Source organism: Synechococcus sp. HJ21-Hayes, assembly GCF_024345835.1.
Classification (GTDB): Bacteria; Cyanobacteriota; Cyanobacteriia; order PCC-6307; family Cyanobiaceae; genus Vulcanococcus.
On record NZ_JAGQBW010000007.1, the window covers coordinates 1 to 54,638 of the forward strand.

55 protein-coding genes (1 of these 55 running past the window's edge) are annotated in these 54,638 nt (G+C 65.8%); 25 read left to right on the forward strand and 30 right to left on the reverse strand.

The window, feature by feature from the left end; genetic code table 11:
- Nucleotides 1–354 precede the first annotated feature (354 nt).
- Complete coding sequence (locus KBZ14_RS06835) at nt 355–567, forward strand: hypothetical protein (RefSeq protein WP_255117571.1); 213 nt, start codon at nt 355–357, stop codon at nt 565–567.
- Between the two features lie 84 nt (nt 568–651).
- Here KBZ14_RS06835 and nrdJ read toward each other — a convergent pair whose 3' ends face one another.
- Nucleotides 652–2,946, reverse strand: coding sequence for a ribonucleoside-triphosphate reductase, adenosylcobalamin-dependent (nrdJ, locus tag KBZ14_RS06840; protein ID WP_255117715.1), 2,295 nt, complete (start codon nt 2,944–2,946; stop codon nt 652–654).
- Nucleotides 2,947–3,164: 218 nt separating this feature from the next.
- On the opposite strand from nrdJ, the gene KBZ14_RS06845 reads away from it, so the two are divergent.
- From KBZ14_RS06845 to KBZ14_RS06870, 6 genes are all read left to right on the forward strand, one after another.
- On the forward strand, nt 3,165–3,827 hold the full coding sequence (locus KBZ14_RS06845; RefSeq protein ID WP_255117572.1) for a class I SAM-dependent methyltransferase: 663 nt from the start codon (nt 3,165–3,167) through the stop codon (nt 3,825–3,827).
- A gap of 41 nt (nt 3,828–3,868) precedes the next feature.
- Nucleotides 3,869–5,527, forward strand: coding sequence for a peptide chain release factor 3 (locus tag KBZ14_RS06850; RefSeq protein ID WP_255117573.1), 1,659 nt, complete (start codon nt 3,869–3,871; stop codon nt 5,525–5,527).
- Nucleotides 5,528–5,616: 89 nt separating this feature from the next.
- On the forward strand, nt 5,617–5,841 hold the full coding sequence (locus KBZ14_RS06855; protein WP_255117574.1) for a hypothetical protein: 225 nt from the start codon (nt 5,617–5,619) through the stop codon (nt 5,839–5,841).
- A 51-nt stretch (nt 5,842–5,892) separates the two neighbouring features.
- A complete protein-coding gene (locus tag KBZ14_RS06860) occupies nt 5,893–6,573 on the forward strand; it encodes a CPP1-like family protein (protein ID WP_255117575.1) in 681 nt (226 codons plus the stop codon).
- A 520-nt stretch (nt 6,574–7,093) separates the two neighbouring features.
- Entirely contained in the window at nt 7,094–7,558 is a 465-nt protein-coding gene (locus tag KBZ14_RS06865) for a hypothetical protein (protein ID WP_255117576.1), read from the forward strand.
- Between the two features lie 401 nt (nt 7,559–7,959).
- Entirely contained in the window at nt 7,960–8,367 is a 408-nt protein-coding gene (locus KBZ14_RS06870) for a hypothetical protein (protein WP_255117577.1), read from the forward strand.
- Between the two features lie 452 nt (nt 8,368–8,819).
- Here KBZ14_RS06870 and hslO read toward each other — a convergent pair whose 3' ends face one another.
- Nucleotides 8,820–9,740 (reverse strand): Hsp33 family molecular chaperone HslO, encoded by a 921-nt coding sequence (gene hslO, locus KBZ14_RS06875; protein WP_255117578.1) that lies wholly within the window; start codon nt 9,738–9,740, stop codon nt 8,820–8,822.
- Nucleotides 9,741–9,796: 56 nt separating this feature from the next.
- Nucleotides 9,797–10,432 carry an ABC transporter ATP-binding protein gene (locus KBZ14_RS06880; protein ID WP_255117579.1) on the reverse strand — a complete coding sequence of 212 codons (636 nt, stop codon included), beginning with the start codon at nt 10,430–10,432 and terminating at the stop codon, nt 9,797–9,799.
- A 131-nt stretch (nt 10,433–10,563) separates the two neighbouring features.
- Here KBZ14_RS06880 and KBZ14_RS06885 point away from each other — a divergent pair, with 131 nt between their 5' ends.
- Nucleotides 10,564–11,031, forward strand: a complete 468-nt coding sequence (locus KBZ14_RS06885) for a DUF3531 family protein (protein ID WP_255117580.1) — start codon at nt 10,564–10,566, stop codon at nt 11,029–11,031.
- Nucleotides 11,032–11,799, forward strand: coding sequence for a 16S rRNA (uracil(1498)-N(3))-methyltransferase (locus tag KBZ14_RS06890; protein WP_255117581.1), 768 nt, complete (start codon nt 11,032–11,034; stop codon nt 11,797–11,799).
- 22 nt (nt 11,800–11,821) lie between these two features.
- On the opposite strand, the gene KBZ14_RS06895 is transcribed toward KBZ14_RS06890, so the two are convergent.
- Complete coding sequence (locus tag KBZ14_RS06895) at nt 11,822–12,193, reverse strand: hypothetical protein (RefSeq protein ID WP_255117582.1); 372 nt, start codon at nt 12,191–12,193, stop codon at nt 11,822–11,824.
- Nucleotides 12,194–12,299: 106 nt separating this feature from the next.
- Between KBZ14_RS06895 and KBZ14_RS06900 the strand changes: the two genes are divergently transcribed.
- Complete coding sequence (locus tag KBZ14_RS06900) at nt 12,300–13,064, forward strand: DUF92 domain-containing protein (RefSeq protein WP_255117583.1); 765 nt, start codon at nt 12,300–12,302, stop codon at nt 13,062–13,064.
- Here KBZ14_RS06900 and KBZ14_RS06905 read toward each other — a convergent pair.
- The 7 genes from KBZ14_RS06905 to KBZ14_RS06935 all read right to left on the reverse strand — a co-directional run bounded on the left by KBZ14_RS06905 (nt 13,061) and on the right by KBZ14_RS06935 (nt 19,534).
- On the reverse strand, nt 13,061–13,858 hold the full coding sequence (locus KBZ14_RS06905) for a sigma-70 family RNA polymerase sigma factor (protein ID WP_255117584.1): 798 nt from the start codon (nt 13,856–13,858) through the stop codon (nt 13,061–13,063). The two genes, KBZ14_RS06900 and KBZ14_RS06905, sit on opposite strands and share 4 nt — an antisense overlap.
- Nucleotides 13,859–13,940: 82 nt before the next feature.
- On the reverse strand, nt 13,941–14,618 hold the full coding sequence (locus tag KBZ14_RS06910) for a GDSL-type esterase/lipase family protein (RefSeq protein WP_255117585.1): 678 nt from the start codon (nt 14,616–14,618) through the stop codon (nt 13,941–13,943).
- A gap of 16 nt (nt 14,619–14,634) precedes the next feature.
- Nucleotides 14,635–16,179, reverse strand: coding sequence for a PhnE/PtxC family ABC transporter permease (locus tag KBZ14_RS06915; RefSeq protein ID WP_255117586.1), 1,545 nt, complete (start codon nt 16,177–16,179; stop codon nt 14,635–14,637).
- Nucleotides 16,176–16,949, reverse strand: a complete 774-nt coding sequence (locus tag KBZ14_RS06920) for a phosphonate ABC transporter ATP-binding protein (protein ID WP_255117587.1) — start codon at nt 16,947–16,949, stop codon at nt 16,176–16,178. The genes KBZ14_RS06915 and KBZ14_RS06920 overlap by 4 nt, the downstream gene beginning before the upstream one ends.
- 101 nt (nt 16,950–17,050) lie before the next feature.
- Nucleotides 17,051–17,284, reverse strand: coding sequence for a hypothetical protein (locus KBZ14_RS06925; protein ID WP_255117588.1), 234 nt, complete (start codon nt 17,282–17,284; stop codon nt 17,051–17,053).
- Nucleotides 17,285–17,357: 73 nt separating this feature from the next.
- Entirely contained in the window at nt 17,358–18,311 is a 954-nt protein-coding gene (locus KBZ14_RS06930) for a putative selenate ABC transporter substrate-binding protein (RefSeq protein WP_255117589.1), read from the reverse strand.
- 44 nt (nt 18,312–18,355) lie between these two features.
- Complete coding sequence (locus KBZ14_RS06935; protein WP_255117590.1) at nt 18,356–19,534, reverse strand: pyridoxal phosphate-dependent aminotransferase; 1,179 nt, start codon at nt 19,532–19,534, stop codon at nt 18,356–18,358.
- Nucleotides 19,535–19,654: 120 nt separating this feature from the next.
- Here KBZ14_RS06935 and KBZ14_RS06940 point away from each other — a divergent pair, with 120 nt between their 5' ends.
- The 4 genes from KBZ14_RS06940 (at nt 19,655) to KBZ14_RS06955 (ending at nt 23,482) form a co-directional block, all read left to right on the forward strand.
- Entirely contained in the window at nt 19,655–20,071 is a 417-nt protein-coding gene (locus KBZ14_RS06940) for a VOC family protein (RefSeq protein WP_255117591.1), read from the forward strand.
- Between the two features lie 32 nt (nt 20,072–20,103).
- A complete protein-coding gene (locus KBZ14_RS06945) occupies nt 20,104–20,763 on the forward strand; it encodes a uracil-DNA glycosylase (protein WP_255117592.1) in 660 nt (219 codons plus the stop codon).
- A 45-nt stretch (nt 20,764–20,808) separates the two neighbouring features.
- A complete protein-coding gene (gene ispG, locus KBZ14_RS06950) occupies nt 20,809–22,041 on the forward strand; it encodes a (E)-4-hydroxy-3-methylbut-2-enyl-diphosphate synthase (protein ID WP_255117593.1) in 1,233 nt (410 codons plus the stop codon).
- Nucleotides 22,042–22,150: 109 nt separating this feature from the next.
- A complete protein-coding gene (locus KBZ14_RS06955; protein WP_255117594.1) occupies nt 22,151–23,482 on the forward strand; it encodes a S41 family peptidase in 1,332 nt (443 codons plus the stop codon).
- 31 nt (nt 23,483–23,513) lie between these two features.
- Here the strand turns inward: KBZ14_RS06955 and KBZ14_RS06960 are convergent, their stop codons facing one another.
- Nucleotides 23,514–23,690 (reverse strand): hypothetical protein, encoded by a 177-nt coding sequence (locus tag KBZ14_RS06960; protein WP_255117595.1) that lies wholly within the window; start codon nt 23,688–23,690, stop codon nt 23,514–23,516.
- 96 nt (nt 23,691–23,786) lie between these two features.
- On the reverse strand, nt 23,787–27,350 hold the full coding sequence (gene mfd, locus KBZ14_RS06965) for a transcription-repair coupling factor (protein WP_255117596.1): 3,564 nt from the start codon (nt 27,348–27,350) through the stop codon (nt 23,787–23,789).
- A gap of 121 nt (nt 27,351–27,471) precedes the next feature.
- Here mfd and KBZ14_RS06970 point away from each other — a divergent pair, with 121 nt between their 5' ends.
- Nucleotides 27,472–28,323, forward strand: a complete 852-nt coding sequence (locus tag KBZ14_RS06970) for a hypothetical protein (RefSeq protein WP_255117597.1) — start codon at nt 27,472–27,474, stop codon at nt 28,321–28,323.
- Nucleotides 28,324–28,431: 108 nt separating this feature from the next.
- Here the strand turns inward: KBZ14_RS06970 and KBZ14_RS06975 are convergent, their stop codons facing one another.
- Nucleotides 28,432–29,163 carry a hypothetical protein gene (locus KBZ14_RS06975; protein WP_255136311.1) on the reverse strand — a complete coding sequence of 244 codons (732 nt, stop codon included), beginning with the start codon at nt 29,161–29,163 and terminating at the stop codon, nt 28,432–28,434.
- A 63-nt stretch (nt 29,164–29,226) separates the two neighbouring features.
- On the opposite strand from KBZ14_RS06975, the gene KBZ14_RS06980 reads away from it, so the two are divergent.
- From KBZ14_RS06980 to KBZ14_RS06995, 4 genes are all read left to right on the forward strand, one after another.
- Nucleotides 29,227–29,988, forward strand: a complete 762-nt coding sequence (locus KBZ14_RS06980) for a TerC family protein (RefSeq protein WP_255117599.1) — start codon at nt 29,227–29,229, stop codon at nt 29,986–29,988.
- Between the two features lie 17 nt (nt 29,989–30,005).
- Nucleotides 30,006–30,344: a DUF6464 family protein gene (locus KBZ14_RS06985; RefSeq protein WP_255117600.1), complete on the forward strand. Its 339-nt coding sequence runs from the start codon at nt 30,006–30,008 to the stop codon at nt 30,342–30,344.
- Nucleotides 30,345–30,348: 4 nt separating this feature from the next.
- Nucleotides 30,349–31,005, forward strand: coding sequence for a hypothetical protein (locus KBZ14_RS06990; protein WP_255117601.1), 657 nt, complete (start codon nt 30,349–30,351; stop codon nt 31,003–31,005).
- Nucleotides 31,006–31,160: 155 nt separating this feature from the next.
- A complete protein-coding gene (locus tag KBZ14_RS06995; RefSeq protein ID WP_255117602.1) occupies nt 31,161–32,447 on the forward strand; it encodes a DEAD/DEAH box helicase in 1,287 nt (428 codons plus the stop codon).
- On the opposite strand, the gene fmt is transcribed toward KBZ14_RS06995, so the two are convergent.
- The 11 genes from fmt to KBZ14_RS07050 form a co-directional block, all read right to left on the reverse strand.
- Complete coding sequence (fmt, locus tag KBZ14_RS07000; RefSeq protein WP_255117603.1) at nt 32,444–33,478, reverse strand: methionyl-tRNA formyltransferase; 1,035 nt, start codon at nt 33,476–33,478, stop codon at nt 32,444–32,446. The genes KBZ14_RS06995 and fmt overlap by 4 nt on opposite strands.
- Nucleotides 33,475–34,869: a TldD/PmbA family protein gene (locus tag KBZ14_RS07005; RefSeq protein WP_255117604.1), complete on the reverse strand. Its 1,395-nt coding sequence runs from the start codon at nt 34,867–34,869 to the stop codon at nt 33,475–33,477. Before KBZ14_RS07005 ends, fmt begins: the two co-directional genes overlap by 4 nt.
- Before the next feature lie 2 nt (nt 34,870–34,871).
- Nucleotides 34,872–36,302, reverse strand: coding sequence for a TldD/PmbA family protein (locus KBZ14_RS07010; RefSeq protein WP_255117716.1), 1,431 nt, complete (start codon nt 36,300–36,302; stop codon nt 34,872–34,874).
- 140 nt (nt 36,303–36,442) lie between these two features.
- Nucleotides 36,443–37,528 (reverse strand): magnesium-protoporphyrin IX monomethyl ester (oxidative) cyclase, encoded by a 1,086-nt coding sequence (gene acsF / locus KBZ14_RS07015; protein WP_255117605.1) that lies wholly within the window; start codon nt 37,526–37,528, stop codon nt 36,443–36,445.
- An 87-nt stretch (nt 37,529–37,615) separates the two neighbouring features.
- Entirely contained in the window at nt 37,616–38,050 is a 435-nt protein-coding gene (locus KBZ14_RS07020) for a DUF2996 domain-containing protein (RefSeq protein ID WP_255117606.1), read from the reverse strand.
- A gap of 60 nt (nt 38,051–38,110) precedes the next feature.
- Entirely contained in the window at nt 38,111–38,608 is a 498-nt protein-coding gene (locus tag KBZ14_RS07025) for a hypothetical protein (protein WP_255117607.1), read from the reverse strand.
- 4 nt (nt 38,609–38,612) lie between these two features.
- Nucleotides 38,613–39,242 (reverse strand): flavin prenyltransferase UbiX, encoded by a 630-nt coding sequence (locus KBZ14_RS07030; RefSeq protein WP_255117608.1) that lies wholly within the window; start codon nt 39,240–39,242, stop codon nt 38,613–38,615.
- A gap of 3 nt (nt 39,243–39,245) precedes the next feature.
- Entirely contained in the window at nt 39,246–41,549 is a 2,304-nt protein-coding gene (locus tag KBZ14_RS07035; protein ID WP_255117609.1) for an RNB domain-containing ribonuclease, read from the reverse strand.
- A 112-nt stretch (nt 41,550–41,661) separates the two neighbouring features.
- Nucleotides 41,662–41,976, reverse strand: coding sequence for a TMEM165/GDT1 family protein (locus tag KBZ14_RS07040; RefSeq protein WP_255117610.1), 315 nt, complete (start codon nt 41,974–41,976; stop codon nt 41,662–41,664).
- 5 nt (nt 41,977–41,981) lie between these two features.
- Nucleotides 41,982–42,353 carry a TMEM165/GDT1 family protein gene (locus KBZ14_RS07045; RefSeq protein WP_255117612.1) on the reverse strand — a complete coding sequence of 124 codons (372 nt, stop codon included), beginning with the start codon at nt 42,351–42,353 and terminating at the stop codon, nt 41,982–41,984.
- A gap of 5 nt (nt 42,354–42,358) precedes the next feature.
- Entirely contained in the window at nt 42,359–42,730 is a 372-nt protein-coding gene (locus KBZ14_RS07050; protein ID WP_255117613.1) for a YkgJ family cysteine cluster protein, read from the reverse strand.
- Nucleotides 42,731–42,847: 117 nt separating this feature from the next.
- Here KBZ14_RS07050 and psb30 point away from each other — a divergent pair, with 117 nt between their 5' ends.
- On the forward strand, nt 42,848–42,955 hold the full coding sequence (psb30, locus tag KBZ14_RS07055; protein WP_094589557.1) for a photosystem II reaction center protein Ycf12/Psb30: 108 nt from the start codon (nt 42,848–42,850) through the stop codon (nt 42,953–42,955).
- A 94-nt stretch (nt 42,956–43,049) separates the two neighbouring features.
- On the opposite strand, the gene recJ is transcribed toward psb30, so the two are convergent.
- A complete protein-coding gene (gene recJ / locus KBZ14_RS07060) occupies nt 43,050–44,954 on the reverse strand; it encodes a single-stranded-DNA-specific exonuclease RecJ (RefSeq protein ID WP_255117614.1) in 1,905 nt (634 codons plus the stop codon).
- Between the two features lie 82 nt (nt 44,955–45,036).
- On the opposite strand from recJ, the gene KBZ14_RS07065 reads away from it, so the two are divergent.
- From KBZ14_RS07065 to KBZ14_RS07075, 3 genes are read left to right on the forward strand one after another with little or no spacing between them, the layout of a single operon-like run.
- Nucleotides 45,037–45,795 (forward strand): HAD-IA family hydrolase, encoded by a 759-nt coding sequence (locus tag KBZ14_RS07065; protein WP_255117615.1) that lies wholly within the window; start codon nt 45,037–45,039, stop codon nt 45,793–45,795.
- Nucleotides 45,792–46,136 (forward strand): DUF565 domain-containing protein, encoded by a 345-nt coding sequence (locus KBZ14_RS07070; protein WP_255117616.1) that lies wholly within the window; start codon nt 45,792–45,794, stop codon nt 46,134–46,136. Before KBZ14_RS07065 ends, KBZ14_RS07070 begins: the two co-directional genes overlap by 4 nt.
- On the forward strand, nt 46,133–47,017 hold the full coding sequence (locus tag KBZ14_RS07075; RefSeq protein ID WP_255117617.1) for a hypothetical protein: 885 nt from the start codon (nt 46,133–46,135) through the stop codon (nt 47,015–47,017). Before KBZ14_RS07070 ends, KBZ14_RS07075 begins: the two co-directional genes overlap by 4 nt.
- Here the strand turns inward: KBZ14_RS07075 and rpmF are convergent.
- A complete protein-coding gene (gene rpmF / locus KBZ14_RS07080) occupies nt 46,981–47,157 on the reverse strand; it encodes a 50S ribosomal protein L32 (RefSeq protein ID WP_255117618.1) in 177 nt (58 codons plus the stop codon). The two genes, KBZ14_RS07075 and rpmF, sit on opposite strands and share 37 nt — an antisense overlap.
- A gap of 134 nt (nt 47,158–47,291) precedes the next feature.
- On the opposite strand from rpmF, the gene ftsH reads away from it, so the two are divergent.
- Nucleotides 47,292–49,112: an ATP-dependent zinc metalloprotease FtsH gene (gene ftsH / locus KBZ14_RS07085; protein WP_255117717.1), complete on the forward strand. Its 1,821-nt coding sequence runs from the start codon at nt 47,292–47,294 to the stop codon at nt 49,110–49,112.
- Here the strand turns inward: ftsH and KBZ14_RS07090 are convergent.
- From KBZ14_RS07090 to thrC, 3 genes are all read right to left on the reverse strand, one after another.
- Nucleotides 49,071–50,030 (reverse strand): cupin domain-containing protein, encoded by a 960-nt coding sequence (locus tag KBZ14_RS07090; protein ID WP_255117619.1) that lies wholly within the window; start codon nt 50,028–50,030, stop codon nt 49,071–49,073. The genes ftsH and KBZ14_RS07090 overlap by 42 nt on opposite strands.
- A gap of 117 nt (nt 50,031–50,147) precedes the next feature.
- A complete protein-coding gene (locus KBZ14_RS07095) occupies nt 50,148–50,423 on the reverse strand; it encodes a MoaD/ThiS family protein (RefSeq protein WP_255117620.1) in 276 nt (91 codons plus the stop codon).
- 59 nt (nt 50,424–50,482) lie between these two features.
- Entirely contained in the window at nt 50,483–51,751 is a 1,269-nt protein-coding gene (thrC, locus tag KBZ14_RS07100; RefSeq protein ID WP_488657337.1) for a threonine synthase, read from the reverse strand.
- A 154-nt stretch (nt 51,752–51,905) separates the two neighbouring features.
- On the opposite strand from thrC, the gene KBZ14_RS07105 reads away from it, so the two are divergent.
- Nucleotides 51,906–54,638 carry the 5' portion of a UPF0182 family protein gene (locus KBZ14_RS07105; RefSeq protein ID WP_255117622.1) on the forward strand. 90 nt of this gene lie beyond the right edge of the window, so only the first 2,733 of its 2,823 coding nucleotides appear in the window; the start codon lies at nt 51,906–51,908; the stop codon falls past the right edge of the window.

A 54,638-nucleotide genomic window follows, 5' to 3' on the forward strand; every position in this document is an offset into this window, starting at 1 on the left:
TGATCAGATCGAGATCGGTTGCGGCAGAAACGCTTTGGAGCACTGAGAGGGGGCAATTCCACCGATCTCACCCCATGCTCGCAGCCATTGCAAGAATGCCTGTGACACACTTTGAATCAGCCCTGCCATGCCCGCCCCTTGATCTGCCCATCTCGGCGTTCAAGCATCGCTGCACCCGCGAGGATTCCTTGATCCGCTGCTGTGACCAGCTTCAGCATTCGGTGCCACGAGTGCCCCCTTTGCAAAACCCGCATAATCTGATCGGATCGGCAGTCGAGGGGTCCTCTGGCTTCAACCGCATGGCTCGTCCGCTTTCGCCCGCGTCTTGCCCGCGTCAATGCCAGAGCACGCTGGTTGACGCCTGAAGGAGCCTTTTCGAGCGATTCGACCAAGGCTCTGGTTGTCTCGACTCCTCAGGCTGCAGCAGAGCGGCTACAGGCCTTTGTGGAACTCAAGGGCTGGCCGCTACGAGCGGTGGAGCGTTTCGCGCTTGTGGCGGCAGATCACGTTTATGTTTGTGACAAACAAAAAGACCCGGAGACGAATCTCCAGGCCTTGCCTACATGACTTATGAAGTGACTTACTCCTGTCTCGGATTTCCCGTCGCTTCTCCCAGAGCGACTGCAGTGCAACCGATCTGACTGAGTCCCCTCAGTTCTCCGGTTTGGCCAGCGGCATCAGGCACTTGTCGGAGTCGCAGCCTGCGGGGCCGGCTTCCATCAGTTCGCCGCTGTCGTAGCGCTGAAGCGCCTCGAAGAAATCGGCGGTGCTCCTGCGGAACATCACATCCGCCTGTAGCCGTTCATAGGTGGTGTGATCGATGGGCTCGAAGGGCAGGCGCGGGAAGGTGGCGTTGGCATCAAAGCGGGCCAGCAGCGCCGCTGAGATGTAGCCCTCACCCTGCTCAATGGCCTGGTGAATGGCATCAGCCAGGGGCTCGATTTCGTTCTCGCGGAACTCCACGGTGGCGGAGGTGTTGTGGGCCGTGTAGTGCTTCTGCACCTGCATGTAGAAGTCGAACTGGGCTATGGCGGAGAAGTTGTTGATCTCCACCTGATCGGCACCCGGGATGTTGGCCCAGCTCACTTCCGTTGGGATTTCCACCAACCACTCGGTGCAGCGGGGATCAAAGGGATCGTCCAGCAGGCGGCCTTGCTCATCCTTATCGCTCTGGGACGGCACGATTGTGTAGCCGTAGTCCATACAGGCCAGGGCCACCGGATCGTTCTTGCGGAACGTGATGCGGCGGATGAAACGCTGGGCCTTGGGGGGGTGCCAGCCGGGGGAGGCGCCGGTGAGCAGGCTCTTGGTGCCGGCGGGCTGCACGGTGGTGCAGCGGTTGGGGCGGCGCAGGCCGTGGTGATCGCAGTAGTCCCACACCGCCTTGTTCACGATCTCCTTCCAGCGCCCCAGGTATTCGGCTTCCTTGGCCTTGAAGGCGATGCCTTCAGCGGTATTGGGGCGCCCGGCCTCCCACCACTTCAGCCAGGGGGTGCCAAAGGCATGAACGAAGAAGTCGAACAGACCGGTGAAGCTCACGCCCACGATCGGATCCCAGGCGCGGCTTTGGCGGTAGCGCTCCACCTCGAAGCGGTGGTTGAGCAGGCAGGCCACCGCCAGGCCGCCAGCGGTGAAGGCTTCTTCCTGGGCCACCAGGTCGTCGGGGTCGATGCGGTTGAGGTGAATCTCCGCGAGGTTGCAGTGGAAATCGGCGCCCAGGATTTCGCCGCAGGGGTTAAGGCCGTAGCGGCCGAGGCGGTGCTCCAGTTCGGCGCCGCTGATCTCCGGGTGGTGGGTCGTGAGCCAGCGGCCCGCTTCTTCGCGGCCCTGATCCACGTAGATCTCGATGAATTCGCTGCGCAGCTCGGGGGTACAGAGCAGGTCTGCGTTGGAGCGTGCAATTGCCTCAGGAGCGAATTGGATGGCCCCCTCCCCGCTTTGGAATTGCTTCATCACCGCCTCGAGCACCGTGGCGCGGTCGGGGCGGGTGTGGAACACCCGGGTGTGGTTGGCCATGCGCAGGGCATCGCGCTCGGGGTCGATGCGCCAATTGCCGTCGGCGTCCTGTTGCCAGAGATTTTCCTTGGCCCCGGCGGCTGAGAGGTCGTCCGCGGCGAACTGGCGCATGCCGGCACTGCGGCGGATGTTGCCAGCCACGATGGTCACGGCAGCCTCATCGATCAGCAGGCAGCACTCCACGGAGGTGAGCTGGCGGCCCCGGGCCCGGTTGAGGATCTCAGCCACGCGGCCGTAGAGGTCCTTCAGCTTCACAGGGTTGGCCATGCCGCCGAAGCCCTTGAGGGTTTCGCCCACTGGGCGCACATCCGAGAGGTCCACCGAGATCTCGATGGGGGTGGTTGCATCCAAGCGCTCATCGCTGCACAGCTCGAGCAGCAGCTGGTAGCTGTCTACCCAGCCGCGGCGGGTGTCGCCAACCTTGATGTGAACCCGGTTGGCCTCGATGGTGTGGCTGGTGTGCTCCTGGCGTTGGCCTGCTGGGGTGGCACCGATGTTGCTGACGCCCGTGATCACCAGTTCGTTGCGGATCGCCGGCAGCCGCGAGATCAGGTGCGGTTCGATGATGGCCCCGGTGCCGCACCCCATCATCGCCAGGTCCATCATCAGACCAAAGGCTTCCCAGTCCACCAGGTTGGTGGAGGTGCAGTTATAGGCCCCGGAGAAGTTGTGCTCCTGCTCGATCCAGGGGGTGCCGCCGATCCACAGCCAGCGGCCTGAAGGCAGGGCCATCTGTTTCTGTTGCATCCTCCGCAGCAACTCCACTTCCTGCTGGTTGAGGTTGCCCAGCTTGCGAAGCCCCTCAAGGTTGCGTTCGCCCACCTGATGCCAGCTCTCACGCCCTGAATCGGTCTTGCGGCTGTAGGTCCGGTAGAACACCGGGTTGGCAGCTGGCGCGGTGGCCGGAAAATCGAGCCGGGGGCCGTTCAGGGCACTGCTGGAAACGGTATTGCCCTGAACAGTGTTGCTAGTACCAGTGTTGCTGGTGATGGTGCTTGGGCCGGGAACGGACAGGGTCACCGTGGGCGTTTCACTAGGCATTGGAGCAACCTTAACGCCACCAGTGGGGTGTGCAAGCAGCGGTTGCCACCATTGGCGGGGGAGGATGGGCTTCAGGGCCCTAGGGCTGTTCTCTGTCTGTGTCTGCCATGGATCGCGTCTGTGAGCCCGAATTGATGGATGAGGCGGAGCAGGCCCAGGCCTATGCCCAGGCCGATTTCTCCGTCGGTGATCAGGCTCTGGTGGAACGCCTGGATCAGATCTTCCCCGCCGGACTGGGGGCGCGGCTGTTGGACCTGGGCTGCGGGCCCGGCAACATCAGTTTTCTCCTGGCCGAGCGCCATGGCCAGGCCACGGTGCTGGGGGTGGATGGTGCGGAAGCGATGCTCGCCCTGGCCCGGCAGCGGTTGCGGGAGCAGCCCCTGTTGGAGGGTCGGCTTAGTTTCCAGCAGGCTTTGCTTCCCTGCCCAGAGCTGGCCGGTGGGTTCTCAGCCGTGGTGAGCAACAGCCTGCTGCATCATCTGCACAACCCCCAGGTGCTTTGGCAGGCGTTGCGGCAGTTGGGAGCCCCAGGTACCTGCATCTATATGAAGGATCTGCGCCGTCCCGGCAGCAGTGCCACGGCCGATGAGTTGCGTCAGCGCTACCTGGCAGAGGCGCCGCCGGTGCTCCAGCGCGACTACATCGCCTCCCTGCATGCAGCGTTTCGCCCCGAGGAAGTGGAGCTGCAGCTGGCCGCCGCCGGACTCCATAGCCTGCGGGTGGAGCCCCTCGAGGATCGCTACCTCGAGGTGTGGGGCCAGCTGACCTGAGGGTCTAGGCCCGCTGCAGCCCCACCTGTCAGGCTGGCCCGATGACCAGCACTACGCCCCACACCACCGCTAGCGCCGCCAGTCCTGAACTCGCGGCTCTCGCCGAGGCTGTGGGCCGGCGCCGCAATTTCGCGATCATTTCCCACCCGGACGCCGGCAAGACCACCCTCACGGAGAAGCTGCTGCTCTATGGGGGCGCGATCCAGCAGGCCGGTGCCGTGAAGGCCAAGGGCGAGCAGCGCAAGGTGACCTCCGACTGGATGGAGCTGGAGAAGCAGCGCGGCATCTCGATCACCTCCACCGTGCTGCAATTCGACTACTCGGGCAGCACCATCAATCTGCTGGATACCCCTGGCCACCAGGACTTCTCCGAGGACACGTACCGCACCCTGGCGGCCGCTGATAACGCGGTGATGTTGGAGGACGCGGCCAAGGGCCTCGAGCCCCAGACCCGCAAGCTGTTTGAGGTGTGCCGCATGCGGCGCATCCCCATCTTCACCTTCATCAACAAGATGGACCGGCCGGGCCGGGAGCCCCTCGAGCTGCTCGATGAGATTGAGCAAGAGCTGGGCCTGGCCTGCTGGCCGGTGAATTGGCCCATCGGCAGTGGCGATCGCTTCCGCGGGGTGATCGATCGCCGCACCCAGGAGGTGATCCTGTTTCAGCGGGCCGAGCGGGGCAAGCAGAGCGAGGAACAGCGGATGTCTGCGCAGCAGGCTGCCACCAGTGGCCTGGTGGAACCAGACCTGCTGGCTACGGCCCTTGAGGAGCTGGAGCTGTTGGATGGGGCCGGGGCCAACCTCGATCTTGAGCTGGTGCATGCCGGCGAGCTCAGCCCGGTGTTCTTTGGCTCTGCCATGACCAACTTCGGCGTGCGGCCCTTCCTGGATGCCTTCCTGGAGCTGGCCCAGAAGCCGGTGGCCCGCACCAGCAGCGCCGGCGAGGTGGATCCGATCCGTCCTGGCTTCAGTGGCTTTGTGTTCAAGCTGCAGGCCAACATGGATCCCCGCCACCGCGACCGTGTGGCCTTTGTGCGGGTGTGCAGCGGCAAGTTCGAGAAGGACATGACGGTGCAGCACGCCCGTACCGGTAAGACGATCCGCCTATCGCGTCCCCAGAAGCTGTTCGGCCAGGATCGTGAGGTGGTGGAGGACGCCTATCCCGGTGATGTGATCGGCCTCAACAACCCCGGCATGTTCGCCATTGGCGACACCCTCTATTTCGGCCCCAGGGTGGAGTACGAGGGCATTCCCTGCTTCAGCCCTGAGATCTTTGCCTGGCTGCGCAACCCCAACCCCTCCGCCTTCAAGAGCTTCCGCAAGGGGGTGAACGAACTGCGCGAGGAGGGGGCGGTGCAGATCCTCTACGACACCGACCAGAGCAAGCGCGATCCGATCCTCGCGGCCGTGGGCCAGTTGCAGCTGGAGGTGGTCCAGTATCGCCTGGAGAATGAATACGGCGTGCAGACCCGCATCGAACCCCTGGGCTTCTCCGTGGCCCGCTGGGTGGTGGGCGGCTGGCCAGCTCTGGAGCAGGTGGGCCGCATCTTCAACTGCAAGACCGTTCGCGATGCCTGGGACCGGCCGGTGCTCCTGTTCAAGAACGGCTGGAACCTCAACCAGCTGGCAGAAGACCACCCCGATCTGGAGTTGAGCGCCGTGGCCCCGGTGGTGAGCGGCGTGGAGCCGATTGCCCTCTAGGCCTTCTCAGTAGGGGTTGCCGTCCCACGGTCGCCCCACGGCCTCGCCAGACTTCTTTACAACGAAAGGTCACAGCACCTGTCATCCCGATGGCGAGACCTCTCTGGCTGGTGCGGCCCCGTGCAGACGGGGGCTGCGATTACGTCAACTTCGTTCCTGGTGGCTCAAGCGTGGAGATGCGGGAGGGCAGCCACCTGCCGCCGCAGATGCCCCTGCTCAAGCGCCGGTGCTGGCTGCGCACCGAAGAGGCCGAGCTTCAGCGCCGCCGTCTGCAACAGGAAGCTGGCTATCACCACAGTGAGCCCCTGTTCTGAGCTGCGCCTCGATACGCTCGATTCACGTTGCCACGCTGTGGGCTTGCAGGCATGAACCAGGGAGCTGATCCAGCGGCCGGTGGCGCTCTGCCATCCCCTTACGAGCGCCTGGGAATCAGCCCGGACGCCAGCTTCGACGCTGTGCAACAGGCCAAGCGCGACCGGCTCTCTGAGTTGGGGGACGATCCCCAGGCCCGGGCCCGTGTGGAGGCCGCCTACGACGCGGTGCTGATGGACCGGCTGAAGGAGCGCCAGCAGGGCAAGGTGAGTTCAGCGGCCCTCAACGCCTCCCAGCGGGAAGCCACACGGCCGGCCCTGGCCAGCCCTCCCGTGCGGCCCAGTCTGCCGGCCATGCCATCGCTGCCCTCTCTGCCACGACCGAAGTTTTCGGTTCCGAGCCTGGAGCTGGCCATGGGCCGCGAGCGCTGGTTTCCCCTTGGGGTGGGTGCTGTGTTGGTGGCGTTGCTGCTGCTCACCCCCGCCACCTCCGCAGAGCTGTTGCTGGCCCTTGCCACGGTGATGACCGCCGTGAACCTGCAGCGGCGCAATGGCAAGTTCCTGTCGGCAGTGGGCTGGAGTTTCCTGCTGCTCAGCGTGGGCCTGGTGCTGGGGGGCCTGCTGGTGCGGGCCATAGATCCCTCCCTCCCCCTGGGCCTGCCCTTGGCCCCGTCTCAGGTACAGAGCTTGCCGCCCCTAGTGCTGCTGATCCTGGGGGCCCTGCTGCTCGCCTGAGTTAGGCCCCCGCAGTGCTGAGTCCGTCAACCAGCTCCTGCAGTTTGTCACCATTCACTGCATGGATCTCATGGCAGGAATGGCGCTGCAGTAGCAAGATCCAGCGTGCCATGAGAGGTCTCACGAATTGCCTCTGACTGGAGAACTAAACGTCGCCGAGTCCACCTGAGATCTTCAGGATTTCTGCGAACATCATTGCCTGGAGCGCTGGAGCGCTGGAGCGCTGGAGCGCTGGAGCGCTGGAGCGCTGGAGCGCTGGAGCCGTCAGGGGAGCGTAACCAGTCCTCGCCCTCACGGCCGTGGTGTTTCTGTTCTTGCTTGTCATCGCTCCACATTCCGGCAGTTCAGCTCACAAGATAGCGATTAGGACTTGCTTTTGGCAGGTGCCTAGGCGAGGGAAAACTTGCGATCAGAGGTATATCTGAGGCATTGTGAAGCTTTTTTGGTTCAGCCAAGGAGAATTCAGGCTTGCGGTCCAATCTCCTGTTTATGACATGTCGGCCCAACTCTCTTTCATTCAGTGAAAGTTCTCCAAACCGCTATTCTGCTTGGATTGCTGGGAGCCCCAGCACCTCTCTTGGCGGCACCCACTGGCTCAGCTGACATCGAAGCAAAAGGAAGTGCGCCAACCTTTTGCAATATCAGCAACGATGGCGGTGTTGTTTCCATGTCGATCTCTCCCGAGGGAGACAGTCTCATTGGTGATGGAAAGTTTAGCTATGTTGCCAATGGCAACTCCAAGGTGGTTCTGAGTGCGGTCTCTCAGACGTCTCCCGAAAGAGCTGCTCCATCGTCGCCACGTATTGAACTGGCAGATCTCGTGGCCAACAGTTCAGGTAGCTCAAGTGCTGACAGTAAGGAGTCGGGTGGTGTGATCAGAAAGGTCGGTGCCATTACTGCTTCAATTAAGCAGAATAATGCAGCGCGGCTCTTGACCGCAGGTGACTATGCCCTTCAAGCTACTGCGACCTGCACCTCTCTCTGATCGATGAGGCTATTTCTTCTGCTATTAGCAGTTCTGTCGTCTGGGCATGCATATGCCCAGACTGCTTTTCTTGAGAAAAGAGAGTTCACTGCCAAGAGTGGCACGGTGCGGGTCAAGATGGCTGTCTCCCACACGCGCAAGACCGCGGCCGAGCTCACGGTGCGATTGAAGGGGCCTGGAAAAGATGAGAGCACCCCTGGTGCAGTCCTAACTCAGGATGTGGTCATTGTACCAAGTCAGTTCAAGATACCGCCCAACAAGGTGAGGAGGCTGTCTATCAGCTTTCGTCCTGAACTTGCCACACGAACTCCCTATTTCGCATGCGTCCTTTATCAGCCGCCCGTCGAGCGAATGGACCGTGGACCGCAAGCTGGTGGATCTATGCTGTTGGCTACGGAATCATGTTCTCGTTTTTGGGTGGTCCCTTAGTGGCTGGAGAGCGGCTTGAGCTGGATAGCTTTTCTGCTTATCCTCCTCAACCAAAGATCGAGCTAGATCTCGATGATGGCAGCACGTGTGCTGTAACAGATCGCGCTCCGCCAACGTTGGTGTTCTACGGTAAGCAGCTCAACAGCATTGATCAGCCGAGAGGAAGTGCGTTGGGAATGAAAAATGATTTCGGCGGCGGAGTCGCCCTTGTAATTCCACTCGGTGGAACAGAATTCAAGCAAAAGTGTTCAGGCTTGCTGCAACTTCAAGAAGGTAGAGCCAAGATGGCCTTGGCAAATCAGATGCTTGAGGCAGGTCAGCTTACCGAGGCTGACATGAAGAAGCTTGTTGAAAGGATGCGCCTGGTTCTTGGAATCTAGCTGCACTGATAGCAGGGTTGCCCTGGTTTCGTGGATAAGGCCCACTGCTGTTGACTTCTGCACTTCTGGGCGGGTGGCAGCCCTTCGGAAGGGCTCCAGTGGAGGCGTTCCAAAGGGAGCCGGATGACAGTGCAGTCCAGCACGACAAATCCATGGCTCCGCCGGGCTAGCTCCTTTGATAGCTCGTGAAGCCGACCTCGCCTGTTGTCCCAGCGGGTTCGCGGCGGCTCAATCATCATCAGATCACCAAGCTGCAATTCAAGCGTTGGGTGCATGGAACTCGTGCATCACCACACCTGAAAGTCAGTGCAGCCAGTGCGGTAAGAGTACTGCGTGTCGTTGAACGCGGTGAAGAGATAACGGCAACTGTTCTCTACGTGATCTGGTTGGCTTCTGCGCTCTTGGAGCTCTTTTTTTGCAACTGGCTGCCACAAGCTGTTGGTTGTGAGAAGTCAGGCGGTGACAGGATCTAGCTCATCAATCAGCTCTTGTAGCTCCTCGGCACCCACCTCATAGATCTCATTGCAGAAGTGGCAGGTGAGTTCCGCCTTGCCATCTTCCTGCAGGATGTCGCTGAGTTCGGTGCGGCCCAGCAGTTTGAGGGCGTTCACGCTGCGCTTGCGGCTGCAGGGGCAGTGGAAGTGCACTTCCTGCTGGGCCTCGGCATCCTCGAGCAGTTGGGGATCGAGGTCAGGAAATATATCTTCCAGCAGGGCTTGCAGGTTGCCCTCGCATTCCGCCAGTCGTTGGCTGAAGCCGCTCACCTCGCGGCAGCGATCCTCCAGAAGAGCCACCAGGGCCGGTTCCCGGGCGGCCTTGGGCAGCACCTGCACCAGCACCCCTCCGGCGTGACGTACACCGCTGCTATCGAGCTGTTCGCCCACAAACACGGCGGAGGGGGTCTGTTCGGAGTGCAGTAGGTAGGAGGCCACGTCCTCGCCGATGCCGCCGCTCACCAATTCCACCGTGGAGCTGAACGGTTCTCCTTCCCCTAGATCGCGCACTACGTGCAGGTAGCCGGTGCCGGCGGCCTGTTTGAAATCGAAGTGGGGGGTGCCATCGCTATCGCTCACCAAGTTGAGTTCGAGGCCCGGGTTGCCCACATAGCCGCGCACCCGGCCATCCCGGCCTGCATCCACCATCAGGCCTCGCAGGGGGCCATCCGAGGCAATTCGCAGATTTACCCGGCCGTGGGTCACCTTCATCGAGCTGGCCAGCAGTAGGCCAGCCGTCATCGCCCGCCCCAGCAGGGCGGTGGTGAGGAAGGAGAGCTGGTGGCGCTGGCGGGCGTAGCGCAGGCACGTGGTGGTGCTCACGGCCACCAGACGAATGCCGCCCCCGGCAGCGGTTGCGCGCACCAGTTGATCTCGCATCCCGCCGCGTGCTCCTCGGATCCAGTCAGGGCACTGTATTCAGCGCCGCCGGCACATCAGCGCATTTGGGCCAGCAGCCCCTCCTCCAGCCGCCAGGCCCGGCCGGGTTCCACCAGCCCATCGAACAACTCCGGCTCGTGGGTCACCACCAGCAGCACCCGGTCGCGGCTGAGCGCTCCCAGCAGTTGCAGTACCTCGTCGCGCACCGACCAGTCGAGGCCGGCGGTGGGTTCATCCAGTAGCAGCACCTGGGGGTTGCGCAGCAATTGCACCGCCAGGGCTAGGCGCCGCTGCTGGCCGCCACTGAGCCGTTCGGGCGCCTGTTGCAGCGGCACCCCCTGCAGACCCACCTGGGCGAGCACCGCTTCCACCTGCTCCGATGGCAGGCGGCGCTGGCCCAGTTTCAGTTCCTGGCCCACGGAGAGGCCGAGGAAATGGCGTTCCGGGAACTGGAACACGAGCCCGCACAGCCAGCGCCGCTGGCGAGCGTTGAGAGCTTCGCCTTTCCAGAGAATTGAGCCGCTGCTGGGATCCGCCAGGCCGCAGATCAGGTCCAGCAGGGTGGTTTTCCCCGACCCACTGCGCCCGGCTACCAGGGCCGGGGCCCCGGGTTCCAGCGCCACGCTGGCACCCCGCAACACCGGTTCAGGGGCGGTGGCGGCCTGGTAGTGAAGGGATCGGAGCTCGAGCATCCGCGCTGCTGTGCCGGCCTTCAGTGGCCCGATGGCGGTCCCAGCATGTTTGATGGGGGCAAGCCTCGCTGGGCGGATGCACGATCTGATGGAGTGGCTCTGATGGACTTGGGTTGGAAGGGCTTGGTTTGATGCAGATCCAGTTTCGCGAATTCGATCCCTTTAACTGCTGGATTTGGCTGCGCTTCTCCAATCCCCCTGGCCAGGGGGAGCGCAGCTACGTGGAAACGGTGTTTGATAGCTGGTTCTTCCTCGGCAAGCTCGGCGGTTTCAATGCCGAGAACCTCCAGGTGCACGAGGAAGGTGCCGATGTGAGCTGGATGGCTTACGACGGCGAGGACGCGGAACGGGCCATGCCGGCCCTGATGCACAACATGGGCGAGATGGAATACCTGGACGACTGGGCCCGGTGCTGGCTCGATCTCGGCACCAGCGATGCCGTGGGCCTCGATGTGTTGATCAACACCCTGCGCCAGCTCAATTGCGATGTTGTTCAGATCGAGGAGCTGTTGATCGGCGGCATCAACGAGGACTGGCCCGTGGAGCACCACCCCGACAGCCTCTTCCCCCAGGCTGGTGATCTGGACGCCGACGCCTGAATGGCCCAGGAGCGGCGCCGGCTGCTGATCGCCCCGGAGCGTCTCACCGCGGCGCCGGATGGCTCCGTGGTGCTCACGGCAGACGAGAGCCGCTATCTCACCCGGGTGCTGCGCCTGGCCCCGGGCGATGGCTTGGCCATCACCGATGGTGGGGGCAATCTCTGGGAGGCTCGCCTGCAGGGGCGCGATCGGGCCTTGCTGGAGCAGCCTTTGCAGGCACCGTTGCAGCGGGCGGCACCACCGCGGCCGGAACTGGTGTTGGCCGCCGCCGTGGTGAAGCGGGATTACGACGTGGTGGTGCGGATGGCGGTGGAGCTGGGGGTGGATCGGTTTCAGCCCCTGATCGCTGAGCGCACGGCTGTGCTGGGCCAGCTTAAGGTCGAGCGCTGGCGGGCGATTGCCCGCGAAGCTGCGGAACAGTGCGAGCGGCTGTGGCTGCCGCAGGTGGCTGAGCCTCAGTCGGCATGCCAGGCGATGGTGGCCGCCGCCGCCGCGCCCCGCAGCCTGCGGCTGTTGGCCACCACCCGCCGGCCGGGATTGGCCAGCCTGCAGGAGGTGCTGCTGCAGCAGCAGCTTGATCAGCCACCCAATGCTCTGTGGCTGGCCTGCGGCCCCGAGGGGGGCTGGAGTGATGGGGAAGAAGCTGAGGCCGAACTGCAGGGTTGGATCCCTGTGGGTTTGGGGCCACGGATCCTTCGCAGTTCCACGGCCGCGGTGACCGCTCTCGGCCTAGTGAGCAGCTGGCGCCATGGGTGCTGGAGCTGCTGAACCCCCAGCCAGGCCCTTCAGCTCACTTCTTGCCGAACAGGCTGCCGGCCATGGCCTTGAAGCCCGCCAAGTTGGCGCCACCGCTGCGGCGACGCATCGGCAGGGCACCGCCGGCGGTGACGAAATCCGGGGCAAAGGTGGCGTTGTTGATGGCTGGCCGGGCCGCATCGGCGGCCGCCAGTTCAGCGGCAATGGCCTCGGCAGTGGTGAGCACGTTGGTGCCGGCAGTTGGTGCTGGCGCTGGCTCGGCGGGTGCAGGTGTGGTTTGTGTTGCGGCCTCGGCCTTCACAGTGGCTTTGGCGGGAGCTTTCTGCACGGGAGCCACCACGGCGGCCGTTTGCGGGGCCTTCTCGTCGAGGTTGAGGAAGAACTTGCCCTTGAGGTTGAAGACCATGGCGCCGATCTTGAAGCCGATGGGGGGATTATCTGTTGCCGGCAGGGGCTTCTGGTCCTCCCCTTAGGGCAGTGCAACATGCTCGGTTGTTGTGCGACCTCACCCCATGCTGCCGATCCTGGTGCTGGCCTCGCCGGAGCGGCTGTGGCACTGGTTGCTGGCCCTGCTGATCAACGCCGTGTTGATCGCCCTGGCCCAACGGCTGCCGCTGCTCACCAAGCGGGGATGGGTGCATGCCGGCCTCCTGGGCACCCTGCTGCTTGGATCCCTCGATTGGCCTGGTTGGTGGGCGGTGGTGCTCTACCTGCTGCTCGGCTCCCTGGTGACCAAGCTGGGCTTCAGGCGCAAGCAGGACTTGGGCCTGGCTGAGCCCCGTGGTGGTCAGCGGGGGCCTGAGAACGTGTGGGGGTCTGCGGCCACCGGTGCCACCCTGGCCTTACTCACCGTGCTGCCCTCTGCGCCGACTCCGCTGCTGTTGATCGGCTTTGCGGCCAGCTTCGCCGCCAAGTTGGCCGACACCTGCGGCAGTGAGATCGGCAAGCGCTGGGGCCGGCACACCCTGCTGATCACCAGCCTGCGCCCTGTGCCCGCCGGCACTGAGGGGGCAATCAGCCTCGAGGGCACCGCCGCCAGCGCCGCGGGCAGTGCCCTGATGGCCTTGGTGATGCTGCAGCTCGGCTTGCTGGCTGGGGGCGGCGCCTGGCTGCTGGTGGCCCTGGTGGGTCTGGTGGCCACGTTGATCGAGAGCCTGATCGGCGCCACCCTGCAGCCCCGTTTTCGCTGGCTCACCAATGAGTGGGTCAATGCGCTGCAGACCCTGATCGCTGCCCTGCTAGCCATGCTGGTGGCCGTCGGGCTTGGGCTGGCCTAGGTGCTGAGCAGGGCAGGCTCCAGCTGCTGTTGCAGTTGGGCCATCAGCTCCTCGCAGCGCCGCTGGGTCACCTTCGCGCTCCAGCCCAGCTGATTCCCCAGATCTCGCCAGGAGCGTTGTTGGATCACGCGACCCAACAAGAGGCGCCGCTGGGGCGCCTGCAGCTGCCGCAGCACGCTCCAGAGCAGGCGGCGCAGGTCGCTGGCGATCACGGCGGTGTAGGCATCGCCGCTGGGGGCGGCGATCAGGTCCACCAGGCTGTCGCCGCTGGCTTCCGTTCCCTGGCAGGGCTGATCCAGGCTGCCCATGTGCAGGGCGCTCTGCAACGCCAGGGCCTCCTGCCAGCGCTCCAGGGAGCACCCCAGCTGCTGGCACAGTGCCTCGGGGCTCAGGGGTGCTTGCCCTTGGTGCTGGCGTTGCTGTTGCAGCTCCTGTCCTCGCTGATGCAGCTCGCGCAGGCCCCGGCTGCCATGGATGGGCTGACATTGATCGCGCAGATACTGGCGAATGGCACCGGTGATGTAGGGCATGGCGGCGCTGCTGAGGGCAGTGCCGCGGCGGGGATCAAACCGCTCCACGGCCTTGATCAAGCCGAGACGACCTGCCTGCTCCAGGTCGTCGAAGGAATTAGCGCTCCGCTGGGATTCAAGCCAGGCCACGCGCCGCACCAGCGGTAGGTTGGCGCTCACGAGGGCATTGCGCAGGGCCAGGCGGCGGGCGGGGTTCTGCTCGGCTGCGTAGGCTTGCAGAAGCGCGGCGTTGTGGCGGTGGGCGTGGGGTTGAGAAAGGGACATCACGGGTGAAAGGCATCCGTCTTCTCACGGTCACCTCTCTCCCCAGGGACGGAGTTCCCCCGCTCGGGCTGTTCTGGCTCCCTCAGTTGAGGGGTGTTGCCCTGACCAGGGGCTCGAGCTCGGCCCAACGCAGCAGCGCCGGCCAGCGCTGCACGCGCTGATACACCTGGCGATGCCCTTCCGAGTTGAGATGTACCCCATCACTGCTGAGCCATTGGGGCCAGCAGGGATCCTCCAGCAGTGCGTCCAGCAGTGGCAGGAAGGGCACATCCGCTTCCAGGCAGGCTTCCTCTAGCAGGCCCTCGTAGCGGCGCACCTGCTCCAGGGAGTACCAGAGCACCTCGGCGTAGGGCATCGGCTCCTCCAGTACCGGGGTGAGGCCCACCATCAGCACCGGGGCCATCAACCTGGCCCGGTCAAGTATTTGCTGCAGGCCGAACAGGAAGCCCTCGGCATCGAGCTGGGGCCTTCCGTCCGCCCGCCCCACCCGAGCCGTGTCGTTCAGTCCTACCGCCAGCAGGATGCCGTGGGGTTGCTGGCGGCGCAGTTCGCCGCGGCAGCTCACCTCGCGATCCAGTCGCGCCGCCACCCGTTCCAGCCCATCGCCGCGCACCCCCAGGGGGTAGAGCACCGGTCCGCCGGGCAGCCCCATCCAGTGACGACGCAGCCGCTCGCACCAGCCACCCTCCTCCGGGTCGCCCCAGCCGTAGACGCCGCTGTCACCCAGCACGATCAGCTTTTTGGGAATCGCGGTGGGCATGAACGGCTCCTCTGGGTCAGGCCGGACGCAGCAGCCGGCGGCGTGCGCGGTCGCTGAGATCTTCTCCCACCAGGGTGAGTACCACGTACATCGCGAGCAGTGCCGCCAATTGATCCCAGGCAAAGGAGCTCAGGCTTTCCCGCAGCTGGGCTCCAAGGCCTGTGCCGGCCACCAGCCCCACCACGACCGTTTCCCGCAGGATCACATCCGCCCGGTAGGCCCCATAGGCCAGATAGGAGCGGGCCAGTCCACTGAAGCGCCCGTAGAGCAGGGCCAGGCGCGGACCACTACCGCTGCAGTGCAGGGCGTCTTCTGTGGCGGCGCCCGTGGCCTCGGCTCCCTCCAGCAGTAGCCGGCCCAGGATGCCGAGGTTGTGGAATCCCAGGGCCAGGGCGGCTGTAACCACCCCGGGTTTCAGCACGAAGAGCAGCAGTAGCGCCGTGAGCGGCGGCGGCCAGAGACGGCCGAAGGCCCAGATCAGTTGCAGCAGCCGTCGTCCCCAGGGCCACGGGGCTACCAGCAGCAGCAGCAGCGGCGCCACCCCCACGGCGAGGGCCGCGGCCAGCAGGGTGAGTACCAGTGTTTGCAGCACCATCGATGGCCATGGCAGGGCCAGGGCTGATGCCCATCCCTGGGGCGCCAGGGGAGGCAGTGGTTGCCACTGCAGCAGGGACCTTGGGTCCACCTCCAGGGCGTTCCCCACCCACAGCAGCAGCGGCACCAGCGCCAGCAGCGTGAGCACCAATTCCCGCCCTTGCTGCCCCACGCTCCTGGCGCCTAGACCAAAGCGGGCGGGCATGCCCCAGCGGCGGCGCAGGGCCCCAATACCGGACTCGAGCCCCAGCATGACGGCCAACAGCACCCACAGCCCGGTCCACAGTTCGTGGAACTGCAAGGACTGCAGCGTCAGCACCAGCTCGTTGCCCAAGCCCCCCAGGCCAAACACCCCCAGCAGCGTGGCGCTGCGCAGGGCGCATTCCAGTCGGTACCCGCCATAGCTGATGACTCCCGGCAGCAGTGGTGGCCCGAGGGCGGTGAGCAGCGCGGTGCCGGCCGGTGCACCGCCTGCCCTCAGCGCCTCCAGGTTGCGGGTGGGCAGGGCATCCAGGAGGTCGCTCACCACCCTGGCCACCAGGGCTCCATAGGGGATCGCGATGGCCAGCACCGCCACGGCGGGTTGTTGCCCCACCAGCTGCAGCAAGAGCAGGCCCCAGATCAGTTCATGGATCGCCCGGGGGATGGCGAGGATCCGCCGCACCAGCTCCGCCGGTAGGGCTGTGCCACTGAGGCTCTGCCAGATGACCCGCGAACTGGCGAGCCCCAGCACGAACCCCAGCACCAGGCTCACGGCCCAGCCCAGCAGGGCCATGCCCAGCGTGACCCCCAAACCCGTGATCACCGAGTTGAGCACCAAGGGATCCAGGGAGGGGCTGATGGCGCCTTGCAGGAACTGGCCGAGCAGCTCCCAGCCGCCGCCGTGCAGCAGCAGCGGCAGGGCTATCAGCACCGGCACCAGCACAAGGGCCGGCAGTAATAGCAGCAGGGGCGGGGCGGCCCTCATGGGCTGGTGGCCTCCGCGCCATAGAGCCGCTGGATCTGTTCGGGCCCGATCTCCGACACGGGCTGATCGAACTGGATTTGCCCGTTTCGGAGCCCTATGGCCCGATCGAAGCCCTGCAGTAGGTCTGGGCGGTGCAGGCTCAGCAGTAGGGCTCGCGGTGCCCCGGCCTGCTCGAGCAGCAGCTCCAGCAGATCGGCCGCCAGCCGCGGATCGAGGTTGGCCAGCGGCTCATCGGCCAGCAGCAGCGTGGGCTCTTGGCGCAGCATCCGCGCCATAGCCACCCGCTGGCGCTGCCCCCCGGAGAGCGCGGCCACCGACTGGTTGAGCAGCTCTGGGTCCAGGTCCATGCGCTGCAGGGCCTCGGCGCAGGCAGCGCTGTCGATCGGCAGCAGGAGGTTGAGCACGGCCCGGGGCCAGCCCCAGCGGGCCAGGCAACCTGCATTGAGGTTCTGCTGCACCGTGAGCTCGTCGATCAGGCGCAGGTCTTGCCAGAGAGTGCCGATGCGGGCCTGTTGCCTGAGCCGCCCACGGGCGGAGTGGGCCCGCGGCTGCTGGTCCCACAGCACCTGCCCTCCACTGGGGGTCAGCAGGCCATTGGCCACTGCCAGCAGGGTGCTTTTGCCGGCCCCGCTGGGGCCCAGCAGGGCCACCCGCTCACCGGCCGCAATCTGCAGGGTGACGCCATCCAGCCTGGGTCTGCCCCGTCCCTTCACCGTGATGGCCTCGAGGGCGAGAACCGGCGGTGTGGTGTTGGGAGAGGGCACTTGCATGGCCCCCATGCTGCCTGGTTACAGGTGGGTGAATCGGAAGGCGATCAAGGCCAGGATCGTGCCCACCAGCACCAACTCCAGTAGATCGGGGCCGCGTGGATTCATCGCAGTCTCTGGCGGCCGTTTTCTAGGCGGGCCACAGAGGGCAACGCCAGGGCCAGTAGCAGAAGAGGGATCTCCAGCAGCAATTGGCCGTTGCCCAGCACAACCACCGCCAGGTCCACCACCGCAAAGACGCGCAGAAACAACGACCACACGTCATCGTTTTCGCTGCTGCCCCGGATCCAGATCAACAGCCCCGCGAGCACCAGCACGCTGTCGATCAGCACGGTCATGCTGCGGGGCGGGGAGGAACGAATCACGCAATTCTGACCCCAGAGCAGGAGCTCCGGGGTCAGAAGCCCTGATTCAGCGGATCTTGCCGATCTCCCGGCCCACCTGCTCGATCCGTTTGTATTCGCCAGGCGTTGTCTTGATGAACTGCTGGGCGCCGAACAGTTTGAGGATCTGTTTCTGCTCCGGGTCGCTGGGCCGCCAGCTCAGGATCGCCTGTTGCAACTTGGTGGTGAAGCCCTTGCCGAAGCGCTGGTTCAGGTTGCCCTGGGCGATCCAGTGGTAGTCGGGATAGCCAGGCGACGTCCAGATGGCCATTACCTTGGAGCGGCTGGCCTTGCCGTTGTGGAGGCTGGAGCGCCACACCTGTTCATTCACAGCCCCTGCGTCATAGGCACCGCTCTGCACCAAGGCGATGGTGGCGTCGTGGCTGCCGCTGAAGCCTGCGGCTCCTCCGGCGAACATGCTGGGCTTCACGCTGGCCTTGCCCAGGAAGTACTGGGGCATCAGACGCCCCGAGGTGGAGCTTTCCGATCCAAAGGTGAAGCGCTTGCCCTTGAGCTCCTGTAGCCCCTGGATCGCCGTCACTGGCTTGAGCCCGCTCTTGGTGTTTGCGATGAAGATGCTGCGGAAGGAAGCGTCGATATCCCGCTGTGCCAGCACCACCGCGTTGGGTTTCTGCAGGCGAGCCTGCACGCCGGTGAGGCCGCCGAACCAGACCACATCCAAGTCGCCGGTGCGGAAAGCTGTCACCGCCGCGGTGTAATCGGTCATGGGCACGTATTGCACCGGCACGCCCAGTTGCCGGCTGAGTTCTTTGGCCACCAAGCCGTAGAGCCGGTTCAGCGTTTCCGGCTTCTGGTCGGGGATGGCGCTGATGCGCAGGGGTTTGGGCTCGCTGCTCTGCTGGGCCTCAGCTCGGGGCAGCAGGGAGGGGCCGGCGGGCGTGAGGCTGGGCAAGGCCGCCGGCAGCAGGGCCAGGGAGAGGCCCGCCAGCACGGCGGCCGAACGTTCTCGTGAGAGCAGCATCGGGCATGAAACGGATGGACCCCTGGATTCTGCCGGGCCTGGCGTCAGAGGCTGGCTAGGAAGCGCTGCAGGCGTGTCAGGCCATCGTGGATGGTGGCCGTTGATGCCGCACAGGAGAGGCGGATGCAGCGGTCGTCGCCGAAGGCACCACCAGGCACCACCGCCAGGCCTTGTTCGTCCAGCAAGCGGTTGCAGAAGGTCATCGAGTCCAGGCCGGTGCTGCTCACATCCGGAAAGGCATAGAAGGCCCCTTCGGGAGGTAGGAGCTCCAGGCTCTCCAGGGCCCTCAATCCATCACTGAGAAGGGCGCGGCGCTCGTTGAACTGGGTGGCCATCTCCTGCACGCAGTCGCGCGGCCCACTCACGGCGGCCAGGGCGCCGTACTGGGCAAAGCTACACACGTTGCTGGTGCTCTGGCTCTGCAGGGCACTGGCGGCTGCCACCACGGGTTTTGGCCCAGCTAGCCAACCGATGCGCCAGCCGGTCATGGCCCAGCCCTTGGCGAAGCCATTCACAATGAACACCCGATCGGCCAGATCCGGCGCCACCGCTGCGAAGCTGTGGTGCTCGTGGCCCGGGGCCAGCAGGAACTCGTAGATCTCGTCGCACACCACCGCCACCTGGGGGTGGCGGCGTAGAACGGCCGCAATGGCTTCCAGCTCTGGGCGGCTGAGCACCATGCCCGTGGGATTACCCGGGCTGTTGAGCACTAGCAGCTTGCTGGCGGGCGTGATCGCCGCCTCCAGCCTGGCTGAATCGAGGCGGAACCCCTCGCTGGCGGAGCTGGGGATCAGCTTCACCGACGCTCCGGCCAGCTTGGCAATCTCCGGGTAGCTCAGCCAGAAGGGGGCGGGGAGCAGCAGCTCATCGCCCGGACCCAGCAGCACCTGGAACAAGTTGAACAGGGCCTGTTTGCCGCCGTTGGTCACCAGCACCTGATCGCTGCTGGTGGGCACCTGATTCTCGTGGGTGAGCTTGGCGGCAATGGCGTCCCGCAGGGCCGGTTCGCCGGCGGCAGGGCCGTAGCGAGTGTGGCCTGTATCCAGGGCGGCGGCGGCGGCTTCGCGGATGAAGGCGGGGGTGTCGAAGTCCGGCTCGCCGGCGCTAAGGCTGCAGATGTCCTTGCCCTCCGCCTTGAGGGCCTTGGCCCGGGCGGCAATGGCCAGGGTGAGGGAGGGCTGCAGAGCTTCTGCCCGGGCAGACAGCGACAACGGGCGCAGCATGCGGAGCAGCGACGGACAACAGCAGCCCTGCGCAGCGTTGCCAGGGATAGCTCTCATCCTGCCCTACGCCCCATCCCCGATTGGTTCGGCGCAGACTTTTTGCTATCCGCTGTGGCTGCCTTGGTTGCCTCCTCCGTTCCGGGCTGCTCGATCGTGCTGGCGGCCGACGACCCTGCGGGACTGGCGGCCTTCTACGGCTCCCTGCTGCAGCAGCCGCCCACAGTCGGTCTGTCGGCCAGCCATTGGCGCTTGGCCCTGCCGGCCGGTGGCCAGCTGCAGATCTATGGACCCTCCCGCTCCCGCCCCCGGCCCCGCCAGGAGGGGCGCCTGGCCCTGTGCCTGCAGCGGCCTGGCGATGGCAAGGCCCTGCATGGTTGGATCCTGCAGGCCCAGGCCCTGGGTGCTCAGGTGTTGGATGGACCGCGGCAGGAGCCCTTCGGCTGGGAGGCCTGGCTGGCGGATCCGGAGGGCAACCGGCTGTTGCTGCTGGTGCTCGCGTCTGCGCAAACGGTTCCTGCGGCAGGGAAGGGCCCATAGGATCGCGGCCCCATCGCCCCCCTGGCTCTGGCATGTCTGAGCTGTTGTCGGCGCCGCTGTTTGCCCAGGCCCAAGGGGTGGTGCCGCTGGATCGCGATCCGGCTCTGGCCCAGTTGGCTAGCGATTGCCAGGCCTGCCGTCGCTGTTCCCTGGGGGCCAGTCGCCTCAATGTGGTGGTGAGCCGCGGCAACCCCCGGGCCCGCTTGATGGTGATCGGCGAGGGTCCGGGTGCCCAGGAGGACGAGCTGGGCCAGCCCTTTGTGGGGCGCTCCGGCCAGCTGCTGGATCTGATGCTCGAGAGCGTGGGCATCCATAGCAATCGCGATGCCTACGTGTGCAACATCGTGAAGTGCCGGCCGCCGGAGAACCGCAAGCCCACCGCGCTGGAGATGGCGGCCTGCCGTCCCTGGCTGGATCAGCAGATTGCCCTGGTAGATCCTCAGGTGATCCTGCTGGCGGGGGCCACGGCGGTTGAGGGTCTGCTGGGGATCAAGGGGGGCATCACCAAGCTGCGCGGCCAGTGGCGCCAAGGGGAAGGGGGCAGCCTGGAGGGCCGTTGGCTGATGCCGATCTTTCACCCCTCTTATCTGCTGCGCAATCCCTCCAAGGAGCGGGGGGCTCCCAAGTGGCTCACCTGGCACGATCTCCAGGACGTGCAGCGGCGGCTGGTGCAGCTCCAGGGCCCCAGCTGATAGTTGCTTTGTGACAGGCTTGCGGCACCCCCCGGCCCCCCACCGATGACCGGCACCCTGGTCCGCTCCGACGCCCCTGCCACCGACTGGGCCAGCGACCCCCGCTTTGACACGGTGATCCGCCGCCGCAAGACCCGCAGCGTGCGGGTGGGCGATGTGTGGATCGGCAGTGAGCACCCGGTGGTGGTGCAGTCGATGATCAATGAGGACACCCTCGATATCGAGGGCGCCACCGCCGGTATTCGCCGGTTGCATGAGGCGGGCTGCGAGGTTGTGCGGCTCACGGTTCCCTCCTTGGCCCATGCCAAAGCCGTGGGTGAGATCCGCAAGCGCTTGGAGGACAGCTATCAGCCGGTGCCCCTGGTGGCGGATGTGCACCACAACGGCATGAAGATCGCCCTCGAGGTGGCCCACCACGTGGACAAGGTGCGCATCAATCCGGGCCTGTTTGTCTTCGACAAGCCTGATCCGAATCGCACCGAGTTCTCCCCTGAGGAGATCGCCGCCATCGGCGAGCGCATCGTGGAGACCTTCGAGCCCCTGGTGAACCTGCTCAAGCAGCAGGATAAGGCCCTGCGCATCGGCGTGAACCATGGCTCCCTGGCGGAGCGGATGCTGTTTGCCTACGGCGATACCCCCCTGGGGATGGTGGAGAGCGCCCTTGAGTTCATCCGCATCTGTGACCGGCTCGATTTCCACAACATCTGCATCTCGATGAAGGCGTCCCGGGCGCCGGTGATGTTGGCGGCCTACCGACTGATGGCCCACCGCATGGATGCCGAGGGCTTCCACTACCCCCTGCACCTGGGGGTCACCGAGGCCGGCGACGGCGATTACGGCCGCATCAAGAGCACAGCCGGCATCGCCACGCTGCTCTCCGATGGCCTGGGGGACACGATTCGTGTGTCGCTCACCGAGGCGCCGGAGAAGGAGATTCCCGTTTGCTATTCGATCCTGCAGGCCCTGGGGCTGCGCAAGACGATGGTGGAGTACGTGAGCTGCCCCAGTTGCGGCCGCACCCTGTTCAACCTGGAGGAGGTGCTGCACAAAGTGCGCAATGCCACCGCGCACCTCACCGGCCTGGACATCGCCGTGATGGGCTGCATCGTGAACGGTCCTGGTGAGATGGCCGATGCCGATTACGGCTACGTGGGCAAGACCCCCGGCGTGATCTCGCTGTATCGCGGCCGTGAGGAGATCCGTCGGGTGCCGGAGGCCGAGGGGGTGGAGGCCCTGATTGCGCTGATCAAGGACGACGGCCGCTGGGTGGATCCCTGAGATAGCGGTTACCCGGCCCTTCCCACCCTGCCTGTGGGGGCTAGCTTGTAGGCAGAAAAGGGCTTTGGGAGCTCGCTGAATGGGGATAGGTCGCACCATGCGTCGCGCCATGAGTCGCACGATCGGCCGCGCCCCGGTTGTCGTGCTGGTGGGTGTTGGGGCGATGGCCGCTGCGGTGGTTCCTCCCCTGTTGGGCCCCAGCGCGGCGTCGCTGATCAGCGATAGCCCCAAGGAGGTGATCGACCAGACTTGGCAGATCGTCTTCCGTGACTATCTCGACACTACGGGTAAGTACACCCCGGAGAAGTGGCGCACCCTGCGCAAGTCGGTGCTCACCAAGAGCTACGGCAGCACCAAGGAGAGCTATGAGGCCATCCGCGGGATGCTCGGCAGCCTCGATGACCCCTACACCCGCTTCCTGGATCCCCGGGAATTCAAGGAGATGCAGATCGACACCTCGGGAGAGCTCTCTGGGGTCGGCATTCAGCTGAGCCTTGACAAGGACACGAAGGAACTGGTGGTGGTGTCGCCGATTGAGGGCTCACCGGCCTCACGGGCCGGGGTGATGCCCAAGGACGTGATCATCTCGATCGACGGCAAGAGCACCAAGGGCATGTCCACTGAGGACGCGGTGAAGTTGATCCGCGGCCAGGCCGGCAGCAAGGTGACCATCCAGCTGCGCCGCGCTGGCAAGGTGGTGGAGGCTCCACTGGTGAGGGAGCGCATCGAGCTCCACGCCGTGGATCACCAGGTGAACACCACCGGGGATGGCACCAAGATCGGCTACATCCGGCTAAAGCAGTTCAATGCCAATGCCGCCAAGGATATGGCCGCGGCGGTAAAGGACCTGGAGGGCAAGGATGTGCAGGGCTACGTGCTTGACCTGCGCAGCAACCCTGGCGGCCTGCTGATGGCGAGCATCGCCATTGCGCGCCAGTGGATGGATGAGGGGATCATCGTGTCCACAAAGACCCGAGATGGTATTCAGGACATCAAGCGTGCAAATGGTCGGGCTCTTACCAAGCGCCCCCTAGTGATTCTGGTGAACGAGGGTTCCGCTAGCGCCAGCGAAATCCTCTCCGGTGCCCTGCAGGACAATCACCGTGCGGTGCTGGTAGGTGAGAAAACTTTCGGCAAGGGGTTGGTGCAGTCGGTGCGGGGACTCTCCGATGGCTCCGGCATGACCGTGACCATCGCCAAGTACCTCACTCCCAGTGGCCGCGATATCCATAAGCATGGCATCGATCCGGATGTGCGGGCCAAGCTCACTGAGGCCGAGGCCCAGAAGCTGCGCCTCGAAGACCTCGGCACCAAGAAGGATAGCCAGTACCGGATGGCCGAATCCACCTTGTTGAAACAGATACGTGGCGCTGGGGTGGTGACCAAGGCCAAGGCCTTCAACCCCACCACCACCAACCTGCCGGCCGCGCTTCAGCGCTAAGAGGTGAGACCAGCGCCCTCGCTTTGGCTCGTCAGGCGCTGCCGCCGACGGGCTGCATCAGGCCGCCACCGGGGCTGGAATCATCGTCGTCATTGCCCGTGTCTCCCTGGGTGAGGGCATAGATGCCGAGGGCCACAAGACTCACCAAGCCTGAAATCAGGCCAAAGCCCCCCTCAAGGCCGCCCGAGACATCCATCAGTTCGCCCATGGGCCAGCCCGGTGTGTGCTGTGAAGTGTAACGAAGGTTTGAGTTGGTTGCGTTGGGCCTTCCGGCGCAGGCGGTTTCGGCTGTCTGCATCTCTCATCAAACGCTCAAAACAGCCTCGTTGGCCGCCTTCATTTGTGCGGCCCGCTGGGCCTCGGTGAGGCCATCGGCCCCGGGGATCTGTTCCGCCATCTGGTTCAGCCAGCCCATCAGTTCCTCCAACTGTTTGTCGGCCGGCAGCACCCCCAGGCCCCGGGCCAGCACCTTGGCGGTGCTCCCCGATCCGGCCTGATACACGAGCCGCCCATGCAGGTGCTGGGGCAGGCCCTGGCGTAGCAGCCGGAATGCTGGCTCCTCCATCGGGGTGTCGAGGGCGATGTTGGGCTTCTCCGGCTTGATGCGCGAGAAGCCGCAGCGCTTCGCCACCAGCTTCAGTTCCATCAGCAGCAGCAGCGATTGCACCGGCGCGGGGATGGCGCCGTAGCGATCCACCCAGCCGGCTGCCAGCTCCACCAGGGCCTCCTTGCTGCTGCAGTCGGCCGCGGCGCGGTAAGCGGCCATCTTCTCGTCGTTCTCGGTGATCCAGTCGCCGGGGATGAAGGCGGTGATCGGTAGATCGATCTGGGTGTCGTCCACCGCTGGGATGTCCTGCCCCTGGATCTCTGCAAGGGATTCCTGCAGCATTTCCATGTAGAGGTCGAAGCCGATGGTTTCCATTTGGCCGCTCTGCTCCACCCCCAGCAGGTTGCCCACGCCGCGGATCTCCATGTCGCGCATGGCCAGCTGGTAGCCGCTGCCCAACTGGGCGAATTCCTGAATCGCTCGTAGCCGCTGGCGCGCCGCCTCGCTCAGGGAGGCATCGCCGGGATAGAAGAGCCACGCGTGGGCCTGGATGCCGCTCCGGCCCACTCGGCCCCGTAGTTGATAGAGCTGGGCCAGGCCGAACTTGTGGGCGTCCTCGATCAGGATTGTGTTCACGCGCGGGATGTCCAGGCCGCTCTCCACGATCGTGGTGCAGAGCATCAGGTCGGCCTCGCCGGCGTTGAAGGCCACCATGGCGCTCTCCAGCTCCCCCTCGGCCATCTGGCCGTGGGCCACCAGCAGCCGCAGGCCGGGAACCATGGCCCGCAACTGGGCGGCCACATCCTCGATGCCCTCCACCCGGGGCACCACATAGAAGATCTGGCCACCGCGGTCGAGCTCCTGGCGGATGGCGCTGCGCACCGCCTCCTCATCGAGGGCGGCCAGGTGGGTTTTGATCGGCCGGCGCAGGGGCGGTGGCGTGGTGATCAGGCTCATCTCCCGCACGCCGGAGAGGCTCATGTAGAGGGTGCGCGGGATCGGCGTGGCGCTCAGCGTCAATACGTCCACGTCTTTTCTGAGAGCCTTGATCTTTTCCTTCTGGTTCACGCCGAACCGTTGTTCCTCATCCACCACCAGCAGGCCTAATTGCTTGAAGGTGGTGCTCTTGCCGAGCAGTTGGTGGGTGCCCACCACCACATCCACGGTGCCTGCGGCCAGGCCCTCCTGGATCACCTTGCGCTCGCCGGCGGTGCGGAAGCGGTTGAGCAGGCTCACCTTGAGGGGATAAGGGGCGAAGCGTTCGGTGAGCGAGCGCCAGTGCTGCTGGGCCAGCACCGTGGTGGGGGCCAGCATCGCCACCTGTTTGCCGGCCGTGACGGCTTTGAAGATGGCGCGGATGGCCACTTCGGTTTTGCCGAAGCCCACATCGCCGCACACCAGCCGGTCCATAGGCTGGGGTTGCTCCATATCTCGTTTCACATCGCTGATCGCCTTCACTTGGTCGGGGGTGGGCTCGTAGGGGAAGGAGTCTTCGAGTTCGCTCTGCCAGGGGCCATCGGCGGGGAAGGCGAAGCCCGGGGCCTGGTGGCGCTCGGCGTAGAGCTTCACCAGGTCCACCGCCACCTTGCGCACGGCTTTCTTGGCCCGCTCTTTGGCCTTGGCCCAGGCAGTGCCGCCCATGCGGTTCAGGTCGGGCGGAGCGTCGCTGGTGGCGCGGTAGCGGCCCAGGCTGCCCAGCTGATCGGCCGCCACCCGTAGCAGGCCATCGGCGTACTGCACCACCAGGTAATCCCGCGATTCGCCGCTGATGGCCAGCTTCTCCAGCTTGAGGAACTTGCCGATGCCGTGGTTGCGGTGCACCACGAAATCGCCCGGCTGCATCTTGTTGGGATCCACCGTGCGGCTTGCTGCCTTGCGGCGCCGACGCACGTAGCCGGTGGCGGCCAAGCTCTGCTGGCCGAAGAATTCCCGATCGGTGATCAGCACCAGCTTCCAGGCCGGCAACTGCAGCCCTTCCAGCTCGGCGGTGCCGCGGGTTTTGAGGGCCACTGGCGTGGCTTGCTCCACTAGCCGCTCGATGGCGGGGAAGTCACTGGGGTTCGGCACGAACCGCGTGATGCAGTCGTGCTCCTCCAGCAGGGCCACGGCCCGGCTGGGCTGGGCCGAGAGCAGCCACACCGTGGACTTCTCGGCCACAAACCCCTTCACGAGGCCGGCGAGTTTGCCGAAGGCATTGGGGTAGGCCGGCACCGACCGGGAGGCCAGATCAAAACTGTTGGGGTGGTTGTCGGTTTCGTGCAGTTCCGCCAGATCGAAGCCGGCAAAGGCGTTGGCTTGCTCTAGGGCTGCGGCGGGCGGGCGGTGCAGCAGCGGTGGCAGCTCCAGCCCCAGTTCCTGCACCACATCAGTGTGGTGATCGGCGGCGTGGTCAAACCACTGCTGGCCGTGGGAGAGGCAGTGTCGCCGCTCATCCACGGCGATCAGGGTGTTGGGGGGGAGGTAGTTGAGCAGGGAGGCCGGCCGCTGCCAGGCCAGGCCCATCAGCCTTCGCATGCCCTCGGGGGTGCCGCCCTCCAGCAGCAGGTCGCTGGCTTCCGGGCTGAGCAGTTGATCCAGCCCATCGGGCATGGACTCTCGCAGTGCTTCGGCAATCAGGGGGCCGTAGCCGGTGGGGGTGAGGCGCACCACCTCGATGGCATCAAGGGAGCGCTGGGACGCGGGATCAAATTCCCGCAGTTTTTCCAGCTCCTCGCCAAAGAACTCGAGCCGCACGGGAAGCTCGGCACTCACCGGGAACAGGTCGACGATGTCGCCCCGTCGGCTCCAGCTGCCTTCCTGTTCAATCGTGGGCACCCGCTCGTACCCGAGCCGGGTGAGGGTGGCCGCCAACTCCTCCAGATTCACCGTGTCGCCCTTGCGCAGGCTCAGGCACTGGTGCTGCAGCGCATCGGGGGGCGGCAGGTGGGGCTGTAGGGCCCGCTCGGTGGCCACGATCGCCTGGCGCCTCGTGCTGCCGGCACCACCATCGAGCAGCTCGCTCAGCACCTGCAGTTGCCCCCAGGTGATCTCACTGGTGGGATCAAAGGGCTCGTAGGGGCTCCCTTCGCTGGTGGGATAGAGCTGGCAGCTGTCCCAGCCCATCAGCTCCAGCAGGGCTGCCCAGCGGCCCGCCTCTTCCAGGGTGGGAACGATCACCAGCAGTGGCGCTTCGGCTGCCGCCGCGAGGGCACTGCTCACCAGGGCTCGCGCCCCCCGGCCCGCCCCACTAAGTCGAAGGCGCTCTGCCCGTTGCAGGCGCAGCAGCACCTCCCCGGTGAGGGTCACCTGCTGCAGCTGACGCACCAGGGCGGTGAGGGGCATTGGAGCAAACCTGCGGAGCCGGGCATCCTCGCAAGTGGAAAGGGTGCGCGCGCGCCAGAATTGGCCGAGAGCGTGGCAGTCGAGCCGTGGATGTCACGAAGGTTGTGCCCTTGCAGCCCTGATGGCCCGCTACCGCTGCCCCTATTGCCACCCCAGGCCCGTGCTGGTTCAACGCCGCTCCAATGGCGCTCTGCATTGCGGCCATTGCGGCGATCCGCTCGAGCGGGTTCTCCTGGTGCGTCCGCTGCCCGCGCTGGTCGGTCTTCTGGTCCTCGGTGGCCTGGCGCTCACGGCGGCGGCGCAGCATCCATCCGTGATGCCGTCGGCGCCGCCGCAGCTCAGGCCGCAGGACTACCCGCTCTCCAGTGGTCGGGAGGCGGTGCTGCATGCCCAGTTGGAGGCGGCCGATCGCCGCTGGCAACCCCGGGCTGAGCCCCTGCCTGGTGGGGGCACCCGCTACGTCTACAAGCGTCGTGCTGGCGATCCCGCCCTGTCTGTTGAACAGATCAAGCGATTGATCCAGAACCCGCCTCGGTTCGACACCGAGCGCCGTGCCATCGATGCCCTGCTGGTTCAGCTGCGTTCCCGCGGCGTCAGGGTGGTGCTGGGGCCCCCTCGCAAGGCTGGGGCTGCCGGGGAATGGGAACCCCGCGCGCGCACCCTGCGGATCCGGCCAGATGTGCCTGCCAAGGGCAGCCGCGAGTTCGCGACGGTGCTCAACCACGAGGCCATTCACGTGGCCCAGAGCTGCCGCCGCGGGCTGCTGGAGTTGCATCCCCAACCCTTGGGCCTTTCCAGGGCCGTGGATGCCCAGGCGCGCCGCCACCTCAGCGACCCCCTCTACGCCAAGGCCTCGCCACGGGAGCGGGCCCTGGAGGAAGAGGCCTACGCCAACCAGCACCGCCTCGATCTGGGCGCCCGGCTGGTGCAAGCCCATTGCCGTATGCCGGGCGGGAAACCGCTGCCGATGTGAATGTCCTTGAGCCCTGCCGAGTGCCTAGCCAACCGTCAGCGCGTTGCTTCTGCGCTCAGACCAGGGTTGGTGCTCAACGCTTTGCACATCCCGGCCTAATACTCACGCCTATTTGGAGGTGCTCTCCATGAGCTCCCCTTCCAGAAGCATGTTGAAGTGCAGCAGTTGCTCATCGCTGAGTTGCTGGCGGCTGGCGAGTTGGAAATGTTCCTCTAGGAACGCACGGCCCTGGCTGGCATCCCACTGGAGCTGCTGCAGCATCTGATCGCACTGGGACAAGAGATCGGCCCGGCGGAGCGGCACCGGTGCGCTGGCGGGATCGCTGCCGGGGCTCAGCTGTTGCACCGTTTTGAGATAGGCGCTCAGGTCGCCGTAGCTGGTGAGCCGTGAGCGGCTCGGGTGGCCAAAGGCCCGCTGCAGGTAAGTGGATTCCTGATCGCGGTCCCAGCCCAGCCGTTGCAGGTGTAGATCCAAGGCCGCCAGCTCGTCGCTCCAGTCGTCAGGTGGTTGCTGGATCCCTTCTGTCGGGGGCAGTTCAGGGCTGGCGGGTGCCTCAAGTGGGGCGTTGGTTTCCGCTGCTTCCCCCATAGGGCGCCGAATCACGCTGTTGCGGGCCTGCGGGGTGGGGATCGGCGTTGCCGCTGCCGTTGGCGGCGCTGGTGTCCCGGCTGGGGTGGTCACCAGTCGCTTCTGGAGGCGCTCGATTGCTCGGTCTTCCGCCACCTCGGCGCTCTCTGCCTCCCCCAGTGCACTGCCCAGGCAGGCCCCCTGCTGCCAGGCCGATACCCGCACCACGCGCCGGCCAGCTTCAGCGTGCACCAGTCGGGCCTTCAGCTGCATCGCGCGGTTGCCGCTCGAACACGCTTCCTAGAGTGCCTGCTTCCGGCCTCCGCTGCAGATCTGATGGAAGCCGAGTCGATTCCCTCCCTGTCTCCCTTGATCGAAGGGGCGGATCAATGGGGCGAATTGCTGGCGCTCCTGCCGCTCTTGGTGGCGCTCGAGGCGGTGCTGTCCGCCGATAACGCCATTGCACTGGCGGCTATTTCCCGCAGTCTGCGCACTCCGGCACTCCAGGGCCAGGCCCTCAACCTGGGATTGGCGCTAGCGCTTGTCTTCCGGCTGGGATTGATCGCTGCCGCCAGCTGGGTTCTGGATTTCTGGCCCCTGCAGCTGGCGGCGGCGGGTTATCTGTTGTGGCTCAGTGGCAGCAACTTGCTGCCCCGCTGGTTCCGTTCGCACGCCGGGGATCCCGAGGTGGCGGCCGATGCCGCTCCTGAGGCCGAGACCAGCGCCCCCACCGATCGGCCGTTGCTGGCGGTGGTGGCCACCCTGGCCGTGACCGACCTCGCCTTCTCCATCGACAGCGTTGCGGCGGCTGTGGCCGTGAGCGACAACCTGCTTCTGGTGATGGCTGGTGGTGTGATCGGCGTGATTGCCCTGAGGCTCACCTCAGCCCTCTTCATTCGCTGGCTGGCTGTGTTTCGCCACCTCGAGGCTGCCGGCTATCTGGCGGTGGGGCTGGTGGGGGTGCGGTTGGTGCTGCGGCTGGTGGCCCCACAGTTGGTGCCACCGGAATGGGGTTTGCTGCTCCTGGTGGCGCTGTTGTTCCTCTGGGGCTTCTCTGCGCGCAATCCGGCGGCTGATCCCGCTGAGATCAATTCCTGAGTTGTGCTGCTGAATCGATGCGCGTTGAGTTGCGACAGGCCGGCAGCAACCACTTGCTGGAGTTTCTGGATCTCGAGGACATCCCCCAGCCGGGCCGCTGGCTGGAACTGGAGGACCGCAGCTTCCTGGTGCTCCAGCGGCACCACCGCTACCAGCTGCGAGCCGGGCGCTATGAGCTGGCGGCCATTGCTCTGCAGGTGAAGCCCCAGAAACGGCCAGCGGATGCCCGCTGGTGGGAGGGGCGCTGGGTGATCGGTGACCCCAGCTGTCGATTCAATGCCCGCACCCCTCTGCTGCGCTGCGCGGTGTTGCCTGATGGGCCCTGTGAGCGCTGCGCCCACTTCAGCCCCGACTGATCCCATGGCGACTTGGTATGAGGGACAACTGGTGTCTGGCCATGGCGTGGCGTCGGGACGGGCGGGAGAGAGTCCCTACCCCGCTGGCACGATCAGCCTGCAGGCGCCCTTCTTCCGGCAACTGGGGCTGGACTTGGGGGGCTTCCAGCTCGGCACCCTCAACCTCGATTTCAGTCCCGGCGAATGGCGGTTGCGGGATCCCGACCACTGCTTTCCCCAGCTGCGCTGGACCGATCGACATCCGCCGGAAACCTTTTCCTTCTGGCGTTGCCGCCTGCTGCGCTGTTCCCAGGCGCCCGGGCTGGCCGTGGACGCGTTGGTCTACCACCCCCATCCCGAAACCAAACGGGCCCACCACCAGCGCCCTTCACTGCTGGAGGTGTTGGCACCTCCCCTGGGGCCCGTGGCGGTGGCCGATCGTTTCGCCCTGGAGCTCGATCCATGCCGCTGCCGGCTCATCCAGCCGGAGCGCCTGCGGGCTCGGCTGCTGGAGTTCTTGAAGTTCCGGGTGTTGGCAGCCCAGGACAGCTTCTTCGACGGCAGCGATTTGCAGGCATTCCGGGCCTGGTTGAAGGGCTGCTGGCCCGAGGCTTGCGACCTGGCTGATGCCGACCTGCAGCGCACCCTGGAGCAGGCCCGCCGGCTCTACACCGAGGGCTGACGCAGGGGTGCGGCCTAGGGTGAAGCCATCCTCTGAGATGAGCTCCGATTTCCCTGTCATCCAACCCAGCTCCGGGTCAGGAGCAGCGTTCGCGGCCCCGGCGCCTCGCCCGTGCCGCGACATCGGAGCCCTCCCATGCCCCGGCTGTGGCGGCCGTGTCTGACGAGGAGCTCAGCCAATCGGCCTTTGCGGTCCTGGGTCTGGGCCGCCCGATCGTGCAGGCGGTTGTGGAGAAGGGCTACACCACCCCCTCACCCATCCAGCAGCAGTGCATCCCCGCGGTGTTAGCGGGCCACGATGTCATGGCCGCCGCCCAGACAGGTACCGGTAAGACCGCCGGTTTCACCCTGCCGATGCTGGAGCGGTTGCGCCATGGCCCCCACGCCCGCAACAACCTCGTGCGGGCCCTGGTGCTCACCCCCACCCGCGAGCTTGCCGCCCAGGTGGGCGAGAACGTGGCGGCCTATTCACGCCACTTGGATCTGCGCTCCGATGTGGTGTTCGGTGGCGTGAAGATCAATCCGCAGATGATGCGTTTGCGGCGCGGCACTGACGTGCTTGTGGCCACACCGGGCCGGTTGATGGATCTGGCCCAGCAGAACGCCGTGAAGCTCGACCGGGTGGAAATCCTGGTGCTGGATGAAGCCGATCGGATGCTGGATATGGGCTTCATCCGCGATATCCATAAGATCCTGGCCCTGTTGCCTCCCAAGCGCCAGAACCTGCTGTTCTCCGCCACGTTTGAGGCCTCGATCAAGAAGCTGGCCACAGGCCTGCTCCACAACCCGGTGCAGCTGCAGGCCACACCCGAGAATCGCACGGCCACCACGGTGGAGCACGTGCTTCATCCCTGCGACATGGCCCGCAAACCCGACCTGCTCTCCCATTTGATTAAGAGCAACGACTGGCAGCAGGTGCTGGTGTTCTCCCGTACCAAGCACGGCGCCAATCGCATCGCCGAGCGGCTCACCAAGGAGGGGATGGAGGCCGCCGCTATCCACGGCAACAAGAGCCAGGGGGCCCGCACTAGGGCCCTGGCGGGCTTCAAGAGCGGTGAGGTGCGGGTGTTGGTGGCCACCGATATCGCGGCGCGGGGCATCGACATCCACCAGCTTCCCCACGTGGTGAACCTGGATCTCCCCAACCAAGCGGAGGACTATGTGCACCGCATCGGTCGCACCGGCCGCGCCGGCCACAGCGGCCACGCCGTGTCTCTGGTGGCCGCCGAGGAGCATGAGCTGCTGCGGGCCATTGAGCGGATGATCGGCAACCCGTTGCCCAAGCAGGCCGTGCCGGGCTTTGAGCCCACCATCCTCTCCGCACCGCCCCTGGATCTCAGTGGTGGCCGGGGCCGAGGCGGCTCCCGTGGCGGCTCCCGCGGTGCCCCATCTCGCGCGGCCCGGCCCGCGGCTCCCCGCAGCCGGCGCGCCCCAGGCCGTTAAGCCTGGGGCTCAGGGCCCAGCTGGTCGCCCACCTTGGCCCCCAGTTGTTGGATCAGTACCGGCCCTGCAGAGGCGGTTTTGCCCTCCAGCTGGGCCTCGCGCACCAGCACCGGACACCCCTGGGTGGCCACCACCAGACCGATCCCGTCGGCGATCGCCAGCACCCTGCCCGGAGCGGCTTCTGTGGTGGTCAGGCCGCCCTGCTGGGCTAGCAGCTGCCCTTCCGGACTGAGTTGCGCGGCCAGCCGTTGTACCAGGGGTTCGGTGGCCAGCAGTTTCAGTCGCTTGCCCTGCCAGCTGGTGGTGGCGCCGGGGTAGAGCCCCATCACTTTGCGGTGGATGGCCAGGGCGGAGCTGTTCCAATCGATGCTGAAGTCGTTCCGGGTGAGCATGCGCGCGTAGGTGAGGCCCTCCTCCAGTTGGGGGGTCACCCCCAACCGCGCCCAGCGCTCCGCCTGCGGGCCGGTGCCTACGGCTGCGATCCGCGGCAGCGCCTCCACCAGCAGCTCAGCCGTGAGCGCCGCTAAGCGCTGCCCCAGCTGCTGGGCGTTCTCCAGTAGGCCGATTGGGATCGCACGCTCGAGCAGCACGGGGCCCGTATCCAGCCCTTCCTCCATGGCCATCACGCCCACCCCGGTGTGGCTATCGCCCTCCAGCAGGCTCCATTGAATGGGTCCCGCCCCGCGCCAGCGGGGCAGTAGGGATCCATGGCCGTTCCAGCAGCCCAGGGGCGGCTGGGCCAGCACCTCCGGCGGCAGGATCTGGCCGTAGGCCACCACCACGGAGAGGTCTGCCTCCAGGGCGGCGAGCCGGGCCTGGCACTCGGAATCGCGGCGGATCCGTTCCGGGGTGAACACCGGAATACCGAGCTCCAGGGCCCTGGCTTTCACTGCGGAGGCCATCAGCTGCTTGCCGCGCCCCCGGCGGCGGTCGGGTTGGGTGACGACCCCCACCAGCTGATGGTCTGCCGCCACTAGGGCCTCGAGGCTGGGAACGGCATAGGCGGGCGTTCCCCAGAACAGGATCTTCACGCTTCGCCGGTGATGGACAGGCCCTCCACCCACACCAGAGGGCAGAGCCCATCGGGGGTGATCTTGGCCTCCCCTTCAAAGCCCACGATCGCCTTGAGCAGGGTGCGGATGTCCCCGGCCACCGTGGCAGCTTCCACGGAACGCACCTCGCCGTTCTTCACCAGCCAGCCGTCGAATGGCAACGAAAAGGATCCTTGGCTGGCCTTCACTCCCGCATGCAGGGCTGAGAGGGAGTCGATCCACACGATCGGCTCGTCCGCCTTGTACCGATCCAGGCCCTGCTGGCCACCGCCACTCCCAGGGGTGGGCCCAATCTCGAACCAGTCCGGTCCAACCGACACCTTGGCCCCTAGGCCCGCATGGCCGGTGGGGGCCACGCCAAAGGCGCGGGCGGTGGCCTCAGAGTGCAGGAAGTTGCGCAACGTGCCGCCCTCCAGCAGGGTTAGGCGCCGTGTGGGGGTTCCTTCGCCATCGAACGTCGAGGCGCCGATGTTGCCCGGGTGCAGGCCGTTGTCGTGGAGGTCGAGGAAGGGCACTGCCAGTCGCTCGCCGATCGCGTCACGGTTGCTCAGGCTCACGCCGTCGAGCACGGCTCGGCCGTTGAACAGGCTGCTGAAGGCACCGATCAGATCGAGGAACGCCTCGGGACTGAACACGCAGGTGTAGCGCCCGGTTTCGATCGGTGCGTAGTTGAGGTGGCTGATGGTGCGCTCGGCGGCCTCGTTGATGCAGCCGGCGATGTCGAGATCGCTGGCGCCATAGGCGAGGCGCACAGCTCCTGAACTGCGAGGTTTACGTCCTGCTTCTTCGGCCCTGGCATAGAGGTAGAGGCTGGCGGTGCTCAGGCGTTGCTGGCGGCAGGCACCGTCGCTGTTGAGGTAAAGGCGCTCGCTGCTGCGCTCGGCCAGGCCGTTGTAGGGCACGGTGCCAATCGCGGCATGGCGATTCAGCAGTTGCCGTTCTGCGTCCTTGAGGGTGTCCAGCAGCGTGAGGATGCCCTGGGGTGCGTGGATTGGTTGATCCAAGGCTGCTACGGGAGCCGTGGCCAGGGGGGAGAAGGCGGGGGTGTCTTCGGCATTGCCGAAGGCGCTGGCATCGCGGGCGCCGGACAGGGCGCGCTCCAGCCCGTCATCGGACAGATCGGAGGTGCTGGTGATGCCCACCAGGCCTGCGTCGTTCCACACCCGCACGGTGATGGAGCTGCGCTGGGCACCTTTCATCTGCTTGGCTTCCCCCCGGTCCACCTGCACGGAGGTGTCGGTACTGCAGGCGGCGCCCAGGTCCCACTGGCGAATACCGGCATTGGTGGCGAGCTGCTCGAGCTTGCTGCGCAGTTGTTCGGCCTGGAGGCCTGCGCTGGCGGGAGCCCCGTTGGCAATCGTGGCGGTCATGCTCAGCGGCCCCCCACGGTGATCGAATCCACCTTGATGTGGGGTTGCCCCACGGTGACGAAAATGCTGCCGCTCACGGAGCCACAGAAGCCGGCCGCGAGTTCCAGGTCGTTGGCGCACATGGAGATGCGCGGCATCACCTCTTTGGCTTCACCGATCAACGTTGCACCCTTCACCGGCTTGGTGAGTTGCCCGTTCTCGATCAGGTAGCCCTCCTCCACAGCGAAATTGAACTGGCCGGTGGGGCCAACGCTCCCGCCCCCCATGGACTTGCAATAGAGCCCCTTGTCCACCGAGGCGATCAACTCCTCGGGTGTGTGGGGGCCGGCGGCAATGAAGGTGTTACGCATGCGGCTGGCGGCGGCAAAGGTGTGGCTCTGGCGGCGGCCGCTGCCGGTGCGGGCGTGGCCGGTGCGCAGTTCGCCGGCTCGGTCGGAGATGAAACGCCGCAGGATGCCGTTTTCGATCAGTACGGTGCGCTGGGCTTCCATGCCCTCGTCGTCCATGCAGAGGGAGCCAAAGGCTCCATCGGTGAGGCCCTCGTCGATAGCCGTAACCGCTTCATGGGCAATGGGTTCTCCCACCTTCTCGGCAAATGGGGTGGTGCCCCGCTCCACCTGGGTGGTTTCCAGCAGGTGCCCACAGGCCTCATGGAAAATCACGCCGCCGAAGCGGTTGGCCAGCACTACCGGCAACTGGCCAGCCTCCACGTAGTCGGCGTAGAGCATGCTGCCGGCGCTTTCGCACACCTCCTGGGCGCTCGCTTCGGCATTCCAGTGGCGCAGGTCGTCAGGTCGGCCGGAGGTGCCGTAACGCCGGCCTACGCCAGCCCGGTGGTCGCCATCGGCGGCGAGCACGTTCAACCCCACCGACTGGTGCAGCCGCACATCGCGGGCAAAGGTGCCGTCGCTAGCTGCCACTAGCACTTCCTGCCAGTCGCGTGCGTAGCTGCCGCGGCGGGCCTGGAGGTGGGCGCCGTGGCGCTCCAGCAGAGCGGTGCCCTCCAGCAGCTTGGCTGTGGCCTCCTGGAGTTCGGGGCAACGGGCCAGCCAGTCGGTTTTGGTCGCTGCGAAGTCGCGCAGGTTGGCCAGGCCGTCGAAACCGCTGAGCGCGCCCTCGCTGCGCTGCAGTCCGAGCATCCCCAGGGCCTGCTCGAGGGCTCGCTGCAGACCGGCATCACTGAGGTCGTTGGTGCTCACGAACCCATCGCGGTCGCCGCGGAACACGCGGATGCCAGCTCCCATGCCAAAGGCGGGGCTGACGCTGGTGATCGTGTCCTGTTCGGCCAGCACGCCGATGTGGTCGGTGCGCTCCAGGAACACCTCCACCAAGTCGGCTCCCGCTGCTCGGCCGCCGGACAGTAGGGCTTCTAGCCGGGGCTGCCAGAGGTGATTCAGCTGATCGGTGCGGGGTCCGGGGGACCCGGCCGGAATTCCGGTGGGGGAGGCGGCGGAAACGACCACGCGTTGGGAGAGTGCAAGGTGAAAGCCAGGACTGGTCCTAGCAAAAAGGCCCTGGCCGCAGTGGCCAGGGCCCTCGGGATCTGCCGGCAAGGCCGGCGGCTGGTGAGACCTCAGCGCACGGCTGGCTGGTACTGCTCGCTGCGAATCGGGTTCATCAGGAACAACTGGGCCATCTCTAGGCCATTGGCTGCCCAGTAAGGCAGCTTGCGCAGCAGCTTGATCGGGGCCGGGGCTGTGCCCTCATCCGCCTTGGCTAGGGCGTTGTTGTTGCTCACCAGCCGCTCGAGGCGCTCATAGAAGCGGGGGTGCTCCACGTTCAGCACCACGGGGAACACCCGGGCAGACGTCTCGTTGGTCTTGGCGATCACGTACTTGTCGTACGCGCGGGCATCGAGCCCTAGGGCCTCGTAAAACTCCTTGCGAGCCACGTCGCGCACGTACATGGTGGCGAACACCGCTAGGAGGAAGAAGCGGCACCAAAGCCGGGCCCGCAGGCCGGTGACGGTCTTGGGCTGTGCCTTCATCAGGGCATCGAAGAAGTCGCCGTGGCGGTTCTCGTCCTGGCACCAGTTCTCGAAGAAGTTGAAGATCGGGAAGATCTTGCTGTCGGGGTTCTTCTCGAGGTGGCGGAAGATGGCGATGTAGCGCCAGTAGCCAATCTTCTCGCTCAGGTAGGTGGCGTAGAAGATGTAGGCCGGTTTGAAGAAGGTGTAAGCCTTGCTGGCGGTGAGGAAGCCGAGATCGAGCTGCAGGCCGAAATCGCTCATGGCCTTGTTGAGGAACCCGGCATGGCGGGCCTCATCCCGTGCCATGTGGGCGAAGCACTCGGCCAGGAGCGGGTTCTTGTCCTTGATCCGACGGCTTAGTTCCTTGTAGAGGAGGAAGCCAGAAAACTCGGAGGTGCAGCTCTGCTCCAGGAACTCCACGAACACCCGCCGGGTGTCCGGATCGAGCTTGTCGGCCGCGCCTTCGAACTCCTCGTTGCGGACGAAGTGGTGGCGGTTGTAGTCCTTGCGGAACTCCTCACAGATCGCTTCGAGCTCCGCCTCGTTGGGGCGAAGATCCATCGCCGCCATGGCGTCGAAGTCTGTGGTGTAAAACCGCGGGGTGAGGATCGTGTCCTTCACAGGGTCCTTGATCGCCGGCGCCTCGGGGGTGCCCATGGCGGGGGTAGCAACGGCTGTGGGGGGCACCATCGGGTGTCGCAGCTATGGACGGAGCAGCATCGTAGGAGCCGCGGCGTCCTTGCCGGCGCTCTGTAAACAGTCTGGGCTCAGCCCCGGTTAGTTGGCACCCAGCCACTTCTGGCCGTTGAGCCGCTGTACCAGGCGCGACACCAGCAGGGCCAGGGTCATTTTCTTTTCATCGATCAGAAAAGACTCCAATACCGTCGGCTCGGCACCAGCTTCCGCTACCGCGATGGTTTTCGCCGAACTGATGGCGTCGCTGGTGAAGCAGAGCCAGAAGCGCCGGGCCCCTGGCAGCACTCCTTTCACCATCCAGCAGCTGCTGCCCACCACAGGCATCGGACCCTGCTCAAAACTGATGGTGGTCTCCGGTCCGCCGTAGGCCTTGATTTCCTTGGCGAGGGCCGGGATCAGCAGATTCGGCACAAAGTCGGAGAAGGCCTGATCTTCAGGCGCCGGCGGCTTCACGGCCTTGGCAGGGGATGCCTGGGCCGTCGAGGCGGCGGGTTCGGGTCTGGCGGAATCGGTCACCGTCGCGGGCCTAGGGCAGAAAACTGGTCCGAACTTTAGGGAGGCCCCGCGGCCGTTTCGTCACCAGTCGTCGCTTGAGGGTGTGTCCCAGCCGTCGCTATCACTGGAACCGTCGCTGGCAGCGGCCGGTGGGGCCATGGTTGTGGCTTTGCGAATCACCCGGAAGGGCACCGAAACCGTGGGCGGCGGATCGGTAGGGGCGCGGCTGGGGCCGGCCCATCCCCCCCAGTTTGCGGGCGCTGAGGCGTCGGGTTCACGTTGGTTGCTGCGGCCGCTTGGCTCGGTCCACTCCTCCTGGCGGGAGGCGCTGCCGCCACTGCGCCGCACCTGCCGGCTGGGGGCGGGCCCGGCACTGCCCTGCAGGGCCAGGGCGGTGCCCGCGGCACTGAGGCCGGCACCGGCCGCCGCCGCCGCCGCCATCCAGGTGCCCACTGGCCAGGCGGGGCTCCGCCAGATGAGCAGCTGCAGGCTGGCACCGGGCCGTGGATTCAGGGCGCCCACCAGCAGCACCGCCAGCAGCGGGGTGAGCAGGGGGAGCAGCAGAAAACGTTGCAACACGGGGTCAGGCTTGAATCGGTCCACTCCAGCGGCGCAGGGGGCCGAGGTCGTAGCCCAGGCAATCGAACACCCGGATCACCAGAAAATCCACCATGTCGTCGATGCTCGTGGGCTGGTGATACCAGGCGGGAACCGGTGGGGCGATCCGTGCCCCAGCCTCCGCCAGGGCGGTGAGGTTGCGCAGGTGAATCAGGTTCCAGGGGGTTTCCCGCGGGCAGATCACCAGCGGGCGTCCCTCCTTGAGGTGCACGTCCGCTGCACGCTCCACCAGATCGGTGGCCACCCCCGCGGCGATCCGTCCCACCGTGCCCATGGAGCAGGGCAGGATCACCATGCCGCGGGTGCGAAAGCTGCCACTGGCTATTCCAGCCGCCTGGTCGTTCCAGCGACGGCAGCGCAGCTGACCGCCGCTGGTGCCGGTGCGCTCGCGCCAGAACTGCTCCTGGGCTTCGGGTTCACTGGGCACTCGCAGGCCCAGTTCCGCTTGCCACACCCCGATGGCACCGCGGCTCACCACCATCTCCACCTGCTCGCCGGCCTGCAGCAGCAGTTGCAGGGCCCGCTGGGCTAGGGGCTGGGCGCTGGCGCCGGATACCGCCAACACCACCGGATCGACGCCTGCAGTGGGGGGCACCGATTAGGCCTCGTCGCCGTTGAGCTCGTCGTCGCCATCGGGCTCGTGGTCGGCGTGGCCGCCCTTGTCGTACTCCTCGTAGCCCTCGGGGAGCACCACGGCCAGGTCGATCTGATGACGCAGCACATCCACTTTCTGGATGATCACCTCCACTTGGTCCCCGAGCATGTAGGTGCGGCGATTTTTGCGGCCCACCAGGCGGTTCTGGCGGGAGCGGTACTCGTACCAGTCGTCCTTGAGGGAGCTCACGTGCACCAGCCCCTCCACTTGGGAGGGAGGCACTTCCACGAAGAAGCCATAGCTCTGAACGCCGCTGATCACACCGGTGAGGGTCTGGCCCACCAGTGGCTCGGCCTGACGGGCCTGAGCCATGGCTAGGGCATCAGCTTGCAGGTCGATGGCGAAACGGGAGCGGGCGTTGAGCCGGTGCAGCAAGGCTCCACTGCGGGCTTCCTCCACGGGGGTGAGGTTGCTCGGGGCGAGCAGGGGCCAGTCGATGGTGCCGTGGCTGCTGTCACCGGCGATGTCCACCCGGGTCTTGTGGCGCACGGAGGGGCGGTCTTTGCCCTCGCAGAGCAGGAGCACAAGCACGTGCTGGTTCCACAGATCGGCGTAGTGGAGGGCGGGGTAACACCAGGGGGCAAAGGCCACCGGGTCCCCGGCCAGCATGTTGGCGCCCGGTTCCATTGACAGGCTTACGGGGCGTAGGGGGTCCTTGAGCTGCTGCTGCAGTACCCGGCAGCGGTCGGTGGCGGCAAACGCCACGGCCAGTTCCTGGGCCGTGGCGTTGCCATCGGTGGCGAGCTCTAACGGGATCTCCAGGGCCAGGGCCGCCTTGGCGACTTCGTTCACGGCCTCGCCATCGGGAGCCGGGTTCTGGGCATAGATCGCCGGTAACTCCAGGGCGGCCAGATGGCGGCCCAGGGCACGATGGGCCGGCAGGATCAGCTCCCGCAGCAGGCCCATGGGCTCACGGCAGGGATCCAGCTGCACCATCCAGCCCTGGCGAGTTTCATCCGGTTCGGGAATGGCCAGATCACCCAGCCCGTCGATGGCCGGCATGGCCAGGGCGAGATCGATGGAGCCTGCGGCGAGCCGCTGCTGGCGCAACAGACCTGCCAGGTCCACCAGTTGTTCGAGCAGGGGCAGCACCTCCTTCACGGCCTTGAGGGCCGCAGGTGTGGTGCGGGCCTTGGGCTTGCGTTCCGCGAGGGCCTGCAGGGCCTTCGTGTCCACCAGTCCGTCAGCCTTGATGGTGCTGCGGCAGAAGCGGTAGTGCTCCAGACCCCCATCGCTGCTGAGCTCAAGAGCCACCGAGAGGGCGGCTTCCGGGGTTCCCACCTTGAAGGCAGAAGCCTTGCTCAACGCTGTGGTGAGCAGCGGCAGCCAGCGAGGACCCACACACAGGGCTTCCGCCTGCTCTCGTAGGAAGAGATCGAGGTTGCTGCCAAAACCCACCCGCTCGGCCACTGCCGGGGCATGCACCCAGAGCCGCAGGCCGGTGTCGGTGGTTTCGAGCGACACGGCCGGCAGGTTTGGTGCGTCTGTGCCGCTCCAGCTCTGCAACAGCAGGGTTGGCAGGGCGGTGAGGTCGTCGCGATCCTTCGGTTCGGGGGTCTTGAGCGAACCCTTGGGTGTCGCGGGGCGTTCCCGCAGCCCATGCTTGGTGAGCAGTAGATCGAGATCGGCCTCCGGCCCCGCATTGATCGCCAGGCTGCGGGCCACATGCCCCTGGGGGGCAAGCTGCCCCACCGGGTAGCGATCCACCTGTACCTCCACCACGGCCTCATCGGCCGGTTTCAGGTGCTTGGCATCCCCCTCCGGTAGCTCTAGGGCCGTCAACAGCCGATCGTCCAGGGGCACGGCCACCAGCCGCTCGTTCTGCTGCTCCACCTGGGCCAACAGGCTGGTGGTGTGGCGCTCGAGGATGCACTGCACTCCCCCTTCGGGGGAGCGGCGCCGACCGCCCTCACGGGTGATGCGCACCAGCACCCGATCACCATTCCAGGCGTGGTTGAGCTGGTTGTCGCGGATGTAAATGTCTTCGCCGCCGTCGTCCCGGAGGGCGAAACAGAAGCCCTTGCTGCTGCAGCGCAGCCGCGCTGTGATCAGTCCGTCGTCCTGAACGCGGCCCACCCCGTCGTCGTTCTCCTCGAGAACGCCCACCCGCACCAGGCCGGTTAAGGCGATGCGGAGCTGGTGCTTGTCGGCCTCGGCACTCAGCCCCAGAGCCTTTTCGAGCTTGGCAATGGGGAGATGCGCCTCGGCGGGCAGCTGTTCGATCAGGTCGGCGACCGTGAACTTCATTGGCGGTTTGGGAGGGCGCGGTGGCGGCTGTTGGGGCCCCTGGAGTGCGTGTCCAGCGATGCGCTATCGGAACGGCAACAACGCCCCGATGGCCAGCGCCAACTCCGCAACTTTAGGGATTGGTGGTCGCGGTGTCTTCAGCACCGTCGTCGCTCTGTCCTGACTTGATCACCAGCCGCAGCCCAATGACCAGAAAGCCAATGGAGGCAGCCAGTTGCAGAGCATTGGGGGGAATCACCGCCGAGAGGGAGCCGCCGGCGCCGGCTCCCAGCAGGCTGGCCAGAACCAGAGCGGCCGCACTGCCTGCAAACACAGCGCCACTGCGGTTGGAGGTGCCGCTGATGGTCACGATGGCCAGTTGGGTCTTGTCGCCGAGTTCAGCCAGAAACACGGTGGCGAAGGTGGAGGCCAGAAGAGGAAGTTGCATGGCGCTCAGGAGGCGAGGGGGAGCATGCTCACAGCGGCCTGACGGCCCAGCCAAAGGCCCAGGCCGATCATCAGGATGCCCGCCAGCCGCTCCAGCTGCTGTGGGGGCAGAACCCGGGCCAGCCAGCGGCCGAGCAGCACCCCCACCAGGCTGGAGCTGATCAGCGCCAGGGAGGCTCCGATGAACACAATCACGGGCCGGCCCGACTCTGCCGAGAGCAACAGGGCAGCCAGCTGGGTCTTATCACCCAGTTCCGCAAGAAAGACCGTGGTGAAGGTGGTGAGGAAGACGGCGCCAAAACTGCCTGCAGCCGTATCGGCGGGCGTAATGGCTTCTGTGCCCGTTCCGGTGTCGGTGTCGGCGGGGTCCTGGGACATGGAGGTCAGAGAGCCTGTTCGGGGGGCTGCCGGATCGCCTGCTCGAAGCGTCGCATCACCATGCCACGGCCGCCATGTTCGCTGCGAATCTGCTGGCGGCAGCAGTTGATGGCGAAGGCATTGGCCTCCTCCGCTGGAACCTCAAACAGGCTGGCCAGGTTTTCCACCCGGCAGAACATCGGCCGGTCCTCATAGATGCGGCAGTTGCTGGAGCCTGTGTCGAAGTGGATGCACCAGCCATCCGGTCCCACCATGGCCAGGTATTGCTCCTGCTGCTCTTCGGTGAGGGCGGCTAGGGCCTCCTCCCGTTCACCTGGATCCAGGCGGCAGCAGGAGCCGCAGCCGCTGATGCAGCGCCAGTGCAGGTCTGCGCTCATCGCGGCAAGCCCTGCGGCTGTGACAAGCCGTCACAGTGCGGCGTCGGCTCCCTTGGGGAGGTCCACTGCGGACCGTAGGGTTGGGACTGACTTGTGCAGCCGCTGCGCCGTTCTCCCATGGGAATCGACTTCCATCTGATCGCCAACTTCGCTGCTCTGTTCCTGATCACCATCGCCGGGCCGGCTGTGATTTTCATCCTCTTCTACCGCCGCGGCGCCCTCTGAGCTTCGGCAGCGTCCAAGCTCCTAACCAAATGGGGCTCAGCCCCCTGGCTCTCGAATGGGAAAGCCAGGGGGTTTTTGATGGCCGTGGCCTGCTTCAGGCCACCAGCCCAAGGGCCATGGCAGCGTCCTGGACCAGGGCCTGCACATAGGGGTGGTTGGCCTGGGGATGGTCGGCGCTGAGGCCCTCTCCCGCCAAGGCCAAGCCCCGGAGTTCATCGCCGGCGGCATTGCGGATGACCAGGCCATCCCCGTCCCGGGTCACCCAGTAGGTGCGGCCCTGCCGCTGTAGGCGCACCGCGTCCGCGCAGCTTTCCCGCAGGGCTACCAGCTCCAGCTGCAGCCGTTCTTCCCCCTGCCAGCGATTCAGCCGCAGCCTGTAGGCCACATCCACGTGCTGGGGCAGGGTCCAACCACCCTGCCAGCGCCAGGCCACGGCACGAACCCTGGTGTCGCCCTGGCCGAGGGTGAGTTGGAGATGCCCCCCCCGCAGCTCTTTTTGCTGGGTGACCCGGCAGCGGCTGCTCCAGAAGATCGGAGTGGGGTGCCCGATGCCAAAGGGCTCCAGACGTTGCAGTTGCTGCCACAGGCCCCGGTCGATCTGCTCGAGCTGCAGCAGAGCCTCCGGCTCCACCACCAGGCCACTGCCCTGGTGGGTCAGCCAGACCGCCGCCATGCCGTTGAGCGCCTCATGCAGGGCCGCCACCCGCTCCGCCAGCACGGTGAAACCGCCGGCGGCCGGATGGCCCCCATGGCGTTCCAGCAGGGCGCTGCACTGCTGCAGGGCCTGGTCCACGGCAAACCCCTTGGGCGCCCGCACGGAGGCGCGCAGTCGGCCATCCCCCTCGCTGGCCAGCAGGGCTGCCGGCAGCCCGAATCGCTCCACCAGTCGGGCCGCCACGATGCCAATGACGCCATGGTGCCAGTGGCTCTGGGCCAGCAGCAGGAAGGGGCTGCGCTGGGCACCATCGGCATCCACCAGGGCTACGGCCTCCGCCTCGATCGCATCACACAGTTCCCGCCGCTGACGGTTGAGGGCTTCGCACTCCCGGGCCAAGTCGAGGGCCCGCTCCTGGTCTGTGGTGGTGAGCAGCTCCACCACCAGCTCGGGGTCGCCCAGGCGTCCCACCGCATTGATCCGGGGGGCGATCTGGAAGCCCACGGTGCTCGCATCCACCGGAACGTCGTCCAGCCCTGCGAGCTGCTGCAACGCCTGCAACCCCGGCAGGGCACTGGCTTTCAGCCGTGGCAGGCCGTCCATGAGCCAGCGACGGTTCACCCCCTGCAGCGGGGCCATATCGGCGATGGTGCCGATGCAGAACAGATCGAGGGCCATGGCGAGCCCCTCCTCCGAGCGAAAGGCCTTGGCCAGGGTCACCGCCAGTACGTAGGCCAGCCCCACCCCGGCTAACCCGCGGTACGGCGACCCCTCCGGGGTGCAGGCCGGGTGCAGCAGGGCCAGGTAGGGCGGATGCTCAGCCGGCAGGGTGTGGTGATCGGTGAGCACCACATCCAGGTCGAGCGCCTTGGCCCGCTCGAGGGCCTCGCGGGCGGCGATGCCGTTATCCACCGTCACCAGCAGGCGGATGCCCTCACCAGCCAGCCGCTCCACCATGGCGCTGTTGAGGCCATAGCCATCGTCGAGACGGCTGGGGATGGCAGCCACCGGTGCTGCCCCCAGCCGTTGCAGTACCCCCACCAGTAGGGCCGTGCTGGTCATGCCATCGGCGTCGTAATCGCCACAGATGGCCACCGCCTCGCCTCCCTTACAGGCCTGACGCAGGCGTTTTACGGCGGTTTTCAGATCCGGGAAATGCTTGGCAGGATCGGGTGCCTCGGCGGGCTCCAGCAGGTTTTCAATGGCTTCCCGGCTGCCCAGGCCCCGCCGCTGCAGTACGGCCAGGAGGGGTTCGCAGAGCCCCAGGCTCTGTAGTTCAGGGTTCGGAACTGCCGGTACGGGCAGCTGCCAGCGTTGCTCGGGGGCAGCGGAGAGCAACAGCATCGGCCCAACAGGAGTCCATCCTGCAGCGTCATGCCGGGACGATCCAGCGCCCTAACCTCCTGGCCACGGTTGTGATGGCCCGGTGCCCTTTCCCGCGGCGCTTCTCTGGGATGTGGATGGCACCCTCGCCGAGACGGAGCTCGATGGCCATCGGCTCGCCTTCAACCGCGCCTTGGCCGAAGCGGGCTTGCCCTGGTGCTGGGATCCCGCCACCTATCTCGCCTTGCTGCCGATCAGCGGCGGGCGGGAGCGCCTGCGCTTCTTTCTCCAGCAGGTGGAGGGTGCACCGCCCAGCGCTGCGCGCGTTGAGGCGTTGCAGGCCGCCAAGCAGCGCCATTACGCCGCCCTGGTGGCCGCGGGTGGCCTGGGCCTGCGGCCTGGGGTGGCCCGGCTCCTGAAGGCTGCCGCTGCCGCTGGGATTCCCCAGGTGATCGTCACCACCAGTGGACGCGCCGCAGTGTCTGCCCTGCTGGAGCAGGCGTTGCCTTGCTCACAGCCGTTGTTTCGTTTCTGGGTGTGTGGGGAGGATGTTGCCCGTAAGAAGCCCGATCCAGAGGCGTACCGCCTCGCCTTGGCGCAGCTGGGTTGCGATGCCGCCCAGGCTCTGGCGATTGAGGATTCCAGCAATGGACTGCGGGCGGCCATGGCCGCAGGGCTGTGCACCCTGGTGACCCGCAGTGCCTCCAGTGCGGCTGAGCCCGTGGAGGCGTTCAGTGCGGCAGCGGCGATGGTGGATCACCTGGGTGAGCCCGGCTCCCCCTCCGTGGTGTGGCACGGCCCGGCTTGCCCCGATGGCCACATCACGCTCTCCTACCTGCAGCAGCTGTTGCGGCGGCCATGACCCGACTGCCCCTCCAGGCCACCCGTTTCAACCGGCTCCAGCGCCGCGTGGTCACGGCTCTGGTCGGTGGTTTTCGCGGCAGTTGGCGTCGCCGCAGCCTGGGCCTGCTGGCCCTGCTCCTGGGCCTCTATGCCGGCAACAACCTCACGGCCTACTGGCTGCAAAAACTGGGCCAGCGGCCCCTGGTGGTGCTGATCACGGTGCTGCTGGTGGAGCTCCTGGTGCGCCTGCGCACCCATCTCGTGAAGGGTCAGCCGGCCCTGGCCTGGGTGATGCTCGACAACCTGCGCATTGGCGTCGTGTACGCGCTCATGCTGGAGGCCTTCAAGCTGGGCTCATGACGCTCGAGTCCTGGATCCTGGCCGAGCTCAGCGGGCGGGTCAGCCGAGCTGAGCGCCCCTTCATCGGCCTGAATGGACCCGTGGGGGCAGGCAAGAGCACCCTGGCGCGTCATTTGCAGCGGGTATGCGCCAAGGCTGGGCTGCGCTTGGCCGTGGCGTCCATCGACGACGCCTATCTGCCCTGGCAGGAGCGGCAGCGGGCCATGGCCGGCAATCCCTTTGGCGTCACCCGGGTACCGCCCGGGAGCCATGAGCCGCAGTTGCTGCTGCACGGGCTGCAGGAGTGGCGGGCCCAACCTGCCGAGGGCCCCGCGCAGCTGGTGCTCCCCCGCTTCGACAAAACCCTGCGGGGTGGCGATGGCGATCGGGTTGCCGATTGGGATGGAGAGGCCGATGCCTTGCTGCTGGAGGGCTGGCTGGTGGGCTGTTGTTGTTTGGATCCGGGGGCTCTGGAGGCTGGCCTGGTGAGCGATCAGGGCCTCGAGGGGGTGTCTGCGCTGGAACGGCAGTGGATACCCCACTGGAACCAGCAACTCGTGGCCTATCAGCCGCTGTGGGAGCAGCTGGATCTGCAGCTGGTGCTCTGGCCGGCCCGCTGGGAGCTGCCCTTGCGCTGGCGCCTTCAGGCCGAGGCACGCCAACGCAGGCGCGGCGGAGGCTGGATGGCACCTGCCGCGCTCAGTGCTGTGGTGCGAGCCAGCCTGAGTTCACTGCCTCCCCGGCTCTATCAACGGCCAGTGCTGCAGCGGGCGGATTGGGTTCGCGTGCTGGATGGACAGCGCCGCACCCTCTTGGAGGGAAGCGGCGCTGGGGTGTTGGAACAAATCGAGGTGGCTCGTGAGGATCAGGCCTCGTCGCCTTCCTCTTCAGCCACGGGGTAGACGAAGCCTTGGGCGCGGCCACTCAGTACGGCCTTGCCGATGGAGAGGGCTTTTTGGGCGGCAACAGCTGCCTTGCCTTTCCAAGTGGCGTGGCGCTGGTTGCGCTTGCCCTTGGACGTTTTCTTCTTGGGAACAGCCATCCCGCTCTCGATATGCCAAACCAAGATCTTCCGCTGCCGTCCTCCCTTTCGTCAAATCGCTAAGCTCGGGCCACTAGTAGATCCCTGTGAGCAACGGCGTTCAACCCCCTTCGGAACGCGCCGGCGATCCGCCCATGAAGGCCCCTGGTCTGATGCGGGATTTGGGCTTGTCCAAATCGCCTCCGCCCAGTTACAGCGAGCTGTTGCAACAGCTGCGCAGCGGCAAGATCAAAGAGTTGGAGCTCTCCACGGCCCGCCGCGAAGTTGCGGTGACCTATGCCGATGGCCGTCGCGTCACGGTCCCGGTGTTCAGCAACGACCAGCAGTTGTTGAGCAGTGCCCAGGAGGCTCGCGTGCCGCTCACGGTGCGCGATGACCGCAAGGACGAAGCCACCGCTGGCCTGGTGGCCAACGTGTTGCTGTTGCTGCTGCTGTTCGGTGGGCTGAGTCTGCTGATCCGCCGTTCGGCCCAGGTGGCCAATAAGGCCATGGGCTTCGGCCGCAGCAAGGCCCAGGTGCAGCCCGAGGGAACTGTGGCGGTGCGCTTCGAGGATGTGGCCGGCATCAATGAGGCCAAGGAGGAGCTCCAAGAGGTGGTGACCTTCCTCAAGGAGCCCGAACGCTTCACGGCCGTGGGCGCCAAGATTCCCAAGGGTGTGCTGCTGGTGGGCCCCCCCGGCACCGGCAAGACGCTGCTTGCCAGGGCCATCGCCGGTGAAGCTGGCGTGCCCTTTTTCTCGATGGCCGCCTCGGAATTCGTGGAGCTGTTCGTGGGCGTGGGGGCCAGCCGCGTGCGCGACCTGTTCCGCAAGGCCAAGGAGAAGGCTCCTTGCATCATCTTCATTGATGAAATTGATGCTGTGGGCCGCCAGCGCGGCGCTGGCATCGGTGGTGGCAACGACGAGCGGGAGCAGACCCTCAACCAGCTGCTCACCGAGATGGACGGCTTTGAGGAGAACTCCGGCGTGATCCTGCTGGCGGCCACCAACCGCCCCGATGTGCTCGATACGGCGTTGATGCGTCCTGGCCGTTTCGACCGTCAGATCCACGTGGACCTGCCCGATCGCCGGGGCCGGGAAGCCATTCTTTCGGTGCATGCCCGCAGCCGTCCCCTCGGTCCTGAGGTGTCCCTGGCCGATTGGGCCAGCCGCACCCCCGGCTTTTCAGGGGCGGACCTCTCCAACCTGCTGAATGAGGCGGCGATCCTCACGGCCCGGCGCGACCGGCAGACCATTGATGATCAGGCCCTCAGCGATGCCCTGGAGCGCATCACCATGGGCCTCACGGCGGCTCCCCTCCAGGACAGCGCCAAAAAACGCCTGATCGCCTATCACGAGGTGGGTCACGCCCTGCTCACCACACTGCTGCCCGCAGCCGACAAGCTCGACAAGGTGACGCTACTCCCGAGGGCCGGGGGCATCGGCGGTTTTGCCCGCACCATGCCCGATGAGGAGGTGTTGGACTCGGGCCTGATCAGCAAGGCCTACCTGCAGGCTCGCATGGTGGTGGCCATGGGGGGTCGGGCGGCGGAGCTGGTGGTGTTCGGTCCTAGCGAGGTAACCCAGGGCGCCTCCAGTGACCTGGAGATGGTGTCCCGTATCTCCCGCGAGATGGTGACCCGCTACGGCTTTTCCTCCCTGGGGCCGGTGGCCCTAGAGGCCGATGGCGGCGAGGTGTTTCTCGGTCGTGATTGGTTGCGCTCTGAGCCCCACTATTCCCGCGAAACCGGCAATCGCATCGATCAGCAGGTGCGGCAGTTGGCCACCGCCGCTCTGGATCAGGCGGTGGCGCTGCTGCGCCCGCGCCGGAAGCTCATGGATGAGCTGGTGCACCTGCTGATCGAGAAGGAAACCCTTGAGGGCGAGGAGTTCCAGGCGGTGGTTGAGCGCCATGGCGCAGCCAGCCAGCCAGACCTAGGTAAATCGAATATCCAGGCTGCGCAACTGGGTGTGTAGGCCGGCGTCCTGGATGGGCAACAGCAGGGCCGTGCGGCCGCTTTCATTGACATGGGCATGCCAGTGGCCCGGTGGTGTGATGAAGGCACCACCGGACTCCCAGTCGATGCGCTCGGGATCCCGAATCGTTCCGTCTGGATTCAGTTCGCGGCCCACGAGGGTGTAACACCCGGGATCACAGTCCACGATCAGATCAAGCGCTACCGATTGATGGCGATGGGCGCCCTGGGTGGCTCCGGCCGGCACCATCCCGAGCATGGCCCAGAGCACGTGGGTCACGGTGCGGGTGGACGGTAGATCGCGGTTGGCCAGCAGCAGGCTGAGCCGGTTGCTCTTGGCGCTGCTGGGGTCAGCGGCGAGGGCCTCGAGTTCGGCGAGCAACCAGTCCGCTGGGTAGTGGGTGGCTTCGAAGCGGGGCTGGCTGGGCTGCACGCCTAGGTAGTGCAGCAGGGGCGCATCGTTCACCCAATACAGCACGCTGGTGGCGTTAGCTTCAAGGAGTGGAGCGGCCCCTGCCGGCAACACGAACAGATCACCGGCTTGCCAGGTGAGGCTCACGGCAGGGCTGGCCACTTCGGCGCTGCGCTCGCAGCGACCCCGGCCCGACAGCACATAGAACAGGGAGCTGGTGGCTAGGGCCGCTGCCTTCACCCCCTCACCGGCCTCGATCCGCAGGAAATGGGCCGCCAAGGCTGGGCTGGTGGCGGGGCCGTTGATCCCCAGCTCTTCACTGAGATCCAGGGGAATCACGGCGCTGGGCCCAGTGGCATGCAGCTCTGGTCCCCAATGGCGATAGGGGATGGGCTCGGTGAGGCCGCGCCGCACTGGGTTGGCAGCCTGGCGGTAATCGAACAGCAAGGCCTTGCTGCTCGCTGGAGCCGCAGGTATGACCGGGGACGCTTCGGGGGTGTTAGCCATGGCTGCCGCACGATCCGGTGCTGTAGTCATCGCGTCACCCCTGGATTGAGATCACCCTATTGAGCCGTCGCCCCGATCTGGCCACTGCGGCAATGGCTACAAGGGCGGGGGTGTGGCTCAACCGCCTGCGACTGCGGGAACGATGCTTACCTCATCGCCATCGCTGAGGGCGGTTGCCTGGTTGTCCAGAAACCGGATGTCCTCGCTGTTCACGTACACGTTGAGGAAGCGGCGCAACTTGCCACCTTCATCGCAGAGGCGGCCCTTGATCCCCGGGTAGCGACCTTCCAGTGCATCGATTAGGGCGTCCACGCTGGTGGCCTCCAGATCCACGCTGGCTTCGTCGTTGGTGAATTTCTGCAGAGGGGTGGGAATCAGAATCTGAACGGCCATGGCTGGTGCAGGAAACGAATAGAAGATCGAAGCCGGGCGTACGGCGTTGGCGACCCGGTTCAGCCCTTGAGGGCTGCCTGGGCCTGCTGCCAGGCAGCGTTGAAGCTGTCCAGCTGGGCTTCGATGGTGTAGGGCGCGCCGATGGAATCGACAATGGCCTCGGTGGTCTTGAGGCCATTGCCGGTGATGTAGGCCACGGTGCTCTCGTCGGGGTTGATCTTGCCCTGTTCCACCAGCTTCTTGAGCACCGCAATGGTGGTACCGCCGGCCGTTTCGGTGAAGACGCCCTCGGTTTCAGCCAGGAGCTTGATGCCCTCGATGATTTCCGTGTCGTTCACGGCCGCAATGTTGCCCCGGGTTTTGTTGGCAATGTCGATGGCATAGGGGCCATCGGCCGGATTGCCGATGGCGATCGACTTGGCGATGGTGTTCGGTTTCACCGGCGTGATGAAGTCCCGGCCTTCGGCGAAGGCCTGGGCGATTGGGGAGCAGCCCTCGGCCTGGGCACCGCTGAAGCGCACGTGCTTCTCGTCCACCAGCCCTACCTTGATGAACTCGTCAAAACCCTTGCGGATCTTGGTGAACAGGGAACCGGAGGCGAGCGGCGCCACAATGTGGTCAGGCAGTTGCCAGCCCAGCTGCTCGATCACCTCGTAGCCCAGGGTTTTGGAGCCTTCCGAGTAATAGGGGCGAAGGTTGATGTTCACGAAGCCCCAGCCGTAGGTGTTGGCCACTTCCGAGCACAGGCGATTCACCTGGTCGTAGTTGCCCTTCACCGCCATGAGAGTGGGGTTGTAGATCAGGGTGCCGAGCACCTTGCCCAGTTCCAGATCGCTGGGGATGAACACACAGCAATCGAGGCCCGCATGGGCGGCGATGGCTGCGGTGGAGTTGGCCAGATTTCCGGTGGAGGCGCAGCTCACCGTGGTGAAGCCCAGCTCACGGGCGCGGGTGAGGGCTACAGAGACCACCCGGTCCTTGAAGGACAGGGTCGGCATGTTGACGCCGTCGTTCTTGATGTAGAGGTTTTTGAGGCCGAGGCGCTTCGCCAGGTTGTTGGCCTTGAGCAGGGGGGTGAACCCGGTGCCCACATCAATGGGATCGCCCTCGATGGGCAGGAAATCGCGGTAGCGCCAGATCGAGGCGGGCCCGGCTTCGATCGTGGCCCGGCTCACCCGGTTGCGGATGGCCTCGTAGTCGTACACCACTTCGAGGGGGCCGAAGCAGACGTCTTCACAGACGTGACGGGCGCCAGCTTCATAGGGATGGCCACATTCTTTGCAGCGCAGGCCGGTGAAGGTGGAGCGAGAGAGAGTGGCCGTCACGATCACGCCCTGGAGGTTGAGAGGAAGCTAGCAGCGCCGTTGGGGCTGCCGATTATTCACCGATGCTGGAGGTCGGGTATTGACAGAGAGCTGATGGGGCTTGCCCTCTGTGACTGCCGTGGCTTGACCTCCGGGGGTGCCTGCCTAGCCTCGCTGGGTGACTGGTACCGCACCCCGTTCCTCCGCCTATCCCATCCCCGGCTGGCTGCGGGCGGTTGGGGTTTTGGCTCTGTTGGTGGGGGCGCTGGTGCTGCTGCCGCGGTTGGGGATCGAGCGCCAGTGGTTTGCCCAGTTCGGGGCGGAATCCGTGGTGATGCGCCGCTGGTTGCTCCAGGTGCTGGCCTTTGTGGTGGTGATGGGCCTCGGCGTTCCCCTTCAGCTGCAGCAATTGAGCCGCTGTTGGCGGCTGCGCCAGGAGGCTGCGCGCAAGCTTCTGCCTGAGGCTCCGCTGGTGGTGCTCGGACCTCGCCTCCTGACCGCAGTGCTGGTGGGCCTGCTGGTGTTGCTGGCGGCGGGACTCACTTATCTCATGGTGCAGGCGAGAGATCTGATCGCGGCCCCCTTCAGTGGGCAGGTGATCACCGGAATCCCGGTGCTGGCGGATCTGCCCCCCTGGTTGGTCCTCGGTCTTGGGGCTGCCCTGCTGCTGCCCCTGTTGCTCTGGCCGCTCACCACCTTGCGCATCACCCTGGCGGCGGCCCTGGCGGGATCGGCCACGGCCCTGGCCCGGGGCTGGAGCCTCTGGTTGCCGGCCCTCCTGGCGGTTTCCTTTGGGGAGCGGGATCCGATCACCGGCTTTGACCTCAGCTTCACGGTGCTGCAGCTGCCGGCGCTGCACTTGCTCGTGAGTGTGGTGATGGCCCAGGCGATCGTGGGTCTGGCCGGTTGCCTCTGGCTCACCTTCAGCGAGGGCTCCAGTCTCTCCGATTTGCGTTTCCCGGGGCTCAGCCGCCAGCAGCAGCGGGTGCTGCAGCCCCAGTTGGCGGTCTTGGCCCTGATGGCGGCCCTCAGCAACGCTCTGGCCCCTTTCGACCTGATGGTGCAGGGAAGTGGTGTGGCCGCAGGTGCCGGTTTTGTTGACCTGCACGTGCGGCTGCCCCTGCGGCTGCTGCTGTCGGCCTTGCTGCTGTTCACGGGCGTGGGGTTACTGGTTCCCTTGCCCCGGAACTGGCTCCGGCGCGGGGCCTTGTTTCCCCTGGCACTCACGGCTCTGGCGGTGCCGATTGCCGAGTGGATCGTGGCTCCCTTGGTGCAGCGCATCTGGGTGCAACCGCGCGAGCTCGTGGTGGAAATGCCCTATCTCCGCCGTTCCATTGATGCCACCCGCCGGGCCTTCGGCCTCGAGACGGTCAAGCAGCTGGTGCTGGAGCCGCGCCAGAAGCTCACCTCCGAGGATCTGGCGGCTGCTCCTGGAACCCTCAGCAATATCCGTCTCTGGGATAGCAAGCCCCTGCTCGAGGCCAACCGTCAGCTGCAGCAACTGCGGCTCTACTACCGGTTCTCTTCAGCGGCCGTGGATCGCTATCCACTCAGCGCGGATCCGGCTCGCCAGGGCTCCCAGCAGGTGTTGATCGCTGCCCGAGAACTGGATACCGGTGCTCTACCGCAGGACTCCCGCACATGGTTGAACCGCCATCTGGTCTTCACCCACGGCTATGGCTTCACGGTTTCCACCGTGAATGCCTTTGGCCCAGATGGTCTGCCGCTTTATTTCGTCAAGGATCTGGGTCGCGGCAGCAAGGTTCAGGGCATTCCTCAACTCGGACTCCAGACAGAGTCGGTTCGCAAGGCCCTGCCGGTGGGCCTGCCTCGGCTGTATTTCGGATCTGCCAAATCCTCCTATGTGATCGCCCCCACCCAGGTGCGGGAGTTCGACTATCCGGAGGGTGACCTCAACCTCTATTCCCATTACACCGGCCAGGGCGAGGTGCCGATCCATGGACCCCTGGATCGGCTCATGGCCGCCGCCTATCTGCCGGAGCCCCGGCTCTTGTTCACGGGTTCCTTAACCCCCTCCTCGCGACTGTTGCTGCGCCGCCAGGTGAATGAGCGGCTCAAGGCCCTCGCGCCTTTCCTGCGCTTTGAGAGCCAGCCCTATCTGGTGACCGCAAGGGTGGCGAACACCCCGGGCTATGAGTCTGATAACCACCAGTACTGGATGCTGGACGGCTTCACTGTGAGCCGCAGCTATCCCTATTCTGATGCCAATCCATCGGGAATTCGCTACTTCCGTAACCCGGTCAAAGTGGTTGTGGATGCCTACAACGGCCAGGTGTGGCTCTATGTGAGTGATCCCAGCGATCCGATCCTGCGCACATGGAAACGAGCCTTTCCGGAGTTGTTCCGTCCCCTCTCCGCCATGCCGAAGGTTCTTCTGGGCCATATCCAAGTGCCCCAGAGCCAGTTCCAGGTTCAGGCCGAGCGGCTGTTGCGTTATCACGTCACCGATGTCCGCACCTTCTACAACGGTGATGACGTGTGGTCGATCCCCCTTGAGATCTACGGGTCTGCTAACACTCCGGTACGCCCCTATCACGTGACAGTGCAGTTGCCGGGCGAAACTAAGCCCGAATTTGTGCTGCTGCTGCCGTTCTCGCCCCTGAAACGGCCGAACATGGTGGGTTGGTTGGCGGTGCGTAACGACCCTCCCCATTACGGCGAGCAGTTGCTGGTGCGCTTCCCCCAGCAGCGTCTGTTGCTTGGGCCTCAGCAGGTGTCATCGCTGATTGAACAGGATCCTGCGATCAGTTATCAGTTTGGCCTCTGGAATCGGGTAGGCTCGCGCCTCATCCACGGCAATCTTCTGGTACTGCCTGTTGGAAAGGGCCTTCTCTATGTGGAGCCGATCTATCTGCAGAGTAAGAATAACGATCTGCCTACCCTGGTGCGT

What these genes read in the sequence shown, in the direction of transcription:
- KBZ14_RS06845 (WP_255117572.1), top strand. Translation starts at nt 3,165, where the DNA reads ATGGATCGCGTCTGTGAGCCCGAATTGATGGATGAGGCGGAGCAGGCC.
- KBZ14_RS06850 (WP_255117573.1), top strand. Translation starts at nt 3,869, where the DNA reads ATGACCAGCACTACGCCCCACACCACCGCTAGCGCCGCCAGTCCTGAA.
- KBZ14_RS06855 (WP_255117574.1), top strand. Translation starts at nt 5,617, where the DNA reads ATGGCGAGACCTCTCTGGCTGGTGCGGCCCCGTGCAGACGGGGGCTGC.
- KBZ14_RS06860 (WP_255117575.1), top strand. Translation starts at nt 5,893, where the DNA reads ATGAACCAGGGAGCTGATCCAGCGGCCGGTGGCGCTCTGCCATCCCCT.
- KBZ14_RS06870 (WP_255117577.1), top strand. Translation starts at nt 7,960, where the DNA reads ATGTTCTCGTTTTTGGGTGGTCCCTTAGTGGCTGGAGAGCGGCTTGAG.
- hslO (WP_255117578.1), bottom strand. Translation starts at nt 9,740, where the DNA reads ATGCGAGATCAACTGGTGCGCGCAACCGCTGCCGGGGGCGGCATTCGT.
- KBZ14_RS06880 (WP_255117579.1), bottom strand. Translation starts at nt 10,432, where the DNA reads ATGCTCGAGCTCCGATCCCTTCACTACCAGGCCGCCACCGCCCCTGAA.
- KBZ14_RS06885 (WP_255117580.1), top strand. Translation starts at nt 10,564, where the DNA reads ATGCAGATCCAGTTTCGCGAATTCGATCCCTTTAACTGCTGGATTTGG.
- KBZ14_RS06890 (WP_255117581.1), top strand. Translation starts at nt 11,032, where the DNA reads ATGGCCCAGGAGCGGCGCCGGCTGCTGATCGCCCCGGAGCGTCTCACC.
- KBZ14_RS06895 (WP_255117582.1), bottom strand. Translation starts at nt 12,193, where the DNA reads ATGGTCTTCAACCTCAAGGGCAAGTTCTTCCTCAACCTCGACGAGAAG.
- KBZ14_RS06900 (WP_255117583.1), top strand. Translation starts at nt 12,300, where the DNA reads ATGCTGCCGATCCTGGTGCTGGCCTCGCCGGAGCGGCTGTGGCACTGG.
- KBZ14_RS06905 (WP_255117584.1), bottom strand. Translation starts at nt 13,858, where the DNA reads ATGTCCCTTTCTCAACCCCACGCCCACCGCCACAACGCCGCGCTTCTG.
- KBZ14_RS06910 (WP_255117585.1), bottom strand. Translation starts at nt 14,618, where the DNA reads ATGCCCACCGCGATTCCCAAAAAGCTGATCGTGCTGGGTGACAGCGGC.
- KBZ14_RS06915 (WP_255117586.1), bottom strand. Translation starts at nt 16,179, where the DNA reads ATGAGGGCCGCCCCGCCCCTGCTGCTATTACTGCCGGCCCTTGTGCTG.
- KBZ14_RS06920 (WP_255117587.1), bottom strand. Translation starts at nt 16,949, where the DNA reads ATGCAAGTGCCCTCTCCCAACACCACACCGCCGGTTCTCGCCCTCGAG.
- KBZ14_RS06925 (WP_255117588.1), bottom strand. Translation starts at nt 17,284, where the DNA reads ATGACCGTGCTGATCGACAGCGTGCTGGTGCTCGCGGGGCTGTTGATC.
- KBZ14_RS06930 (WP_255117589.1), bottom strand. Translation starts at nt 18,311, where the DNA reads ATGCTGCTCTCACGAGAACGTTCGGCCGCCGTGCTGGCGGGCCTCTCC.
- KBZ14_RS06935 (WP_255117590.1), bottom strand. Translation starts at nt 19,534, where the DNA reads ATGCTGCGCCCGTTGTCGCTGTCTGCCCGGGCAGAAGCTCTGCAGCCC.
- KBZ14_RS06945 (WP_255117592.1), top strand. Translation starts at nt 20,104, where the DNA reads ATGTCTGAGCTGTTGTCGGCGCCGCTGTTTGCCCAGGCCCAAGGGGTG.
- ispG (WP_255117593.1), top strand. Translation starts at nt 20,809, where the DNA reads ATGACCGGCACCCTGGTCCGCTCCGACGCCCCTGCCACCGACTGGGCC.
- KBZ14_RS06955 (WP_255117594.1), top strand. Translation starts at nt 22,151, where the DNA reads ATGAGTCGCACGATCGGCCGCGCCCCGGTTGTCGTGCTGGTGGGTGTT.
- KBZ14_RS06960 (WP_255117595.1), bottom strand. Translation starts at nt 23,690, where the DNA reads ATGGGCGAACTGATGGATGTCTCGGGCGGCCTTGAGGGGGGCTTTGGC.
- mfd (WP_255117596.1), bottom strand. Translation starts at nt 27,350, where the DNA reads ATGCCCCTCACCGCCCTGGTGCGTCAGCTGCAGCAGGTGACCCTCACC.
- KBZ14_RS06970 (WP_255117597.1), top strand. Translation starts at nt 27,472, where the DNA reads ATGGCCCGCTACCGCTGCCCCTATTGCCACCCCAGGCCCGTGCTGGTT.
- KBZ14_RS06975 (WP_255136311.1), bottom strand. Translation starts at nt 29,163, where the DNA reads ATGCAGCTGAAGGCCCGACTGGTGCACGCTGAAGCTGGCCGGCGCGTG.
- KBZ14_RS06980 (WP_255117599.1), top strand. Translation starts at nt 29,227, where the DNA reads ATGGAAGCCGAGTCGATTCCCTCCCTGTCTCCCTTGATCGAAGGGGCG.
- KBZ14_RS06985 (WP_255117600.1), top strand. Translation starts at nt 30,006, where the DNA reads ATGCGCGTTGAGTTGCGACAGGCCGGCAGCAACCACTTGCTGGAGTTT.
- KBZ14_RS06990 (WP_255117601.1), top strand. Translation starts at nt 30,349, where the DNA reads ATGGCGACTTGGTATGAGGGACAACTGGTGTCTGGCCATGGCGTGGCG.
- KBZ14_RS07005 (WP_255117604.1), bottom strand. Translation starts at nt 34,869, where the DNA reads ATGACCGCCACGATTGCCAACGGGGCTCCCGCCAGCGCAGGCCTCCAG.
- acsF (WP_255117605.1), bottom strand. Translation starts at nt 37,528, where the DNA reads ATGGTGCCCCCCACAGCCGTTGCTACCCCCGCCATGGGCACCCCCGAG.
- KBZ14_RS07035 (WP_255117609.1), bottom strand. Translation starts at nt 41,549, where the DNA reads ATGAAGTTCACGGTCGCCGACCTGATCGAACAGCTGCCCGCCGAGGCG.
- KBZ14_RS07040 (WP_255117610.1), bottom strand. Translation starts at nt 41,976, where the DNA reads ATGCAACTTCCTCTTCTGGCCTCCACCTTCGCCACCGTGTTTCTGGCT.
- KBZ14_RS07045 (WP_255117612.1), bottom strand. Translation starts at nt 42,353, where the DNA reads ATGTCCCAGGACCCCGCCGACACCGACACCGGAACGGGCACAGAAGCC.
- KBZ14_RS07050 (WP_255117613.1), bottom strand. Translation starts at nt 42,730, where the DNA reads ATGAGCGCAGACCTGCACTGGCGCTGCATCAGCGGCTGCGGCTCCTGC.
- psb30 (WP_094589557.1), top strand. Translation starts at nt 42,848, where the DNA reads ATGGGAATCGACTTCCATCTGATCGCCAACTTCGCTGCTCTGTTCCTG.
- recJ (WP_255117614.1), bottom strand. Translation starts at nt 44,954, where the DNA reads ATGCTGTTGCTCTCCGCTGCCCCCGAGCAACGCTGGCAGCTGCCCGTA.
- KBZ14_RS07070 (WP_255117616.1), top strand. Translation starts at nt 45,792, where the DNA reads ATGACCCGACTGCCCCTCCAGGCCACCCGTTTCAACCGGCTCCAGCGC.
- KBZ14_RS07075 (WP_255117617.1), top strand. Translation starts at nt 46,133, where the DNA reads ATGACGCTCGAGTCCTGGATCCTGGCCGAGCTCAGCGGGCGGGTCAGC.
- rpmF (WP_255117618.1), bottom strand. Translation starts at nt 47,157, where the DNA reads ATGGCTGTTCCCAAGAAGAAAACGTCCAAGGGCAAGCGCAACCAGCGC.
- ftsH (WP_255117717.1), top strand. Translation starts at nt 47,292, where the DNA reads ATGAAGGCCCCTGGTCTGATGCGGGATTTGGGCTTGTCCAAATCGCCT.
- KBZ14_RS07090 (WP_255117619.1), bottom strand. Translation starts at nt 50,030, where the DNA reads ATGGCTAACACCCCCGAAGCGTCCCCGGTCATACCTGCGGCTCCAGCG.
- KBZ14_RS07095 (WP_255117620.1), bottom strand. Translation starts at nt 50,423, where the DNA reads ATGGCCGTTCAGATTCTGATTCCCACCCCTCTGCAGAAATTCACCAAC.